At 48.7% G+C, this 57,671-nt stretch carries 53 protein-coding genes and 1 other annotated feature (2 of these 54 cut by a window edge); of the genes, 13 read left to right on the forward strand and 40 right to left on the reverse strand.

What is annotated here, in order from left to right; translation table 11 throughout:
• From ACM6JA_RS27055 to ACM6JA_RS27105, 11 genes are all read right to left on the reverse strand, one after another.
• Window positions 1-155 carry the 5' end (the start) of an ABC transporter substrate-binding protein gene (locus ACM6JA_RS27055; protein WP_414854868.1) on the reverse strand. It extends 1,033 nt beyond the left edge of the window, so the window shows 155 of its 1,188 coding nt (coding positions 1-155); the start codon lies at window positions 153-155; its stop codon lies off the left edge, out of view.
• A 182-nt stretch (window positions 156-337) separates the two neighbouring features.
• Entirely contained in the window at window positions 338-655 is a 318-nt protein-coding gene (gene trxA, locus ACM6JA_RS27060; RefSeq protein WP_007722428.1) for a thioredoxin, read from the reverse strand.
• 140 nt (window positions 656-795) lie between these two features.
• On the reverse strand, window positions 796-1,062 hold the full coding sequence (locus ACM6JA_RS27065) for a hypothetical protein (RefSeq protein WP_414854926.1): 267 nt from the start codon (window positions 1,060-1,062) through the stop codon (window positions 796-798).
• Window positions 1,063-1,171: 109 nt separating this feature from the next.
• Window positions 1,172-2,131, reverse strand: coding sequence for an electron transfer flavoprotein subunit alpha/FixB family protein (locus ACM6JA_RS27070; RefSeq protein ID WP_414854869.1), 960 nt, complete (start codon window positions 2,129-2,131; stop codon window positions 1,172-1,174).
• A 20-nt stretch (window positions 2,132-2,151) separates the two neighbouring features.
• Window positions 2,152-2,919, reverse strand: a complete 768-nt coding sequence (locus ACM6JA_RS27075) for an electron transfer flavoprotein subunit beta/FixA family protein (protein WP_414854870.1) — start codon at window positions 2,917-2,919, stop codon at window positions 2,152-2,154.
• Window positions 2,920-2,971: 52 nt separating this feature from the next.
• Complete coding sequence (locus ACM6JA_RS27080; protein ID WP_017251082.1) at window positions 2,972-3,745, reverse strand: enoyl-CoA hydratase; 774 nt, start codon at window positions 3,743-3,745, stop codon at window positions 2,972-2,974.
• Window positions 3,746-3,864: 119 nt separating this feature from the next.
• Window positions 3,865-4,455 carry a TetR/AcrR family transcriptional regulator gene (locus ACM6JA_RS27085; RefSeq protein ID WP_007722414.1) on the reverse strand — a complete coding sequence of 197 codons (591 nt, stop codon included), beginning with the start codon at window positions 4,453-4,455 and terminating at the stop codon, window positions 3,865-3,867.
• Window positions 4,456-4,606: 151 nt separating this feature from the next.
• Window positions 4,607-6,307 carry an AMP-binding protein gene (locus ACM6JA_RS27090; protein ID WP_414854871.1) on the reverse strand — a complete coding sequence of 567 codons (1,701 nt, stop codon included), beginning with the start codon at window positions 6,305-6,307 and terminating at the stop codon, window positions 4,607-4,609.
• 204 nt (window positions 6,308-6,511) lie between these two features.
• Window positions 6,512-7,501 carry an LCP family protein gene (locus ACM6JA_RS27095; RefSeq protein ID WP_414854872.1) on the reverse strand — a complete coding sequence of 330 codons (990 nt, stop codon included), beginning with the start codon at window positions 7,499-7,501 and terminating at the stop codon, window positions 6,512-6,514.
• Window positions 7,502-7,554: 53 nt separating this feature from the next.
• Window positions 7,555-8,730, reverse strand: coding sequence for an acetyl-CoA C-acetyltransferase (locus tag ACM6JA_RS27100; protein WP_414854873.1), 1,176 nt, complete (start codon window positions 8,728-8,730; stop codon window positions 7,555-7,557).
• A 64-nt stretch (window positions 8,731-8,794) separates the two neighbouring features.
• Window positions 8,795-9,718 (reverse strand): 50S ribosomal protein L11 methyltransferase, encoded by a 924-nt coding sequence (locus ACM6JA_RS27105; RefSeq protein ID WP_414854874.1) that lies wholly within the window; start codon window positions 9,716-9,718, stop codon window positions 8,795-8,797.
• A gap of 430 nt (window positions 9,719-10,148) precedes the next feature.
• On the opposite strand from ACM6JA_RS27105, the gene csaB reads away from it, so the two are divergent.
• Entirely contained in the window at window positions 10,149-11,246 is a 1,098-nt protein-coding gene (gene csaB / locus ACM6JA_RS27110; protein ID WP_414854875.1) for a polysaccharide pyruvyl transferase CsaB, read from the forward strand.
• Between the two features lie 24 nt (window positions 11,247-11,270).
• Window positions 11,271-12,122, forward strand: a complete 852-nt coding sequence (locus tag ACM6JA_RS27115; protein ID WP_414854876.1) for a class I SAM-dependent methyltransferase — start codon at window positions 11,271-11,273, stop codon at window positions 12,120-12,122.
• A 59-nt stretch (window positions 12,123-12,181) separates the two neighbouring features.
• Here the strand turns inward: ACM6JA_RS27115 and ACM6JA_RS27120 are convergent, their stop codons facing one another.
• Window positions 12,182-13,834 carry a putative polysaccharide biosynthesis protein gene (locus ACM6JA_RS27120; protein WP_414854877.1) on the reverse strand — a complete coding sequence of 551 codons (1,653 nt, stop codon included), beginning with the start codon at window positions 13,832-13,834 and terminating at the stop codon, window positions 12,182-12,184.
• Window positions 13,835-14,038: 204 nt separating this feature from the next.
• Between ACM6JA_RS27120 and ACM6JA_RS27125 the strand changes: the two genes are divergently transcribed.
• The gene (locus tag ACM6JA_RS27125; protein WP_414854878.1) at window positions 14,039-15,415 is read left to right on the forward strand and encodes a phenylacetate--CoA ligase family protein; all 1,377 of its coding nucleotides are present in this window, start codon (window positions 14,039-14,041) and stop codon (window positions 15,413-15,415) included.
• Here the strand turns inward: ACM6JA_RS27125 and murJ are convergent.
• Window positions 15,390-16,916 carry a murein biosynthesis integral membrane protein MurJ gene (murJ, locus tag ACM6JA_RS27130; protein WP_414854879.1) on the reverse strand — a complete coding sequence of 509 codons (1,527 nt, stop codon included), beginning with the start codon at window positions 16,914-16,916 and terminating at the stop codon, window positions 15,390-15,392. The genes ACM6JA_RS27125 and murJ overlap by 26 nt on opposite strands.
• 187 nt (window positions 16,917-17,103) lie before the next feature.
• On the opposite strand from murJ, the gene ACM6JA_RS27135 reads away from it, so the two are divergent.
• From ACM6JA_RS27135 to ACM6JA_RS27145, 3 genes are read left to right on the forward strand one after another with little or no spacing between them, the layout of a single operon-like run.
• Complete coding sequence (locus tag ACM6JA_RS27135) at window positions 17,104-18,366, forward strand: O-antigen ligase family protein (protein WP_414854880.1); 1,263 nt, start codon at window positions 17,104-17,106, stop codon at window positions 18,364-18,366.
• A 4-nt stretch (window positions 18,367-18,370) separates the two neighbouring features.
• Window positions 18,371-19,999: a hypothetical protein gene (locus ACM6JA_RS27140; RefSeq protein WP_414854881.1), complete on the forward strand. Its 1,629-nt coding sequence runs from the start codon at window positions 18,371-18,373 to the stop codon at window positions 19,997-19,999.
• Window positions 19,992-20,810 (forward strand): hypothetical protein, encoded by an 819-nt coding sequence (locus tag ACM6JA_RS27145; protein ID WP_414854882.1) that lies wholly within the window; start codon window positions 19,992-19,994, stop codon window positions 20,808-20,810. The genes ACM6JA_RS27140 and ACM6JA_RS27145 overlap by 8 nt, the downstream gene beginning before the upstream one ends.
• A gap of 153 nt (window positions 20,811-20,963) precedes the next feature.
• Here the strand turns inward: ACM6JA_RS27145 and ACM6JA_RS27150 are convergent, their stop codons facing one another.
• Window positions 20,964-22,310, reverse strand: a complete 1,347-nt coding sequence (locus ACM6JA_RS27150) for a glycosyltransferase family 4 protein (RefSeq protein WP_414854884.1) — start codon at window positions 22,308-22,310, stop codon at window positions 20,964-20,966.
• A 211-nt stretch (window positions 22,311-22,521) separates the two neighbouring features.
• Between ACM6JA_RS27150 and ACM6JA_RS27155 the strand changes: the two genes are divergently transcribed.
• Complete coding sequence (locus tag ACM6JA_RS27155; RefSeq protein ID WP_414854885.1) at window positions 22,522-23,655, forward strand: glycosyltransferase; 1,134 nt, start codon at window positions 22,522-22,524, stop codon at window positions 23,653-23,655.
• Between the two features lie 162 nt (window positions 23,656-23,817).
• Window positions 23,818-24,645: a M55 family metallopeptidase gene (locus tag ACM6JA_RS27160; RefSeq protein ID WP_414854886.1), complete on the forward strand. Its 828-nt coding sequence runs from the start codon at window positions 23,818-23,820 to the stop codon at window positions 24,643-24,645.
• A 168-nt stretch (window positions 24,646-24,813) separates the two neighbouring features.
• Here the strand turns inward: ACM6JA_RS27160 and ACM6JA_RS27165 are convergent, their stop codons facing one another.
• The 6 genes from ACM6JA_RS27165 to ACM6JA_RS27190 form a co-directional block, all read right to left on the reverse strand.
• Window positions 24,814-25,014 (reverse strand): cold-shock protein, encoded by a 201-nt coding sequence (locus tag ACM6JA_RS27165; protein ID WP_007728493.1) that lies wholly within the window; start codon window positions 25,012-25,014, stop codon window positions 24,814-24,816.
• A gap of 106 nt (window positions 25,015-25,120) precedes the next feature.
• Window positions 25,121-25,882, reverse strand: coding sequence for a DUF4179 domain-containing protein (locus ACM6JA_RS27170; RefSeq protein ID WP_414854887.1), 762 nt, complete (start codon window positions 25,880-25,882; stop codon window positions 25,121-25,123).
• Window positions 25,861-26,448 (reverse strand): sigma-70 family RNA polymerase sigma factor, encoded by a 588-nt coding sequence (locus tag ACM6JA_RS27175; RefSeq protein ID WP_414854888.1) that lies wholly within the window; start codon window positions 26,446-26,448, stop codon window positions 25,861-25,863. Before ACM6JA_RS27175 ends, ACM6JA_RS27170 begins: the two co-directional genes overlap by 22 nt.
• A gap of 145 nt (window positions 26,449-26,593) precedes the next feature.
• On the reverse strand, window positions 26,594-27,892 hold the full coding sequence (locus ACM6JA_RS27180; RefSeq protein ID WP_414854889.1) for a nucleotide sugar dehydrogenase: 1,299 nt from the start codon (window positions 27,890-27,892) through the stop codon (window positions 26,594-26,596).
• 280 nt (window positions 27,893-28,172) lie between these two features.
• Window positions 28,173-28,583, reverse strand: a complete 411-nt coding sequence (locus ACM6JA_RS27185; protein ID WP_007728502.1) for a DUF350 domain-containing protein — start codon at window positions 28,581-28,583, stop codon at window positions 28,173-28,175.
• Window positions 28,584-28,600: 17 nt separating this feature from the next.
• Window positions 28,601-30,958 carry an endonuclease MutS2 gene (locus ACM6JA_RS27190; protein WP_414854890.1) on the reverse strand — a complete coding sequence of 786 codons (2,358 nt, stop codon included), beginning with the start codon at window positions 30,956-30,958 and terminating at the stop codon, window positions 28,601-28,603.
• 245 nt (window positions 30,959-31,203) lie between these two features.
• Here ACM6JA_RS27190 and ACM6JA_RS27195 point away from each other — a divergent pair, with 245 nt between their 5' ends.
• Window positions 31,204-31,578 (forward strand): phage holin family protein, encoded by a 375-nt coding sequence (locus ACM6JA_RS27195; RefSeq protein WP_017251059.1) that lies wholly within the window; start codon window positions 31,204-31,206, stop codon window positions 31,576-31,578.
• Window positions 31,579-31,674: 96 nt separating this feature from the next.
• On the opposite strand, the gene zapA is transcribed toward ACM6JA_RS27195, so the two are convergent.
• From zapA to pheS, 3 genes are all read right to left on the reverse strand, one after another.
• Complete coding sequence (gene zapA / locus ACM6JA_RS27200) at window positions 31,675-31,950, reverse strand: cell division protein ZapA (protein ID WP_007728510.1); 276 nt, start codon at window positions 31,948-31,950, stop codon at window positions 31,675-31,677.
• Window positions 31,951-32,031: 81 nt separating this feature from the next.
• Window positions 32,032-34,455, reverse strand: coding sequence for a phenylalanine--tRNA ligase subunit beta (pheT, locus tag ACM6JA_RS27205; RefSeq protein ID WP_414854891.1), 2,424 nt, complete (start codon window positions 34,453-34,455; stop codon window positions 32,032-32,034).
• A 15-nt stretch (window positions 34,456-34,470) separates the two neighbouring features.
• On the reverse strand, window positions 34,471-35,505 hold the full coding sequence (gene pheS, locus ACM6JA_RS27210; protein WP_007728518.1) for a phenylalanine--tRNA ligase subunit alpha: 1,035 nt from the start codon (window positions 35,503-35,505) through the stop codon (window positions 34,471-34,473).
• Window positions 35,506-35,687: 182 nt separating this feature from the next.
• Window positions 35,688-35,974 (reverse strand) — a binding site (T-box leader).
• Between the two features lie 118 nt (window positions 35,975-36,092).
• On the opposite strand from pheS, the gene ACM6JA_RS27215 reads away from it, so the two are divergent.
• Window positions 36,093-36,812 carry a DUF2225 domain-containing protein gene (locus ACM6JA_RS27215; protein ID WP_414854892.1) on the forward strand — a complete coding sequence of 240 codons (720 nt, stop codon included), beginning with the start codon at window positions 36,093-36,095 and terminating at the stop codon, window positions 36,810-36,812.
• On the opposite strand, the gene ACM6JA_RS27220 is transcribed toward ACM6JA_RS27215, so the two are convergent.
• Window positions 36,809-37,636, reverse strand: coding sequence for a TrmH family RNA methyltransferase (locus ACM6JA_RS27220; RefSeq protein ID WP_414854893.1), 828 nt, complete (start codon window positions 37,634-37,636; stop codon window positions 36,809-36,811). The genes ACM6JA_RS27215 and ACM6JA_RS27220 overlap by 4 nt on opposite strands.
• Window positions 37,637-37,640: 4 nt before the next feature.
• Window positions 37,641-38,294 (reverse strand): potassium channel family protein, encoded by a 654-nt coding sequence (locus ACM6JA_RS27225; protein ID WP_007728524.1) that lies wholly within the window; start codon window positions 38,292-38,294, stop codon window positions 37,641-37,643.
• Window positions 38,295-38,465: 171 nt separating this feature from the next.
• On the opposite strand from ACM6JA_RS27225, the gene sspI reads away from it, so the two are divergent.
• Window positions 38,466-38,702: a small acid-soluble spore protein SspI gene (gene sspI / locus ACM6JA_RS27230; RefSeq protein ID WP_007728525.1), complete on the forward strand. Its 237-nt coding sequence runs from the start codon at window positions 38,466-38,468 to the stop codon at window positions 38,700-38,702.
• 42 nt (window positions 38,703-38,744) lie between these two features.
• On the opposite strand, the gene ACM6JA_RS27235 is transcribed toward sspI, so the two are convergent.
• The 10 genes from ACM6JA_RS27235 to ACM6JA_RS27280 form a co-directional block, all read right to left on the reverse strand.
• A complete protein-coding gene (locus ACM6JA_RS27235) occupies window positions 38,745-39,875 on the reverse strand; it encodes a GerAB/ArcD/ProY family transporter (RefSeq protein ID WP_414854894.1) in 1,131 nt (376 codons plus the stop codon).
• 13 nt (window positions 39,876-39,888) lie between these two features.
• On the reverse strand, window positions 39,889-41,019 hold the full coding sequence (locus tag ACM6JA_RS27240; RefSeq protein WP_414854895.1) for a Ger(x)C family spore germination protein: 1,131 nt from the start codon (window positions 41,017-41,019) through the stop codon (window positions 39,889-39,891).
• On the reverse strand, window positions 41,012-42,172 hold the full coding sequence (locus ACM6JA_RS27245; RefSeq protein ID WP_414854896.1) for a GerAB/ArcD/ProY family transporter: 1,161 nt from the start codon (window positions 42,170-42,172) through the stop codon (window positions 41,012-41,014). Before ACM6JA_RS27245 ends, ACM6JA_RS27240 begins: the two co-directional genes overlap by 8 nt.
• Window positions 42,169-43,710: a spore germination protein gene (locus ACM6JA_RS27250; RefSeq protein WP_414854897.1), complete on the reverse strand. Its 1,542-nt coding sequence runs from the start codon at window positions 43,708-43,710 to the stop codon at window positions 42,169-42,171. The genes ACM6JA_RS27245 and ACM6JA_RS27250 overlap by 4 nt, the downstream gene beginning before the upstream one ends.
• Before the next feature lie 126 nt (window positions 43,711-43,836).
• Window positions 43,837-45,117 (reverse strand): kynureninase, encoded by a 1,281-nt coding sequence (gene kynU, locus ACM6JA_RS27255; protein WP_414854898.1) that lies wholly within the window; start codon window positions 45,115-45,117, stop codon window positions 43,837-43,839.
• Window positions 45,118-45,211: 94 nt separating this feature from the next.
• Window positions 45,212-45,595, reverse strand: a complete 384-nt coding sequence (locus ACM6JA_RS27260; RefSeq protein WP_414854899.1) for a DUF1294 domain-containing protein — start codon at window positions 45,593-45,595, stop codon at window positions 45,212-45,214.
• A gap of 3 nt (window positions 45,596-45,598) precedes the next feature.
• Window positions 45,599-46,216 (reverse strand): DedA family protein, encoded by a 618-nt coding sequence (locus ACM6JA_RS27265; protein WP_414854900.1) that lies wholly within the window; start codon window positions 46,214-46,216, stop codon window positions 45,599-45,601.
• A 174-nt stretch (window positions 46,217-46,390) separates the two neighbouring features.
• Window positions 46,391-47,059, reverse strand: coding sequence for a DNA alkylation repair protein (locus tag ACM6JA_RS27270; RefSeq protein ID WP_414854901.1), 669 nt, complete (start codon window positions 47,057-47,059; stop codon window positions 46,391-46,393).
• A gap of 45 nt (window positions 47,060-47,104) precedes the next feature.
• Window positions 47,105-48,883 carry a B12-binding domain-containing radical SAM protein gene (locus ACM6JA_RS27275; RefSeq protein WP_414854902.1) on the reverse strand — a complete coding sequence of 593 codons (1,779 nt, stop codon included), beginning with the start codon at window positions 48,881-48,883 and terminating at the stop codon, window positions 47,105-47,107.
• Window positions 48,884-49,005: 122 nt separating this feature from the next.
• A complete protein-coding gene (locus ACM6JA_RS27280; protein ID WP_414854903.1) occupies window positions 49,006-49,512 on the reverse strand; it encodes a MogA/MoaB family molybdenum cofactor biosynthesis protein in 507 nt (168 codons plus the stop codon).
• A 175-nt stretch (window positions 49,513-49,687) separates the two neighbouring features.
• On the opposite strand from ACM6JA_RS27280, the gene ACM6JA_RS27285 reads away from it, so the two are divergent.
• Window positions 49,688-51,130: a PLP-dependent aminotransferase family protein gene (locus ACM6JA_RS27285; RefSeq protein WP_414854904.1), complete on the forward strand. Its 1,443-nt coding sequence runs from the start codon at window positions 49,688-49,690 to the stop codon at window positions 51,128-51,130.
• Window positions 51,131-51,216: 86 nt separating this feature from the next.
• Window positions 51,217-52,563 (forward strand): TrkH family potassium uptake protein, encoded by a 1,347-nt coding sequence (locus ACM6JA_RS27290; protein ID WP_414854905.1) that lies wholly within the window; start codon window positions 51,217-51,219, stop codon window positions 52,561-52,563.
• A gap of 70 nt (window positions 52,564-52,633) precedes the next feature.
• Here ACM6JA_RS27290 and leuB read toward each other — a convergent pair whose 3' ends face one another.
• The 5 genes from leuB to ilvB all read right to left on the reverse strand — a co-directional run.
• Window positions 52,634-53,728 (reverse strand): 3-isopropylmalate dehydrogenase, encoded by a 1,095-nt coding sequence (gene leuB, locus ACM6JA_RS27295; protein WP_414854906.1) that lies wholly within the window; start codon window positions 53,726-53,728, stop codon window positions 52,634-52,636.
• 78 nt (window positions 53,729-53,806) lie between these two features.
• A complete protein-coding gene (locus ACM6JA_RS27300) occupies window positions 53,807-55,345 on the reverse strand; it encodes a 2-isopropylmalate synthase (protein WP_414854907.1) in 1,539 nt (512 codons plus the stop codon).
• A 56-nt stretch (window positions 55,346-55,401) separates the two neighbouring features.
• The gene (gene ilvC / locus ACM6JA_RS27305; protein ID WP_414854908.1) at window positions 55,402-56,424 is read right to left on the reverse strand and encodes a ketol-acid reductoisomerase; all 1,023 of its coding nucleotides are present in this window, start codon (window positions 56,422-56,424) and stop codon (window positions 55,402-55,404) included.
• Window positions 56,425-56,480: 56 nt separating this feature from the next.
• Window positions 56,481-56,987, reverse strand: coding sequence for an acetolactate synthase small subunit (gene ilvN / locus ACM6JA_RS27310; protein ID WP_007728554.1), 507 nt, complete (start codon window positions 56,985-56,987; stop codon window positions 56,481-56,483).
• 1 nt (window position 56,988) lies between these two features.
• On the reverse strand, window positions 56,989-57,671 hold the 3' portion of the coding sequence (gene ilvB / locus ACM6JA_RS27315; protein ID WP_414854909.1) for a biosynthetic-type acetolactate synthase large subunit. The gene runs 1,054 nt beyond the window's last position; only the last 683 of its 1,737 coding nucleotides appear in the window; the start codon falls outside the window, past its right edge — the gene reads right to left on this strand; the stop codon is at window positions 56,989-56,991.

Genomic DNA, 57,671 nt, shown 5'->3' on the forward strand with positions numbered 1-57,671 from the left:
GCTTGAATCTCTTGTCCGTCGGCGCTAGCTGCTTGTCCAGAGCCACCTTCTCCTGCTGCAGGAGCACTTGTATTTCCTCCGCTCGAACATCCGACCATCAATACCGCCCCTAGCGAAATCGCCGCCAGCGAGCGCATCAAATGAAATCCCTTCATTAGAAAAGCCCCCTCTATTTTCTAAATAAATTGAATATATGAAGTTTAATCAAAGTATTATAAAAACGCAATTATTTTCGCTCAAGTAAACTTAATTTTTTGACAAACGATCGTTCAGAATTCCGCATCAGTCCATAAAAAAAAGCGGCACCTTACATGCCGCTTTACTCATTGCATTGCTCTTATAGATGTTTGCCTACAGTTGCCATGAGCGCTTCTTTTGGTTGGAAGCCGATCACTTTGTCAACTGGTTGACCGTCTTTGAATACGATCAGTGTTGGGATGGACATTACGCCAAAACGACCAGCAGAATCTGGGTTGTCATCCACGTTTACTTTGACGATTTTGAGCTGGGAGCCCACTTCACCGTCGATTTGCTCCAGTACAGGAGCGATCATTTTGCAAGGGCCGCACCATGGAGCCCAGAAGTCAACCAGGACTGTACCGCCTTGCTCTACTTCCTGGGAAAAGTTTTGGTCGGTAGCATTTACAATTGCCATAGAAGTTACCTCCTTGAATTTCAATTACTAAATAAAGGTTCCTAACGGTTATCAGTATATCATTCAAACACCAAATTGACTACGCCGCTCCACACTTTGCCCTGCACTTCTCGCTATAGTCTGTCCAGTCTAGCCGCACCTTATTGCCCGACTTGTTTGAGCCGGTTAATCTCCCGTTCTTGGTCACTAACTTTCCGATGCAGCAGATCAAGGTCTGCATCGATATGTTTATTTTGGCGTTCCAACCTATCTAATCGGCGCGTAGCGTCATCGCGGAATTCGTACATCTCATCACGAAAATCATACATTTCTTTCTTAAACTCGCGTAGCTCCTCCTGCGTTTCTTTAACCAATCGGTTATTCTCTGCCACCATGTGTATTAGTTGTTGCAAAAGCTGTTCGCTCATCCCGATCACCTCTCCTTACTGCCTATTATACCAAGCAAGGAAAGCATAAAGTAAGCCTTATGGACAAAAAAAGCGCCCCCAAAAGGAGCGCCTTGTTACCGTTTTTCTGTTATACCAACACTTTTTTAAACTCAGCCGTCAGCAATGGCAGCACTTCGAACAAGTCACCAACGATACCGTAATCAGCCACTTGGAAGATTGGCGCTTCCGGATCTTTGTTGATGGCAACAATGACTTTCGAGCTGGACATACCAGCCAAGTGCTGGATCGCTCCCGAAATCCCGCATGCGATATACAGATCAGGTGTAACAACCTTACCTGTCTGTCCAATCTGCATGGAGTAATCGCAATAGTCTGCGTCGCAAGCGCCACGAGATGCACCAACTGCTGCACCGAGTACTTCCGCCAGATCGTACAACGGCTGGAAGCCTTCTGCACTCTTCACTCCGCGTCCACCGGAAATCACGACTTTTGCTTCGGAAAGGTCTACTTTGCCGCTTGTTTTTCTTACAACATCCTTTACGATCGTGCGCAAATCCTTGATATCCAATTCAACTGGTACCACCACTGCCGTTTTCGAAGGGTCAGCAGCCCCGATGGCAATGTTGTTTGGACGAATCGTAATAAATGTTGTTCCATCAACGAATTTGCGTGATTGCGTCGCTTTTCCTGCATAGATCGGGCGAACGAAGACAGGGCCCGCTTCTACGCTTGTTACGTCTGAAACCAAACCATAACCGAGTCTCGCTGCTACGCGAGGTGCGATATCACGACCGATCGCGGTGTGACCCAAAACAACTGCGTCTGGAGAAGCCAGTTCAATCAACTGCGCGAGTGCCTGCACATACGCATCTGGCGTGTACTGTGCCAACGCTGTATGATCAGCCGTATATACCGTGCTCGCACCGTGATGACCCAATGTCACTGCATGCGTTGCTGCATTTGCTCCGAATACACTTGCTACGACTTCGCCGCCCTCAGCCAATGCTTGTGCTGCAGTCAATGCTTCCAGCGACACGTTGCGAAGTTGTCCGTCACGTACTTCTGCCAATACAAGTACTTTTTTCATGGATATCCTCTCCCTCTCGCTTAGATCACTTTCGCTTCATTGCGCAACAGTTGCACCAATTCCGACGTTTGAGCTGCCAATTCGCCAGAGAGAATGCGACCCGCCTGCTTTTTCGGAGGCAATGTCTGATCGACGATTTCTGTCTTTGCTTTTACCTCATCCGCAGTAATTCCCAAATCGTCTGCACCGAGTCTATCCAATGGTTTTTTCTTCGCTTTCATGATGCCTGGGAGAGAAGGATAGCGCGGCTCGTTGAGTCCTTGCTGAGCCGTAATCAAAACAGGAAGGCTCGTCTCCACGACTTCCAGGTCCCCTTCTACATCGCGCTCTACGCGTACGTTCGTCCCGTCCACCGCTAGCTTCACAGCAGTCGATACATGGTTAATTCCCAGTTCTTCTGCCAGACGAGGACCGCCTTGGCCAGCCCCGGAGTCTACAGCCATTTGTCCACCAATGATAATATCGAAGCCAACCTTTTTCGCTACTGCAGCCAATACTTTGGCGATCGTGAATTCGTCTCCGAACAGAGACTCGTCATCCACCAAAACAGCCTTGTCTGCACCCATTGCCAAAGCAGTGCGCAGTGCACTTTCAGAACGGTCTGGGCCGACGCTGATCACGGTTACTTCGCCGCCGTGATCTTCCTTGAGCTTGATCGCCTCTTCTACAGCGTACTCATCGTAGGGATTAATGATGAATTCAACGCCATCTTCGGAAATTTGTCCGTTTTGGATGACGATTTTTTCTTCTGTGTCAAACGTCTGTTTCAACACAACCACGATATTCATCAGGATGCCTCCTCCTTAGTGGTACCTCATACTTGTGAAGCTATATGCTTAACTACCGATCTGCGAATTGCGGCTTGCGCTTCTCGAGAAAAGCAGTCACGCCTTCTTTTACGTCCTCCGTCGCGAATGCATCGCCAAATAGCTTTGCTTCTTGCTCTAAGCCTTGTGACAACGAAAGCTCCGTTGTGTTATGGATGGACGCTAGGGCAAACTTCAGGGTAATCGCACTCTTACTTGCGAAAACAGCCGCCAGCTTTTGCGCTTCTGCAAGCAACTGCTCTACGGGATAAACCGCTTCCACAAGACCGATACGCAGAGCTTCCTCGCCACCGATCATCTCAGATGTGAGAATCATTTGTGTCGCTTTGCCACGACCAACCAGACGTGGTAGACGTTGCGTACCACCGTAGCCAGGAATGAGTCCGAGATTCAACTCAGGCAGCCCGAGCTTGGCTTCAGGTGCTGCAAAGCGGATATGGCATGCCAACGCAAGCTCCAAACCTCCGCCAAGGCAAGCGCCGTTAATTGCTGCAATGATTGGCTTCGGGAACGTTTCCAAGCGATTGAACAATGCTTGACCCTTCTTCGCCAGTTCTTCTGCATTATCCCGATTCAGTTGGGTAAATTCTTTGATGTCCGCTCCTGCAATGAAAAACCGACCTTCGCCAGTCAAAACGATTGCTTTGATTTCATCGTTATTTTCCCACTGGTCCAAAAGTTCACTCAATTGACCGAGTACTGCTTGACTGAGTGCGTTAGCAGGCGGGTTGCTAATTGTAACCGTAGCAACGCGATCAACGATTTCTACATTCCAATGCGACGCCATTCCTCTCCCCCCAAACTCTCCCCATATATAAAAACAGCTACTTCTTTCGATCCGAGCGATCGCTCAGTCTTGCTGTTTCCATTGTAACAAACGTTTTCATGCAAAAAAAGCTTTTCTTTTCATTCTTTTCCCTTCATACCAAGCAGGAAGAGGTTATGAATGGAATCAACATAAGAGACAAGGTCGTACTTGCACTGTTTCATCACCCAAGATGTCGTCACTTCGTCCAGCGTTCCAAAAATCATTTTTCGCGTAATCCGCACCTCGAGATCGGATCGGAATACGCCCTGTTCCATACCCTCTACGATCACTTCGTCAATGAGGTTGAAATACTGCTTCATCACGTTGCCGATTCCTTCACTAATGATCGGACTGGATTGGCGTAGCTCGATTTGCGTCACTTTTGCCAGATCCTGGTCCATGGATAGCTGGCTCAAGTGTGCATGAATGAGTACATACAGCTTTTGCTCAATGGTCGTCGCTTCCGAAATGCGTTTGCGGTTTGTCTCCACAAACTGGCCCATCTTTTCGTTAAACAGTGAAATCAAAATATCATCCTTGTTTTCAAAATAGAGGTATATGGTGCCGTCTGCTACCTTCGCCTCTTTCGCAATTTTCGATACCTGGGCACTGTAATAGCCCTGTTTGGCGATTACTCGAACAGCAGCATCAATAATGGCTTGATACTTTTCCCCCGTTTTCTTTGCCATAACTACCTCCATGTTTACTAACATTGATGACGAAATGAATGATCACTCATTCATAATTAGTGTAATACAGGGCCACTCCTCTGTCAATCGCAAGAGGTCAGCAAAAAAGGCCGCTTTCCGCCTGGGATCGCAAGCCTCAAAACATCAGCTACTAGCTCGTTTTGATTTCTTCCTGGGCTTCTCTTTTCTTCTTGTCTTCTTCTTGTAATTGACGACGCAGTACTTTTCCGACCATGGTTTTGGGCAAATCTGTACGAATCTCGTATTGTCTCGGAATCTTATAGGCGGCAAGTCTCTGTCTGCAATGCGCCTCCAGATCCTCTTCACTCGCGAGCTGTCCATCCTTGAATACGACGTATGCTTTGACTGTTTCGCCCCGGTACGGATCTGGGACACCGATGACTGCTGCCTCCTGGATGGCGGGATGCTCAAACAGCACTTCTTCTACTTCACGCGGATAAATATTGAAGCCACCGGCTATTATCATGTCTTTTTTGCGATCTACGATATAGAAATAGCCGTTTTCGTCCATATAGCCCATATCTCCCGTCAAAAACCAGCCATCCTTCAATACGGCGGCGGTATCTTCTGGGCGATTCCAATAGCCTAGCATGACTTGGGGTCCTTTTACGGCCAACTCTCCGACATCGCCTTGGGGCATCTCATCTCCCGTTGCCGTATCCACAATTCGGCAATCCGTATCTGGCCACGGCATTCCGATGCTTCCGGTAATGCCTTTTTCCCAAATGGGATTGGAATGTGTTACGGGAGAAGCCTCCGTCATCCCATAGCCCTCGACCAGCTTGCCGCCTGTCAACTCCTCAAATTTGAGCTTGACTTCGATCGGCAACGGAGCCGATCCACTGACACATGCGTCGATGGAAGAAAGGTCATGTTTCTTCAAGTCCGGGTGGTTGATGAGACCGATATACATGGTGGGTGCCCCTGGGAAAAGAGTAGGCTTCCGTTTATCAATCATTTCAAATATTTGTTTCACGTCGAATTTGGGAACGAGAATAATTTCTGCTGCGATACAAATGCCTTTGTTCATCACGGTAGTCATCCCATACACGTGGAACAGTGGGAGCACACACAAAATCCGTTCCTGTCCCTTTTTCAGCTTGTAAAGGACCGCTTGGCACTGGACTGCATTCGCAATGAGGTTGGCGTGCGTCAGCATGACGCCTTTGGCAACACCTGTTGTCCCCCCTGTATACTGGAGGAGCGCGATGTCCTGGGTCGGATCAACTGGTACTTCAACAGGCTTGGTAGCGCTTTCTTTTAATACGGAAAGAAAAGGCTCAATATCTGCGCTGTATGTAACCTGCGGATTTTGTCCTTGTTTCTTCTGCACGAACGGATATAGCCATTTTTTCAATAAGGGAAGGAAATCGCCAATGCTTGTGATGATAATTCGTTGAAGTGAGGTAGATGCACGGACTTGGGTAACACGTTTGTACAACAAATCCAGTGTGATGATGGTCTCGGCGCCTGAATCGTTCATTTGGTGAATCAATTCTCGCTCGGTATACAGCGGGTTGGTCATGACCACGATCGCGCCTGCAAAAAGCGCTCCGTAGTAGCTGATGACGGCTTGAGGAGTATTTGGTAGCATAATCGCCACGCGGTCGCCTTTCTTTACACCGCGCTTGATCAATGCATTGGCAAATTGGTATGACAACTGCAAAAGCTCTCGATACGTAATGCTTTTTCCCATGAAATAGATCGCGTTACTGTCTGGATACATAGCTGCAGACTGCTCCAGAAAATGCGTCAAAGGAACACGGGGGTAATCCAATGACGGCGCAGTTTCGGGCGGGTAATTGGCAATCCAAGGCTTGGCATTTGACATGGTCATTCCCTCCATCCCTTAAATGGCCTTGCCTCTCCCTATGATCTACATTCATAATCTCTTCCTAATGACTATTGTATTCGAAACATATTCAATTTTCCAACTAAAATCATGTACTTTCCATCTGGGACAAGACCATTCGACGAAAAAAAGGACGCAGCCCTTGATGAAAGCCGTGTCCTTTGCCCTTATGCTCTATGTGTCTTACGGTTTTACTTCCTTGATAATTTGCTGACGTGCTCTTTCCCGTTCAGCTGTGGGGACGAGATGATACCAGCCAACGATGCCATTATGCCAAATGCGCTCATCCTGCCCGACCAATGTATCAGCTTGAATGGAGTTCGGAGTGCCATCGCCATAGGACAATAATAGAGAGGCGATTTCCTGTTCAGTGAGGTCCGTTTTCACATGCTGACCCAGTATTTCCATGAGAGAAAATGCCTTGGTATACACTTGGAGTGAGGTGCCTTTAGAAGCCAGCGCTTTGAGAATCTCCTGCTGTCGGTCAATCCGCATGTAATCACTGTCTTCCTTGCCTAGATCACTTTTGCGATAACGAGCGTAATCCAATGCCTGCTCACCTGATAAAGTCTGCCGCCCTGGTTGAATGTCGATGTACGTGTCGTCGCTCGGATCGCTGTACTTCATTCGTTTCTTCACATCGACAGTGACACCTCCCAGTTCGTCCACAATTTGACGGAAGCCATCGAAATCTACGGAGATATACCGGTCAATTTTTAGTTGTAAGAATTTTTCCAGCGACTCTTTCACCATCTTTGGACCACCAAAAGCCATCGCATGGTTCACCTTGTCGTATCCTTTTCCCGGGAGCTCCATGTAGCTGTCACGCGGAATCGCCAAAAGGTAGACGGATTGCTTCCCGGGATGAATCGCCGCAAGCATCATTGTATCTGAACGTGCACTTTCCCCGTCTCGACTATCCACACCAAGAAGCAGGGCGACGAAAGGCTTCAATGGTTCTGTTCCTGTCAAAAGATCACGTGGAGGAAGGGAAACAGCTGCCTGTTTTGCGCTCCCTTTGGCTCCATCAATCGGAGCATACCACTGATTTGTCATTTGCTTATATTGATAGGCACTGTAGGCAACAAGCAGCAACGCCCCGATCGTCAAACAGGATATGGTATGAAACGCAATCTGTTTTCCATGTCGCTTGAAAAAAGACCATATAAACATGACAAAGCCTCCCCCTTTGCTTCCATTTTTAACAGGGGAGACTTTGTTTAAACCTACGTGCGTTCGACAACCATCGCCATACCCATCCCGCCGCCAACACAAAGGGCAGCCAAGCCTCGTTTCAGCTGTCGCCGCTTCATTTCGTGCAGCAAGGTTACAACAATTCGGCAGCCAGTAGAACCGACAGGGTGACCTAGCGCGATGCCGCTTCCGTTCACATTCGTTATTTCCCGCGGTAGCTCCAGCAGTTTTTCCACGGCGAGGTATTGCGCGGCAAAGGCTTCGTTTACTTCGATCAGTTCGATATCCGCTAGCGTCAAACCCGCTTTTGCCAATGCACGCTTCACTGCTGGAACGGGTCCATATCCCATCAAATCAGGCTCTACCCCCGCTACTGCCCACGAGACAATTCTGCCGAGTGGTTCGATACCGAGCTCTCTCGCTTTTCCTTCTTTCATCAAAACGGCTGCGGACGCTCCATCGTTGAGCCCAGATGCATTGCCTGGCGTCACTGTACCATTGTCACGAAAACTTGGTCTTAGCTTCGCGAGACTTTCCAACGTCACTCCCCTGCGAGGGAATTCGTCTTTCGTTACGATGATTTCTTCGGTGCGCTTTTTAATTGGGACTCCGATAATTTCTTCGGCAAACATACCGCTATCTATGGCGCGGATCGCATTTTGCTGACTGCGCAAGGAAATCTCATCTGACTCCTCGCGCGTGATCCCATAACGATCGACCAGACGTTCTGCCGTCTCGCCCATCAGGATTTGATGGTGGGGGTCTGTTAACAACTCCCACATCGCATCGGTCATTTCCCCATGTGTCAATCGTTTGCCCCAGCGCGCATTTTTCAGGACATACGGGGCGTTGCTCATGCTCTCTACGCCGCCTGCCAAGACGATTTCACTGTCGCCTAAAAGGATTTGGGAAGCGCCGCTCGCAATCGCTTGCATGCCAGATGCACATTGACGTTGAATCGTGTAGCCGGTCACTTCTTTCCCCAACCCTGCATCCAATGCTGCCACTCGTGCTATGTTTGGCTCGTCTGTACGTTGAATGCAATTTCCTAAAATGACTTCATCGATCAGAGAAGCCTCCAGGCCAGATCGAGCCATGACACCGCGAATGACGGTTTCTGCCAGCTTGCGAGCGCTTACATCTTTCAGGACGCCACCAAACGTACCGATTGGCGTACGTCCGGCAGCAGCAATGACAACCTGCTCCATTGTTTTCCCCTCCATTGAGTACCCTATTTTCTTTATTGTCTCACACGGAAGTTACAAGGCAGTTCTAAGCGATGTTTTTCAATACAACGCTAACCCATTCGTCTTTTTGACTTTCTTTCTCTACTTGGAAGCCCGCCTGTTCAAATGTGGCGATGACAGCTTCCCGATTCCATTCGACAATTCCGGAGAGAATCAAAATTCCTTCAGGAGCCATCCGCTCCGTAATCATCGGAAGCATCGCGACATTTTCATCGCCTCCGATGTTGACCAGAATGACATCAGCTTGGTCAGGCAATTGAGACTTCACTGCGTCCTCGCTCGCATCCCCAATCACGACTTGTACAGCGTGGTCAGGAAGGTGGTTATTGGTCGCATTGACGAGAACCTGATACTCGCTTTGTGGATTAATATCAACTGCCCATACAGGATGCTTAGCTCCATTCAAAGCGCAGTACAAAGAGAGAATTCCTGAGCCAGCTCCTATATCAATGACTTGCTTACCCTCCAGATCCATTTCTTGCAAAAACAAAAGAATGTCCTGCGTCGTTCCATGATAGCCGGTTCCGAAGGCTGCACCTGGATCGAGCCATAGGATATGCTGTGCCGACTCCAGCGCTGCGGGGTCCGTCCACGTTGGTGCCACCCACCAGTCGCCTATCTTGACTTCCCGGAACTCCTCTTTCCACGATTCATTTTCTTCAGCTACGAGTTCTACTTCTTTTATGGTGACTTGTCCATTCCAGCGTTGAATGTAAATCTTCAAGTGAGCTACATGCTCCTCTTCACGATCGTGCTGGGGTTCAAATAAATAGCCAACAAGTGGACCTTCCGTATTTTCTGCGTAATCATATCCGTTTTCCGTTGTCAGTACTTCGATTTGCGGTTCGATCCAGCCAAGCGTGTAGGAGCTGGTCAAAACCTCTGCCACAAACAAATCCTCAATCTCCGGTTCCACTAGTAATTTGTATTTGAGCCACATGCTTTCCATGATGAAAAATGCTCCTTCCCTTTTGCTGTCATTCGCCCCTATTCTTGCGGACATCTATTCACTCATATGTGGATGGCAAGGATGATAGAGAACATGGTATGATAGTAGAATGGACTAACATAACCGCAGGGAGGCTTACCATGTTTGACGAATTTTTTTACCGTCGCCGCAAAAATAAGGGGCTGTTCATCGTCATGATTGCCCTCATTGTTCTTGGCATCGGCATGTTCGGTATGGGTTTCCTCTATATGTTCTCGTAAGTCGGAACAACATCATTATACCCTACGAACCGCGCTGCACCCACTGTATCTGTCCAAACAATTGGGGCGTGAAGTTTTCTACTGTGGTTGCTTTACTTCCCCTTGTTTACTCGATTATACTTGAGAATGTATTTTTCCTGTACGTTTGATATAGAAAGAAGGTTCACTCCATGTCGCGAATTCTCATCTCCGGGTACTACGGCTTTAATAATGCCGGAGACGATGTGGTCCTGTACGGCATCATCAGCTCTCTTAAGCGGGAACAACCAAATATCTCTCTCGCCGTCTTGTCCAATCAGCCTGATCGGACTGCGGAATTGTTTGGGATTGAAGCCTATAACCGCTGGAGCTTTGGAACCATCGTCCGCGAGCTTTCGCGAAGTGACATGCTGGTGATGGGCGGCGGTACACTGATGCAGGATGTAACTAGTCCGCGCAGTGTCCTCTACTATTTGGGCATCGTCACCATTGCCAAGCTTTTAGGTAAACCCGTGGTCTTTTACGCACAAGGATTTGGCCCCATCCTCAAATCGCTCAGTCGCACGATGATTAAACGCGTGGTGAATCACGTCAACATCATCACGGTTCGCGACTACGAATCAGGGGAGGACTTCAAAGCCTGCGGCGTAAAAAAAGCCCCTATCTATATAACAGCTGACCCTGCTCTGACGATATCCCCAGACGATATTGCTGATCAACGGGGAAAAGAGCTGCTCTATGGTATGTTTGATGATCCTTCCAAGCCTTTAGTCGCCATCTCTGTCCGGGACTGGAAGCAGGAACAGCAATTCAAACAGAAGATAGCCCTAGCAGCAGATTGGTTTATCATGCGCGGATGGAATGTTCTCTTTCTGCCGATGCATGTCCCTAGTGATTTGGCACCGTCCCAGGAAATCATGGACCAGATGAGCCAACCAGGAGCACGTCTTCTCGATGCGCCTGTTACTTTTCATGACATTATGTCGGTACTGAAGCAATGCAACTACGTCGTTGGTATGCGGCTTCACTCGCTTATTCTTGCGTGCATGCTGCGAATCCCTTTTATCGGCATCTCCTACGATCCGAAAATTGATCGATTCGTAGAACGCGCTGGAATGCCCAATGCTGGTCATATTACTGCACTCGATGAAACTACACTTTTGACCTTGCTCGCTGAAAAACTGGACAACCTCGATCACGAAATTGATGTGGTAACGAAGCATTCCCATCTGTTAGCGATCGAAGCTTCCAAAAGCAGTGAACTTGTTCTACAAGCGCTGCGTAAATAAGGCTGACCTGGAAAGGAGGACATCATGTCCTTTTCTTCACAAGTGTTACTTGGTTTAAATCGATTATTTCCTCTCCCCGTTCACCCTTTTAACCTGGCAAACAACGGGGAAATGAGCTATACCGAATGGCAATTTCAAAAAGGGGATCAAACCATTCAGTTTTTCCTCCCCTTCCATTCACAGGAGCAAATGTTCCGTGACCAAACGGTTTTGGACATCGGCTGTGGCGGCGGGGGAAAAACCTGTTATTACGCCACCTATGGTCCTAAAAAAATGATCGGCATCGACATCGTCCCCCACTACGCGGAGGAAGGAAATGAATTCGCGAAGAAAAAAGGACTGGATCATCTTGTCTCCTTCATGACTGGTGATGCCGCGAGAATGGACTTCCCGGACAACACGTTCGATACGATCATCATGAATGACGCGATGGAACACGTAGGCGAACCGGAAAAGACGCTGGAGGAATGCTTTCGGGTATTGAAGCCTGGAGGTCACCTCTATATCAATTTTCCGCCGTATTATCATCCATACGGTGCTCATTTGTCAGATGCGATCGGCATTCCTTGGGTGCATGCTCTCTTCTCGGAGCAAGCCTTGATTGATGCCTACAAAAAGCTAGTCCGCGACTTGCCAGACGGTTCTGACCGGATTGCTTTTCGTTTCGACAAGCTTCCTGATGGCAGAGATACGATCTCGTACATCAATCGCATGACGATCAAACGGTTTCGAAAAATTCAACAAGGCGTGGTGCAGCCTGCGGTTTACCAGCGAGAAATTCCGTTGCGCAATCAGTTACAGACCTTAGCGAACTTACCTGCTACCCGTGAATTTTTCGTCAAAATGGTCGTCTGTGTTTATCAAAAAACGAAATAAGCAAGAACACAAAAAAACCCCTTCCTCCGTTTGTGGAGAAAGGGGTTTTTTCGATTTTGTCAATCGTTATTCGTATTGGACTTTAACAAGGAATCCTGTTTCTTCCGAATGAATTGAATAAAGACGCGCAGCTTGTTTCCGCCTGGCAGCCAGTCCAGCTCCTTATCCTCAATGAGTGGAATGATAATAAGCAGCCCCAAGTAGACAACAAGTCCTACACCGACTCCAGCGACGGTCTCTATCGCTCCCAAAATGCGCACTGGTTCTCTTCCCCTGAATAGGAAATCTACTACCTCAGTCGCTCCCCAAGCCAGAAGCAGCATGAGGTTAGCCACCAGTAACGGATAAATGGTATCAAAGCGCCAGTTTATCGGAATCGATACGTAACGGTTGATGACTCGCATATTGAGTACGCAGACAAATGCAGTAGCAACCAGCCATGACAGGGACAAGCCGTCCATGCCGAACATCGAAGTAAACACGAGTGTCGCCAGTACTTTTACAATGACACCATACAGCAGATGCCGCGCAGGGATTTTTTCTTTGCCGATCCCTTGCAAAATACCGTTTGTAGCAAGCAACAAGGAAAGCGGGATCGCCGTGATGCCTAAAATCGCCATTGCACGCGTGCCTTCCATATCCCCATACAACGCCAGATTCGCCCCTTCAGCTACAGCTGTCAGTCCAAGACCTGCAGGTAAGCCGATTAGCCAAGCAAAGCGCAGTGAGAGCTTGGTCAAGGTCGTAATCCGTTCCTGATCCTTTTGTCTGATTGCTTCGGCAATAGCAGGCACGATCGAGAGGGCAATCGACGATCCGAACAAGCTCGCCATTTGCAGAAGTGGTCCTCCCCTGCTGTAAATGCCAAACCACGTATCCGCCGTCAAGCCGTCCACATTCCATATATAGCGGAAGATGTTAATCGCCAGGAAGGAATCGGTCAGGCTGAAAATCGGGATAACCAAGGCGCTGACACAAATCGGCCAGGCAATTCGCCACATCGAGGCGAAGAAGGCACGATCATACCACCAAGTAAGGCGTCCCCACTCCGCCCCGCTAAATACGGAATTTTTCCGGTTGTGGAGCCACATGAGTAACGCTAGAAACCCGAGACTTAAAAATGTACTGATCATCGTACCGAAGTTGACTCCGGTAATCACCGTATCCGTATCTTCACCGAGTGACACGAGATACAGGGAAGCTACCAAAATAAATACGACACGCAACGTCTGCTCTACGATTTGCGAGAGCCCGACAAACAACATTTTTTGATGGCCGTAGAAAAAGCCGCGAATAACCGCAATCAAGGGAACGAACAGCAGCGACATGGAAATCGCCCGAATTGGCTCAATCAAATGCGGATTCCCCATGAGCTTTGCGATGAGTGGGGAGCTTGCGTACAGGAGTGCAAACAAGACAAGTCCGATGGCGCCCATCATGACCATGCTACGGGCCAAAATTTGTCCAATAGAGCCTTGCTTTCCTTCAGCCAATGCCTCTGCAATCACCCTCGACAACGCTACTGGCACACCTGCTGTCGCCAATATGAGAAAGGTCAGGTAGAGAGGATATACTTCCTGATAGAGTCCGAGACCTCTGTCGCCCACAATCTCCTGAAGCGGAATCCGATAAAACATCCCGATAACTTTTGACAAAATCCCCGCTATGGCTAAGATCAACGCTCCCGCGAGAAAATGACTTTTTTTCAACATGGGTAACTCCTTTATTCGTCTCTTTGACTGGACACCCGTGGGGCAGCACCAATCGACATGAACCCACTCTCTATCCTACTATCATTTCCCTCTTCCAGCAAACAGGTATATCGATGGAATTTCGCAGGAATACTGGTGAAAAACAGATTCCATTGATTTTTTTTAATCGTCAGCCTGTGTGATCTGTGAGTAGGAGGGGATATTATGCCCACAACCGAATTTTTGATCCGCCATGTACAGTGGCCGTTAATGGAGGCTTTGAAAGGAAATCGCATCCGTCCTTATATGAAAGAATTGCAAGCAGCTCAGCATCTATCTGCCGAAGAGCTTAACGTGCAGCAGCGAGAAAAGCTGGTGAAGCTACTCGATCATGCGATTCAAAACGTACCGGCCTACACTGCCTTCGCCCCAGACTGGAGCAAAATGCGCGAGATGCCTGAACGCTTTTTGCAGCGTATTCCTGTTCTGACCAAAGCACACTTTCGGCAAAACGCTGATCAATATATGAGCCAAGGCCTACAAACAAGCGGGCTCATTGGAAATCGTACAGGAGGCTCCACAGGTGAGCCTACCCATTTTTATCTCGATCGTCCAACTGTCGAGCGATATGAAGCTGCGCGCTGGTTGGGGCTATCCTGGTACGGCATTCGCATAGGTGACCCATGTGTGATGATTTGGGGTTCGCCACTCGAATTAAACGCCCAGCAAGCTCGCCGCTACCGCTGGAAGGAGCGCTGGTTGAAAAACCGCATGATGATTTCTGCCTATGAACTGGACGAAAGACATGTAGAAACAAACCTGCGCCTCATCCGGAATTTCCAACCAGCCTATTTATACGGCTACGCCTCCGCACTTTATGCGCTCGCCACGATGATGTTACGACGTGGCATGACACTCGGAATCCCGCTCAAAGCCGTGGTCTCTACAGCAGAAAGCCTGCACGAACACCAGCGGCAAACGATTGCCCAAGCTTTTGATGCGCCTGTTGTGAATGAATACGGCGCCCGTGACGGCGGAATTATCGCCTATCAATGCAAGGCTGGGAGCATGCATGCCTTTTCAGGGAACTGTTATTTGGAGGTAGTCGATCCCATTACGCATATTCCCGTCTACAAAGGGCACCCAGGAGCACTGCTTATCACAGACCTGCACAATACCGTCATGCCTCGCCTACGCTACCAATTAGGAGATGTCGTCGCGCTTTCTGATTCAGCCTGCTCATGCAATCTCCCTTTTCCACTGCTTGCTACGATCGATGGCAGAGAAGACGACATGTTCCTATCGTTAAACGGCCGGTACGTACACGGACATTATTTTAATCACATCGTGCGCAATATGGACAGCTTCCGCACCTTCCAGATCGTCCAGCATGACCCGGAGCGACTGAGCCTGAGACTGGTGAAGGAGCCGGAACGTTTTTTGCCTGCCGATGAAGCCAAGCTTTTGGCAGGAATTCGCTCGGCGTTAGGTCAAGTGAGCATCCAAGTTTCTTACGTGGAAACCATTCCCCCTGCAAGCTCGGGTAAGACTCGTTATGCAATCCGGGAATTCCCGCTTACGAGCGCCCTCCCGCTGGAGTAGACCGCTTGCGTACTTTTTGCAGCAGCTCTGATACAAGTGGCTCGCGAACCAAAATGAGCACCACGAGATATAAAAGAGCAGCACCAATAATTCCTAGCGGCAAATACAACCAGACAGGCCATGCGGATAACCATGGATCGACGAGCAAAATAGCACCGGCCATAACTGCGCAGCCCAAAATGGTTTTCCCGGCAGTCATGAGGAAATTCGCTCGTACAGGGCTGCCTACCGCCCTCCATAGCAAAACAAACAGCAGGAGCGCTTGACTGATAGCTGAAACTGCATTAGCCAGGGCAATTCCGCCATGACCAAGCAATGGAATAAGCAACCAGTTGGCAAGAGCATACACACCGATCCCGATCGCCCCGATAATAACGGGTGTCTTCGTGTTTTCCAGTGCATAAAAGGCGCGAGTCAGCAAGTCTCTCGACGCTAAAAAGAATAGTCCCACACCGTAAAACGGCAGTGCCCACGCTGTCAAAGCGACAGAACGCTCATCGAACGCACCGCGCTCAAAAGCTAGTCGGATAATAGGCTCTGCGTATAGCGCAAGTCCGACCGTCACGGGCAACAGCAAAATGAGGAGATAGGCAAGTCCCTTTTGCAGGATTTGCTTCATCTCCGTCATTTCCCCTCGCTTGACATGACTAGCCAACAGTGGGAATAACGGCAACGTAAACGCCCCGACAAAAATAGCCAGAGGCAATTGCATGATCTGGTTCGCATTGGCGAGAGCGGAAACGACACCCGTTCCGAGTCCTTCTGCGAAGCCTCGTTCCAAAAAGGTTGTGGCTTGAGCTACAACCGCACCAATCAAAATCGGAATGACGCGCTCGCCCATGCCTTTGAGAGCAGCGTCCTCACGCCAAGCGAAAGAGAAGCGCTGCTGATAGCCGAATCCGCGCAAAGTCGGGAGAATCGGCAACAGTGCAGCCAAGTAACCGATTGTCGTAGCCATCGAAAGTCCAATCGGACCATACATCGGAACGAGCACATACATGCTGACAATCACCAAAGCTCCATTGACTACCGTGCCAAGCGTTGGTGTAAAGAAATGCTGGTGAGCATTACAAATACTCGACCACAGCCCTGTTAACCCGATGAAAATAGCTGATGGCCACATCCATTGCAGCATGCTAGCCGTGAGTTCCAGCTTCTCACCTGTCAGTCCGAACATCCCAGCAATCTCGTAAGAAAAGACAACTCCTAAGATAGACAGAGTAACGAATATACCCAAAATCATCGTGAGCATCTTCTGATACAAGTCAGTCGTCCGCTCTCCTTTTTCCATCATGCCTCGCATCGTCGGAATCAGTACAGCATTGACTGCTCCCGGTATGACCAAAAACAGCGTCAGCGGGATCGTTGCCGCGATATTAAACGCATCTGCCTCCATCCCAGTGCCGTACAAGCTGGATACATACACACTGCGAAAAAAGCCTAGAAGCCTTCCAACGAGAGTCAGCACGACAATCATGGAAGCAATTTTTAACAAACTCATGTCCACTTATCTCCTATCCCTATTTGAAACCCTACGTTCCAGGCTTGGTTCTATCCCTAAAACTCCCTAGTTATCATATCTTATTTCTACCTTTCCTACCAACCTCTTTCCCCCGGCTTGCTACCGGGTTGTCAGATTCATTATAATAGGTAGGTTAATCCCTACCTGTAGGAGGACTACAATAAAAATGAGAGAAACCGTGTTGAAGTGGGGAAGCCAATCAACTACCTGGTTGTATTTGCTGTTGGCCTATCCAGTAATCGATTACGTCTTGCGACAGATTCTACCGATTCCAGTCATATCTTCTTTGTGGGATGAAGGACTGCTCATCGTTCTGATGCTGTTTACATTCGTTGCGTTTTTACAGTCAAATCGGACGATGCCTGGAATCAAACATTGGCTTGGAGCCCTTTTCGTCTTAGGAGTTGCCATCATGGTGACAGACATGGCGAACTGGGAAGCGAGTGTAGAAGGATTCCGTTCCGTCTACCAGTACATCCTCGCCTTTTTCATGGGCTTCTATTTATTGAAGTCGATGGAAGACCTGGACAAGTTCATGAAGGGACTTGTGCTGGTTGGTTTCATAGCAGCACTGTATGGTGTCTTTCAAGTCATCGTAGGCGTCAAAACACCTGAGTCATGGGTGCAGGAAGGGGAAGCAGTTACAACGCGTGCATTCTCCTTCGTAACGAGCCCGAACGTATTGGGCAGCTATATGGCGTTGGTTACACCGATTGCAGCTGGTCTATTCATGACGGCGAAGGATCGCAAGCAAAAATGGATTTGGGCCATCGTTGCGCTGACGACTTTGCTCGCCATGTTGTTAACAAGTTCCCGCGGTTCTTGGTTTGCCCTTGCCTTTGCTGCATTTGTTTGCTTCTACATATGGAACAAACGAGTCGCAGGATACTTGGTGATCGCAGGGATTATCGGGCTTGTAGCCCTGTTCTTCGTTCCTGATTCTGTTCCGCTTGTCGGAAAAGTAAAAGATCGCATTTTCACACTCTTTACACCTGAATACTTCGAATCTAGCAGCCAAGGCGGACGCGTTGGTCGCTGGGGAGAAGCCTATGACAAAATGCGCATCGAGCCACTGTTCGGTGTTGGGCTCGGCCATCACGGCGGAGCGGTTGCTACTCGCCATTTCGGAACGATTTATTCAGACAGTTATTTCTTCAAAAGTCTAGCTGAATACGGTCTGATCGGGATCATCCTGTTAATCGGAACTGTACTCACCATGTTCAAGTATGGTGCCGGACTTATCCGCAACCTCCAAGGCTCGCCGCACTTTTTCGCGATTCTCGGACTGCTGGGTGGATTAATCGCGGTAGCAACGCATAACCTCGTGGAAAACATTTTCGAGGTGCCGTTCATGGCCCTCTATTTCTGGCTGTTTGGCGGCTTCCTGTGCGCATTATTCGTCGACCAGACACAAAATAAAAGGTGGTGAACGCATGCGCCGCAATCCTATTCTCCAAACGATAAGCTGGGCTCTGTACGCCATTGCCCTGTTTCTCATTTACCATTTGCTCGTCAAGCCTGCGTTCCTTGATTTAACCTGGATCGCCTTGCTCATATTCTTGCCGCTGCTGGCGTTTTGCTACTTTGTGGTGCATCCTTCTGAACGTCGTCAGGTGTTGGTGTTTACCATCGGCTTCTTGCTCTTGGATCGTGCGCTAACACGCGTCGATGTGAAAACGACTGCTGCTCTCTTGATCGGTGGAGCAATCGCAGTCATCGTGATTGCGCTTCTCGTGAAATGGTATGGGCGCCTCAACTGGCGTGCAGTCGGCTCGTTGGTTCTGATCGCTCTCTTGGCGAATGTGACGTTTAACAGAGATACACTGACTGCACTGAGCAACTTTACCGTGAAATACGAATCTGAGCGTTTATACAACGGAGATTGGGTGGATTACTTCCCGCTCACGCTGCATGACGTCAATGGCGATGGCAGCATGGAGATCATCACGTACGGCAATGCCGAGGAGCTTCCACTGCCTGAAGAAATTGAAAAGCCAGAGACGGAAGAAGAGAAAAAAGCAATGGCGGAGAAGCTGCGTCATTTGCAGGCTGAACCTGTTTCTCTTTACGTCCTGACCTGGAAAGACGGCCAAATGGTGCGGATGCCGAATGACCAGATCCCGGCAGATACCTTGGAGATCATCAAGGAAAAATTGCCGACAGATTACCCGGGCTTCCCTTATTACACGATGAAAGACGGTCAGTTGGTACCGAATGTACAACGCCAACCATATGCGGAAGGCATGATGCAAATCGGAACGGCACCATATCGTGCGTTTATGCTCGATATGGAAAACATCGCAAACCTGCTGGCGGAAAACGAAGGCAGTATGGACCTGCGTCAAACACTCGGCTCGAAATACACGGATCTGCATATCAAGGATGGTATGCTGACAGGAAACTACGATGGCAAGCCTTTTGGCGGCACGACAAAAGCAACGAAGCTGATGACCACCATGATGCTGCCAGATGGCCGCGAGGGACTCGTTGTCATGGGCGAGCACCTGAGCGTACTGTCTGTCGAGACAGATGGCACACTGACAGAATCTTACACACTGACACGCAAACAGGCTGAATTGGCAACAGGCGAGTTCATTCCTGCCGATATCGACAACGACAAGGTCGATGAACTACTCGTTGCAGGAAAGCCTTCGTACATCTTGAAGCCGAAGCCAGACGGCACGTGGGAGATTTTGTGGGCTAGCGGAGATCGCGACAAGAGCTTCCGCTTCTCTAACTTCGCTACCATCGGCAACAACGAAAAGCCTGAGATCATAGCCAAAGCAAAGAGCTGGGTAAGTACCACAGATACTCGCTATTTGGCTGGCTATGACTACACGCCAGAGGGCTTGAAACAAAACTGGCGCATTTACATGCCGCTGATCAATGTCCAAATCGGCGACATCGACGGCGACAAGAAAAACGAAATCGTTGCGAACATGTACAATACACATCGCATTCTGGTGTTCAAGCAGCACAACATTCCAGTATTCGGACTCACAATCGCACTATTCGTGGGACTCTTGGGGTACGGAGTCGTAAGGAGGTTCCGCCATGCGTAAAGCTACGAAAGCATGGGCACTGCTCGCTGCCATCTGCACAGCCTCCCTGCTCGGTGGCTGCACCTATGAATCAGGGACGAAGGCTTTTGCCACCACCAATTTTGACCAGAAGCCAGATCAATCGACCACCGTCCAAACCGAATCAGGTGCGGAGTGGCTGAAAACGGCTCTGGAAAAAGGCAAGACGGATAAAGAGGCACAGACCTACTGGTACAAGGGCCATGTAAAAAATACGATCCTCTCGCGCTCCACAACGAGTATGTTCAATGGAGCTGTCATCAACGGGAAAGGCTACAATGTGGATGCCCGCATCGCAGCCCAACCGTATTCGTACTATCGGATTCACGACAAGCGCTACATCAAGGCAAATGAGCAGTTTGTAACCGCTCCGGATGAGCCGCTTGCCTTCGACGTATTGAAAGGCTTCGAGGACTGGCTGCCTTTCATGGACCAGGCCGTCCAATTGCCTGAGGAAAAAGTAATTGGCGTCGTCAGCGTTCCGTTTCAATTGAAAATGACCGGAGCTGATTGGTTGAAAAACAGCCAAAGCCCGCTGTTTGAACCACTGAAAAAACAACTGGGAGATCGTCCTGATCTGGATTACATCTTGAAAGAATCCACGATCAAAACAACATTCTGGTTCGGCAAGAAAGACCGTCTGATCCACCAGTACGAGACATGGATCATCCTGCCGCTGCCTGAAGCCGGAACGATGGACCAGCAAGTGATGTTCAACCTGTTTAAATACGGCGATACGGGTGGCATTCACATCAAAGAACCGGAAGAAGTAGAAAAATATTTGCTGTACTAAAAAAGTCTGCTACCTTTGCGTGGCAGCAGACTGATAGGTACGAATCAGAACCTGACGATTATCGTCAGGTCCTTTTATTTTGAAGCAGAAGAAGTATGTCTGTCACGAACAAAACCCCGCAGCCTTCAATGGCTCCGGGGCTATACTGTACAATTATTTTACCAGTTCATCCATCAATTGCGCCAATTGCTTCGCCTGTTCACGGCGCTCGTACGGTTTCACACGCTCTGCAAAATCCGCTCCGCGTTCCTCGCTACCCGTTTGTCCTTGGGCTTTCCACTCCTGATACAGCTTCAGGTACGCTTGCTTGATCTCGTCTTTTTGCTCTGGATCGGCTACTTGACCGAGACGGAAATCTTCAATAATCTCTGTCGCTTCGCCTCTTTTGTTCAGAGCAAGAATCGGGTTGCCGATCCCCATGTATTCGTAGAGCTTGCCCGGAATATACGCTCCGGCGTCAGCGGACACATCCCCGATCAGCAAGAGGGCATTAGCACCTTTCATCAGTCCGAGCGCTTCTTTATGCGGCAGGTTCCCCAGTACACGAACGATGTCACCCAGCCCCAATGCTTCTACACAGTCGCGATTTTCGGAATACCCCGGATAATCGAACACCCCGGCAAAGCTGAGCAAGAGAGCATTTCGGTCTACTGCTTTTTCATCGATGAGTTCCCGGATGGCTTGCAGGAGAAGGCGTGGGTTGCGCTTTTGATACAAAATACCTGCGTACACCGCATGAAATTTGTCCGGAGCAGCATGGCTGGCAGCCAACCCTTGAAAATCAGCCTGATCAAACCCATTGTAGATCAGCTCCATCCGCTTGATGCGGTCCTGGTGCTTCTCGCGAAAATTATAGGCGAAGGTCGCGGTAACGGTCGTGATCGCATCTGCTTGGGACATCACCGCCTCCTCCATTCGCTCTTCCATGCGCTCTCGCCATTCGATGCCAGACGTGTGCATATTTTGCGTCCACGGATCACGGAAATCCGCTACCCATTTGCAGTCAAACTCACGGGAAAGCTTTTTCGCAATCAAATGGTTCGTTACTGGTCCCGATGTGGAAAAAATCACGTCAATCTTTTCACGGCGCATAATTTCCCGCCCCAGCTTAAGCGCATTCGGCATCCACAGGATTTGGTCGTCTGGAATCAACAAGCATGGCTTTACTTTTTTCAGCACATTGACGATCTGTTTTTTTACCTTCGCCTTGAACGAAGGCTGTGATGGTGTCGACGTTGTATTGGCACTAGCTGATGCGGCTTGTCCCCCTCGATTCGGCAGCAGCTGCCACTCCTTCGCTCGGTGAATGGTGACATCACTCGGCAGCTGTGCCAAAAGGGATGGATCGAGCGTCGCATGATAAGCAGGATCTACTGTTAGCACATGGACATTCCAGCCAAACTCCCCCAAATATTTGGCCATTTTCAACGGTCTTGGCACGCCGCCTCCACCAATAGGAGGAAATATGTAGCATATGATCAACACGTTGTGCGTATTCATTTACGTAACCGTCCTTCTCCATTTCAATTTTCCATCATCAACGATACCATAAGTGCTGTCTTATTGCGAATCTAGCAGGCATCTGCTATAGTGAAAATGGCTTTGTTTATAAATGATCGTTCATTTTTTCGGTACACCGCCTCTATTCGGTCGTACCTCCATTTACATACCTCAGTAAGAGGTTTTTTAATTACGATTCGGGTGAATTCAGATGAGCAAATTACGAGTCCTCCACGTGATTGGCGGGGGGGAATTTGGCGGTGCTGAACAACATATTCTCAATTTGGTCACTACTTTTCCTGTCGACGAAGTAGATGTCGCAGTCGTATGCTTCTATGATTCTCTATTCGCGAGTAAATTGCGGGAATCAGGCATCCAAGTCATTACACTGAATCAGTTCGGACGTTTTGACTTACGATTGCTGCAGGCTCTGCGGAATGCCTTTTCCACATTCCAACCTGCGGTCATCCATACGCATGGGATTAAAGCTAATTTCTTTTCCCGACTGGCAGCTCGCGGTATGAAGGTGCCTTTGCTGACCACTGTTCACAGCTCCCTCCGTTATGATTATACAAGCTCCTTGGCCTATGCCATTGTCAGCATAATGGAAATGAGCACGAGACATTGGAACCGTCATTATATCGCGATCAGTGGTGCGATTGCCGATATTTTACGGGGGCAGGGTGTTCGTTCGTCTGACATTAGCGTGATTTATAACGGAATGGACATGAAGCCTTACCGGCAAAACCATTTACGAGCGAATGACCGCAATCGACTGCGTGCGGAATGGAACATACCAGAGGACGCCTTTTTGTTCGGGACAGCAGCTCGCTTTGTTCCCGTAAAAGGTCTCCCGATTCTGCTCGATGCTTTTCATACGCTTATGACGGACAAGAAAGAGGCCCCTTATCTCGTGTTGATTGGAGACGGCTCTGAACGTGCTGCGCTCGAAGCCAAGGTAAAAGAATTGGGGCTGGAATCGCATGTTCGCTTCGCTGGATTTCGGCAAGATATTCCTGCGTGCTTGCATGCCTTAGATGGCTTTGTCCACTCTTCTCTGTACGAAGGGCTAGGTTATACCATCATTGAGGCGATGGCTTCGGAGGTTCCTGTCGTAGCAAGCAGTGTCGGCGGTGTGAAAGAGTTTGTTTTCGATGGCGAGACGGGACTAATCGTAGAACCGGGAAATCCCGCTTTGTTGGCGCAAGCAATGGAACGGCTATGGACTTCACCACAGTTGCGTGAGACCATGGTGCAAAACGCGCTGAACAAAGTAGAATCCACTTTTACCATTCAACTCATGACCGAACAAATTGTTGTTCTTTATCGTACGTTACTGAAATGACGAAAAGCACGGTGAAACGCGAACAGCGGGCATCGTGCTTTTTCATATGATTTGTTTGAAGAATCTGTTTTTATGGTTGCCTACTCATGATCAATCTGGTTACATATGAATTGGAACTATTTTGTATAACAAGCTGCACCAGACAGAAAGGGTGAAAATGAGATGAAACTATTTCTTTCGGTAGACATGGAAGGTATTTCAGGTATTGTGGATACGAGCTATATTAACCCAGATTCGGGGGTTAACTATCAGCGTGGCCGCCAGTTTATGACGGACGATGCCAATGCGGTTATTGAAGCTGCACTTGAGTCTGGCGTAACGGAAATTGTTGTAGCAGACAGTCACAACACGATGAACAACATTCTCTGGGAAAAGCTCCATCCTAAAGCGAGACTGTTGGCAGGTTCTCCACGCGATTCTTCCATGATGCAGGGACTCGATGAGAGCTTTGATGCAGCGATGTTTATTGGCTATCATACCCGCCAAGGGATTCCTGGCGTACTTAGTCATACGATGTCCGGTGTAGTTCACAATATGTATATCAACGGACAAGTCGTGGGTGAGTTCGGCTTTAACGCCGCGATTGCGGGCATGCACAACGTTCCTGTTGTCATGGTGTCTGGTGATAATCTCATCGCCGTCGAAGCACAGGAAATGATTCCAGGCATTCAAACAGCAATCGTGAAGGAAGCTGTATCCCGCACAGCTGCTATCTGTCTCTCGCGTGAAGAAGCGACCGCTGAACTGAAGCGCAAGACAGCCAATGCCTTGCGCAACCGGAACAACATCCAACCATTCCGTACAGCTGTACCTGTAGAGCTGGCGATGGAATTCTCCCATGCAGGACAAGCTGAGATGGCCGCAATTGTCCCGGGCACGCGCTATGAAACAGCAACAAACACTGTTTATTACAATGCAGCCAATCCGCAAGATATGTACAAAACGATGCGCGCCATGCTGAACCTGGCGTCGGGTGCTGAATTTTTTTAAAAAGCTAAGGGAGAAACGGAAGGGCTGAAATCAGTTCTTCCGTTCTCTTCTTTTTTTTCCATTTATTAATTGGTTTTATGAAGCCACTTCTTTCCCCCACTGCCGCTACTCCTCTTAACCAAATAAAAAAGCAGACCCATCACCTGAGTCTGCTTGTCGTTTCAGCTTTTATAATCTCCGAACGTTCGTCGCTTGAGGACCGCGTTGACCGTTTTCTACGTCAAACTCAACCTCTTGTCCTTCGTCCAAGGATTTGTACCCTTCGCCCTGAATAGCGGAGAAGTGAACGAATACGTCATCTCCACCATCACGCTCGATAAAACCGAAACCTTTTTCACTGTTGAACCACTTTACTCTTCCACGTTCCATTTTTGCCTCCTAGCATGTAACCCTTACATGACATTTGAAATATTGTCTTACCTCGGTTACTATTGCCATTTACGAGGCTTATTATACATGACCGAATTTTTTTCTCCTACTTCGCAGCCTCTGTTGCTTCTTTGGCTTTGCTCTGGTCCACAATAAATTGTCCCTTCCAGTTGCCCTTTGTTTTGCCGATCCGGTTCACATCGATCTTCAAGGTGAGTGGCTGAGGTAGCTTGACTCCATGCGTGACGAAGGCAAGAACGCCCTCTGGCTTGTCATGATCGGCTATTCCCACCTCTACTTCCTTACCGGTCTCGTCTGTTAAGTAGAAAGGCATATTATCCTCTTTGGTCCCGATAAAGTTTAGAACACTTGTACCTTCCAAGCCTTTTTCCTGGTACACAGGATTGCCATTTGCTTCGCCTACCACATTTAAACCTGTCGTATCGAATTCGAAAGGCACCAGTTCTCCATTTTGTTGTTCAATGCGATAGTGCAGCAGAACTTTGCTTTCTTCCGCATACACTTCCGTAAAATGAATCGTAATCCCCTGATCGGTAATTTTTTGATCGATCGGAATGGACAACCCTTTTGCCGCTGCTCGCTTAACCTCTTCACCGACCAAACTGTTCAAGTCTTTTGGATTGTCTGCAAAATAAGAGGTTCCATTTAAAGCCGCATATACTCCAGTCGGCAGTATAATAGCAGCAACTAATCCCATCATAACTAATTTTTTCTTCATCGTTACAGTCTCCTTTTTTTCGTGATAGCGATGAAAAGACTGCCTGACGCGCTGATCTATTTCATCAGGGATCGTGGTTTCGTCCATTTGCTTGGTGAGTGACTGTTTTATGATTTTTTCGATAGACATATTTGGAGTTCCTCCTCATTCCATTCGACGTCAATCCACTCGCGGATTCGCTTTAATGCTAGATGATTTCTCGATTTTGCTGTCCCCACAGGTATTTGCAGCAATTCGGCTATCTGGTCGTACGTATAATCGTAGTAATACCGATAAATGACGACGATCCGCAGCTTGAACGGCAGCTTTTGGATTGCTTGCTGCATCTCTGTGGCAGACTCCATCGCAAGCATTGGCTCATCCGGCGTTTCGACATGTTGCTCTTCTTCCAAGCTCTGTTTTCGTTCTAACAGACGGAATCTTCTCCAAATCTGTCTACGCCAGTTTTTCACCTGTCTAATGACAATCCCATTCACCCAGAAAAGAAACGGGCGCTTGCGATCATAGGCAGGCAGTGATCTCCATAGCTGATAGTAAATTTCGCTTACAATATCATGAACATCTTCTTTATTCGTGACCATGGCTGCTACGGTACCGTAAATTTTTGTCCGCGTCATGCTGTAGATCACCTCAAAAGCTTCTTGATCTCCATCAAGCAAACGGTCCAGCCACAGTTCTAACATTTGATCATTCATCGGAGGGCCCCCTGAAATTGTATACACCTTGTATTGGCTCTCTCGTTCAATATGGTTCACTACTTTATAAAAAAAACCTCTCCAAACGCTTCTACGTGCGTTTAGAGAGGTTTTCTCGTACGAATCAGTGGAACTTGTTCAAGAATTAAATGCGCACCACAGTTGCCTTGCTAACAAGGTCACGCGGGATGCGGTTCTTCGTATCGAAGAGGATCGGCGCATCAGCCATCTTTTCAGCAACATTAGCCCAATCCGCCTCAGCAAATTCCTTTTGGACAGCAGTCAGGAACAACGCGTCTGCTCCATTCACTGCTTTGTCCAGACTGTCAACCTTGTGATCATACACAGTCGGAACAGCCGGATCGTAGGAACGAACGTCTACTCCTTTTGCCATGAGCACCTTGATCAGGTCGTGGACAGGGCTTACGCGGTCGTCATTGGAAAAGTCTTTCATTGCCATCCCCAACACAGCTACGCGGCTTCCTGCCAATGTCTTGCCATTATTCTTCAAGGCTTGCTCGAGCATGCCGATCAACACTTCAGGTACTGCATCATTCGTGTTGCGAGCCAGTTGCAGAATCGGCAGGTTTACTTCCAATTCACGTGCCTTAGGCTGCAAGTAGTACAGCGCATTCGGCAAGCAGAAGCCGCCTACACCCGGTCCTGGCGATAACAGGCTAACACGCGTGTGCGTATTGGCAACCTTGATCAACTCGAACGTATCGATGCCGAATGCCTCGGAGAAACGAGCGAATTCTTGTACCATCGCAATGTTCACATCACGCTGGATGTTCTCGATGACTTTTGCTGTCTCGACTACGCGGATATCCGTGATCGTGATGTCCGTCTCGCTGATGAAGGACAACAACTCTTTTCCTTTTTCAGCGCTTTGTTCATTGATGCCACCCAGAACGAGCGGCATATGGATGAACTCTTCAAAAGCACGTCCTTCTGCAATTCGCTCCGAGCAGTATGTCAGGTAGAAATCGACACCAGCAACAAGACCGCTTGTTTCCTCCAAAATCGGCAGAATCACATCTTCTGTCGTTCCTGGTACAACGGTACTGCGGATCATGATGGTATCGCCTTTTTTCAGTACACGACCGAGCGACTGTGCACAGCTTTTCAGCGGTCCGAGATCAGGATCGCCGTTATGAACAGGCAATCCGACTGTTACAATATAGTTATGGACTTCCGCAGCAGCTTCCTCGTAGGAGGACGTTGCACGGAAACGTTTTGCTTCAATCTGCTCTTTGAGGATCTCTGGCAACGTTTTTCCCTGATAGGACTCCAGGTGATGGGAATGTGCCGCATTGATCTCATCGACGACATGCGGTAAGACGTCAATACCGATGACGTTTGCTCCTTTCATGGCATAGGTAAGCGCCAACGGCAAGCCTACAAACCCCAATCCCACAACAGCTACGCGTACAGGTTGAGTCATTGCGTATCTCCTCTTTCACATTCTCTAAGTAAGGTCCGTATGACTGTAGAAGTCACGCGGCCAACTTGCTCATTTTTTAGGACAGGTAGTAAACACCTGCAGCGATAAAAAGCACACACAATCCGATGAGGACCTTGTACAACGTTTCCAAGGCTGTTCCTCCCCCATACAATCTTGGCTTGTCCTCTTTTTCGTAAAAAGGACTTTGATTGGGCAGAATAGTTTGGTACTCTTTCGCCAAATCAAATTATACTCTCGTTTGAAATAACGTTCAACCCGTCTAACGAGGCAAGGATGCCCCTATGATATACGAAAAACCGATGGACAGGACCATCGCAATAAAACCAATGGCCCTGTTATCTTTTGCAATTTCCTGATCGACATTAAATGTAGGGGTCATGAATTCAAAAATGAAGTACGCAGACAACAACAGGAAAAATCCGAATGTCGCCCAAATCAACGCTTCGCCCAAAGACAAATGCGCCTGAATGGAATAGCGGAAAATGTTCGCGATCCCAAAAATTTTCCCGCCTGTTGCCATTGCTACGGCCATGTTCCCACGCTTCAATTCTTCCCATACACGATAACGCGTCACTAGTTCAAAAATGGCTAAGAATAAAACCATCGCCAGTCCAGACACAGTAAAATAAGCTGCAGTTGCAAAATATGGATTGTGTAGAAGGCTTTCCATATGTCCCTCCCGACCTCTTATTTCAATTCGGCAATGGTAGCACCTACGCCGCCTTCTCCTTGACCACCCAAGCGGAAGGATTTTACATTACGATGACTTCTCAAATACTCGTGTACGCCTTTGCGCAGTACCCCTGTCCCATGTCCGTGAATAATGGAGACCGAGTGCAAGCCTGCCAACAGTGCATCATCTAAAAACTGATCGATTTCCCGAATGCTGTCTTCGACGTTGTAGCCGCGCAAGTCGAGATCCATCTTGATATTGTCACTGCGACGCTTCACAGAGGTGTACGGAGCCGCTTGTGGTTTTTGCTGGATCGAGTTTTGTACATGCATATCATCGCGCTTCACTTTCATTTTCATGATCCCGATCTGCACGAGGAATTCTTCATTGTTTACTTTTTCCAGCACGGTTCCTTTTTGTCCGAAGCTCGTCACCATTACCTCGTCGCCCACCTTGATCTGTGTGGCACGAACTGCTTTTGCCGGCTTCTTCACCTTTTCCTTCTCCAACTCAAGGACGGCATTGCCCAAGCGCTTCTTCGCATCGATGAGACGATGCTCCTTGATTTCCATGCCTTCTGCCATCATTTCGCGCAGCTCGCGAATGATCGTTTCAGCTTCTTCTTTTGCGAGTTGAACAGCAATTCGCGCTTCGTCCTCTGCTCGCTCCATTCGTTTGTTTTTCTCTTCAGCAAATTGCGCGCGCTCTTCTTCCAGCTGTCTACGCAGCTCTTCCGCTTCCTGGCGTGCCGCTTTTGCCGCCAAACTGTCTGCTTCCGCTGACTTGCGATTACGCTCCAACGAAGCAATCATGCTCTCGACCTGATTGTCTTCCTCACTGATCGAGCCGCGCGCTACATCAATGATGTGTTCCGGCAATCCCAGACGTCTTGCGATGGCAAACGCGTTGGATCTGCCAGGCACCCCGATGAGCAAGCGGTAAGTAGGACGCAGCGTCTGTACATCAAATTCTACGCTGGCGTTGATGACCTCGGGTCTATCGTAGGCATACGCCTTCAATTCACTGTAGTGAGTCGTAGCAACCAATCTCGCGCCGGAATCAATCACATGGTCGATGATGGACATGGCCAGAGCAGCACCCTCTGTCGGGTCTGTTCCTGCCCCTAGCTCGTCAAACAGAACCAAGCTCTTGTCGTCCATTTTCGCCAAGATTTGAATAATATTGGTCATATGGCTCGAGAATGTAGACAGGCTCTGCTCGATGGATTGCTCATCCCCGATATCGGCAAAAATGGAGGAGAATACGGTCATCTCGCTCTCTTCCTCTGCCGGAATATGCAAGCCTGCCATGGTCATCAAGGACAGCAGTCCGATTGTTTTGAGGGAAACGGTTTTTCCGCCTGTATTCGGGCCTGTCACAACAATCGCCTGATACTCTCCACCTAGCTCCACATCTACAGGAACGACAACTTCTCGTGGAATGAGTGGATGACGCGCTTTTCGCATGTTTACGTATCCGCGATCATTGATGCGTGGGCAAATCGCCTTCATGCTCCAGGCAAGCTGAGCCTTGGCAAACATAAAATCGAGCTCTGTCAGCGCTTCTGTGTTCTCGATCAAAGCTTCTACCGCAAAGGATACCTGCTCTGTCAACACATACAGAATGCGCTCCACTTCACGCTCCTCGCGCAGGCGTAGCTCGCGAAGCTTGTTGTTCATCTCGACGATCACTTCCGGTTCGATAAAGAGCGTCGCCCCAGATGCCGACTGATCGTGAACAATTCCGCCAAATACAGAACGATACTCCTGCTTCACCGGAATAACGAAACGATCGCCACGAATCGTAACGATGTTTTCCATCAGCATTTTTTGGTAAGTAGACGAGCGTGTCATTTGATCGAGCTTTTCGCGAATGCGCGACTCGAGCTGTCTAATCTCCTGACGTACCTGTCGCAATTCAAGACTCGCGCTGTCCAAAATATCGCCATTTTCATCAATACAGCGGCGAATTTCGGTTTCCAACTCGCGCAGGCCCTCAATACGATCTGCCTCCTGTTGCAATAATGGCAGCTCGTGATCCTCACACATATCGAGCAAAAACGTTTTGAGCCTGCGTCCGGCCATAACGGTGCTGGCGATATCCAGCAATTCCATCGGGGCGAGCATGGCGTTCAATCTGGCGCGCTGTACAGGACCGCGGATATCGCGAATGCCACCGAGAGGCACGCTGCCTTTTAGGCGTAACACGGTTGCTGCTTGTTCAGTCCCTTGCTGAGCGGTAATGACTTCATCCAAGCGTAATAAAGGAATCAGTTCTGATGCTTTTTCTTTACCATATGTGCAAGATGCCTTGTCAATCAACAGGGCGACTATTTTATCGTATTCTAACGTCTTTAAAACGCGTTGTTCCACTGTGCTCCTCCTTCTTTATCCAGCGGCGACCGTTGTACCGTGCGGGCGGGAGCGACGGTCTATACCGGCAATCATTACGATATCTCCCCATTATAACATGGCAGCGGAGCTTAGAAAACTTGGGCAACGGATAGCTTCGGACAGGCACCACCGGCGAAGGATAATTTTACACGTTTTCGTTAGGCATAGTTCTACTCTTTGCGTGAGAGAATGAAAGGTGAAACAACCCTAAAGGAGGAGTACACTTGACGATCATGCGCCATATCGTCCGCTTTATCGTCGCTGCCGTAGTCCTGATGTTTGTCGGCTTTCTGGTCCCCGGCTTTTCGGTTAGCAGTTTTTGGACAGCTCTGTTCGCGGCCGTTGTCATCGCACTGATTGGCTGGGCCGTAGAAGCCATTTTCGGAGATCGAATTTCGCCGTACAATCGTGGTATTATCGGCTTCTTGGTCAGCGCCGTCGTGATTTATCTCACTCAGTTCATCGTCTCTGGCTTCCGCGTAACGATTCTTGGAGCGCTTCTGGCTTCCTTGGTGATCGGGATCATCGACTTGTTTATCCCGATCAAAACCCATATGGATATGCGCAATGGAGATGCCGGGAACAAGCAGGAGACATAGGTAAAATGCAGCAAAGAGCCATCCCATCAAAGACGGGGTGGCTCTTCTCATTTTTACCCACAACGTGAAAAGAGAGGCATTGCGCCCCTCTTTTCCTTAATCTATCGGTTTAGCCTTTGCCTCTTCCTGAATGATTTTCAGCAGTTCTTCGTACTCCTGACGCAAGCGGAAGTATTCATCCGCGATATTGACCGCAGAAAGTACGGCAATTTTGGCAGTATCCAGTCGATGGTTGCCGTTTGCGATTTCGTTCATCTTGTCATCAACGAAACCGGCCACCATGCGTATGTGATTGACACTTGCCTTGCCACTGAGCCGGTATTGTTGGCCAAAGATGTCCACCGTCAAACGATTTTTCCCATCACCTTGCACGAGAGGTACCTCCCTACTGCGACCTTTGCTCTACTTTATCCTTTTTAGGTTACTGAAAATGTCAGATTTCGTCAAGCAATCTTACATGCGCAGTTCAGCGCCTGTGTTGTTTTTCAAGGCTTCGATGACAGCAGTAGTCACTTGTTGAATCTCTTCGTCCTGCAAAGTACGCTCTGCGTGACGGAATACGAGGGCAAATGCCATGCTCTTCTTATCTTGGGCAATACGTTCACCCATGTATACATCGAACAAGGTTACGGACTCGAGCAGCTCTCCTGACGCTTCACGAATCGTTGCTTCCAATGCACCAGCAGCTACACTGCGATCCACAACGAGAGCCAAATCACGCGTTACCGCTGGGGACTTCGGCAACTGATTGTAATGTCCTACCTCGGCAGACACATCAATCAAAGCAGCTACATCAAATTGGAATACGTACGTTTCGGACAGATCATACGCTTTTTCTGTACCCGGATGAACTTGCCCCAGGTAGCCCAGACGTTTTTCTCCTACCCATACTTCTGCGGTACGTCCTGGGTGCATACCTGCGATGTCCTGAACCGCTTTGTACTCGGCAGCTTGGATACCCAAACGATCAAAGAGTGATTCGACAATCCCTTTGGTCTGGAAGAAATCAACAGGCTGCTTGGCACCCATCCAGTTTTGTGTGAGCAGTTGTCCAGTCAATGCACCCGCTACATACAGACGCTCTTCCGGAAGCTGCGTGAGTGTTTCTTCTTTCGTCAAGAACACACGGCCCAATTCGAAAATCGCAACATCGTGGTTTTGGCGGTTTTTATTGTAAGCGACTGTTTCCAAGAGGCTAGGAATCAAGCTCGTGCGCAGAACGCTATGGTCTTCACTCATTGGCATCATGAGCGCAACAGGGTTTACTTTTTCCTGATGCAGACCCGCTACTGCCTCGACACGATCTGGATGAACCAGTGCATAGGAAATCGCTTCATTCATGCCCGTACCGATCAGGTGATGACGGATGGTACGACGCAATTGCTGTTCTTTTGTCAACTGTCCCTGTGTAGTCGAACCGGAAGGCAAGCTGGTCGGAATGTTGTCGTAGCCGTACAGACGTGCAACCTCTTCCACCAAATCCTCTGGCAGCGTAATGTCGCCACGTCTCGTTGGAACGGTTACCGTCCATTTGTCGCCCGCTACTTCATACGGGAATTGCAGACGCTCGAAAATCGGCGATACTTCAGAAGCCGACATGTCGGTTCCGAGATGCTGATTGATTTTTGCAAGCGTAACGGAAACAACAGCAGGCGCAGCTTCGCTTACAACAGCAGAGCTGATTCCTTTGGATACCGTTGCCCCAGACAATTGCTGAATCAGAGCAGCAGCGCGCTCTCCCGCTTCCTGCACACGTGCTTGGTCAACGCCTTTTTCCCAACGTACGCAGCCTTCTGTACGCATGCCGAGCATACGAGCTGTGCGACGTACAGTTTTTGGCGTGAACCAAGCTGCTTCGAGGATGATTTCGCTCGTCTCGCCAGTAATTTCGGAGTTCGCTCCACCCATTACCCCTGCGATCGCCAAGCCTTTGGTCTGGTCGGCAATCAGCAAGGTTTGCTCATCCAGTGTGCGCTCTTGATCGTCCAATGTCACGAGCTTTTCGCCCTCTTTTGCCAGTCGAACGACAATAGAGCGATCAACTACCTGTGTCGCATCGAAAGCATGCAGCGGCTGACCGTACTCGAGCAGGACATAGTTGGTCACGTCTACCACGTTGTTGATCGGACGAATTCCCGCTGCCATCAGGCGATTTTTCATCCATTGCGGAGATGTCGCGATTTTGGCGTTGGTGAAGTGACGACCGTGGTATTGATAACTTTCATTTGTAGCTTCGATCTTGACTTGGATCGGGTTTTCGCCACCATTTTCGGTCAGCTCGATTTGCGGGAATACCACTTCTTTGCCCAAAATAGCGGCTACCTCGTAAGCAACCCCCAGCATGCTCAAGCAATCCGAACGGTTCGGCGTCAATCCCAATTCCAGCACATAGTCATCCAAGCCGAGGTACGAAATAGCATCCATTCCGATTTCCGCATCCGCTGGCAAGACCATGATGCCTTCTTGCTGATCTTTTGCCAGAAGCTTGTCGTTTAAGCCCAATTCTTTTGCCGAGCAGATCATCCCTTGGGATTCTACACCGCGCAGCTTGGAACGCTTGATGTTCAGACCATCTGGGAGCTTCGCACCGATCAGGGCAACGAGAACTTTTTGTCCCTTGTCTACGTTCGCTGCTCCACACACGATTTGCAGGTCTTCTCCTTGTCCTGCATCAACGACGCATACGTTGAGACGGTCTGCATCCGGGTGCTTACTGCGTTCTTTTACATAACCGATCACAACACCGGATACACCTGCGTTGCGCGATTCAACTGCGTCTACTTCAATCCCGCTGCGAGTCAGCTTTTCAGCCAACTCCTGGGGTGTCGTTCCACTCAGATCGACGTATTCAGATAACCATTGGTATGATACCTTCATCTTTGCCTCTCCTCTCTAGCCTCGATTGAACTGACGCAGGAAACGAACGTCGTTGGTATAAAAATGGCGGATGTCCTCTACCGCGTATTTGAGCATCGCAATTCGTTCTACACCCATACCGAATGCAAAGCCGCTGACTTCCTCAGGGTTGTAGCCGGCCATTTCCAGTACGCGCGGGTGGACCATACCAGCACCCAAAATCTCGATCCAACCTGTTTGTTTACACACACGGCAACCGTGACCACCGCAGTTGAAGCATTGCAGGTCTACTTCTACGGAAGGCTCCGTGAACGGGAAGAAGCTTGGGCGCAGGCGAATTTGTTGGTTTTCCCCAAACATTTGACGGGCAAACGTCAAGAGGGTACCTTTCAAGTCACTCATCCCAATTTTTTTATCAATCACGAGACCCTCGATCTGCGTGAATTGGTGGGAGTGTGTCGCATCGTCATCATCGCGGCGATACACTTTACCCGGACAGATCATTTTGAGTGGGGTCTTGCCTTCTTTTTTCAGCATCGTACGTGCTTGCACAGGAGATGTCTGCGTACGGAGCAGCAGCTCTTCTGTGACGTAGAACGTGTCTTGCATATCGCGTGCCGGGTGATCTTTCGGCAGGTTCAGCATCTCGAAGTTGAAGTGGTCCATTTCAACCTCAGGACCTTCTGCCACCTCAAAGCCCAGGCCAATAAAAATGTCTTCGATCTCTTCAATGATTCGAGAGAGCGGGTGCATGGTGCCTGCTGGTACTGGACGTCCTGGCAGTGTCACATCGATCGTTTGAGAAGAAAGCTTGGCAAAGAGAGCCGCTTCTTCAAAGGCTTGTTGTTTGCCGGAGAACGCTGCTTCCAGCGCTTCCCTTACTTCATTCACCAGCTGACCGACAACTGGACGCTCTTCTGGGGACAGGCCGCCCATTCCGCGCAGCAGTTCTGTCAACTCGCCCTTTTTCCCCAGGTATTTGACGCGCAAATCCTGAAGTTGTGCGGCTTCTGTCACTTGGCTGATTTGGCCCAGTGCGGACTCTTTCATTTCTTGCAACCGAGTTTGCACTTCGAATCGCTCCTTTTTTCATTTGATAAAATAACCTCTATCGAGGCCTTCTCATGGATGAGCGACCGCGTCTTAGCGGAAAGTTATTATGCGCTCCGGAAAGTATAAGCACAGTCGCTTTTTCACACTGTGAAGTACTTAAACTTTCCTCCACGTAAAAAAAAAAGAAAAACCCGCCCCAGAAAAGGGACGAGTTACTTTTTTCTCGCGGTACCACCCTTGTTAGACATTTCACTTCCACCCTGTGACAAATCCATGACAACATCACTAGTGGAAAGAGACCTTTGTCTCACTTCAGATCATTGGTAACGGGTATGACCCGGCTGCTCCTACTGCGCAAAAAGCGGTTCAGAGTGCGGCTTTGGAGTGAATTCGGCAGCTATCATGTTAAAGATGCTCGCAGTCTGTGACATCTTCTCCCTGAAAAAACAGATAGGTCCTGCGTACTAGTCTCCGTCATCGCTTTACGTTATAATTGTGACGTAAGGAAAATTATAGCGCAACAAGAGCGAACTTTCAATTCTACAAATGTTACATATCAAGAGAGTGTTCATGTGTATGTTACCCATTCGAAAGGGGATTTTGACATGATTGATAATGTTTCCGCCCTTTACGATAAGACAAGCAACTGCCGCCACTGCCAAGCGACCTTTTCGACTAAAAGGATCAGAAGCGGCACGTTGACGATGCTTCATCGCGACAGCGATTTTTATACCACTTTTAAAGAGCAATCTTTAAATCCCATTATATATACCGTCAATGTCTGCCCTGAATGCGGCTTCGCCTTTACGGATCAATTCCGGGACAAGCTCGCCCCTTGGCAAAAACAGATTGTGGATGAACAAATCTCCTCGAAATGGACGCCAAAAGATTTTGGCAATGTTCGCCATGTACCAGAAGCCATTGTCAGCTACAAACTGGCCATTTATGCAGCTGAGCTAACGGATCAGCCCCATTCCGTAAAAGCGGGTTTGTATTTGCGTCTCGCATGGCTTTATCGATTCCAGAAAAATGTCGCGGAAGAAATGCGCTTTATCGATATGGCTGTGGAGGAATATGAACAATCGTATATTCATTCCGACTATACACGCGGCGACAAGGAAATGACCGAAGTCCGCTTGCTGTACTTGATTGGTGAACTCTACCGCAGACTCGAAAAGTTTGACTTAGCCATCAAGTATTTCGGCAAAGCTCTAGCTTTTCGCAACCACACCATTGAGAGCGGCATTATCCGGATGGCGCAAGATCAATGGCAGCTCGCGCGCGAAGAGTACAAAGAGAAAAAAAGTGAGCAAAAGATCGGCTAAGCATGCCGATCTTTTCTTTTGCGTTGTGCCTCGTATACAAAAATTCCTGCCGCGACTGCTGCATTCAATGACTCTGCGCCGCCATAAAGCGGGATGTGAACGAATTGATCTGCCCTGGTAAACATCTCTTTGGAGACGCCTCTTCCTTCATTTCCGATTACCATTGCCGTCAGACCAACATAATCAGCCTCGTCATAGGAAACACTGTTTTGCTCCAAGGATGAGATCAGAACTCGCCCTCCCTTTGCCTTCCATTCATCTGCCGTCTCGACTAACGACTGTGTAAAGACCGGGATGCGGAACAGTGCCCCCATTGTGGCCCGTACCACTTTTCCATTGTAAATATCGACACTGCCACTTCCAAGTACGACACCATCAACTGCTGCCGCTTCTGCTGTACGCAAAATCGTGCCGAGGTTGCCCGGGTCTTGTATTTCGTCCAAAAAGAGGAGTAGCAAGCTACCTTGTTCCTCTCTCTTCTTATCTACCCATTTTGCCCAATCTACTGCTGTTTTTTTCACTTCGGCCACAATTCCTTGCGGCGACTTTGTTTCGGACAGCTTCGCCAGCACTGCTTCTGATGCCGCAATGACCTGAATAGATTCCGGATGATTAGCCAGAGCACGCTGACAGGCAGGGTCCATGTCACGCTGTAGATCGTAAATAACGGTGACTACCTCCGCCCCGCTTTTTAACGCCTCCTCTACCAGATGCGCCCCTTCCACGAGAAAACGCTGCTGCTCTTCCCGTCCTTTCCGAGACAGCAACTGGTGCAATCGCTTTACCAGAGGGTTTTGTACCGAAGTAATGATTTCATTTGTCATAAACCTATGCCCGCTCCTCAAATTCGCGTAAGTCTTTGTTGTTCCCGATCACCACAAGCACGTCGCCGTATTGGATGACTTCATCCGGGCTAGGAGCGATGTTGAATTTATCTCCGCTTTTGATGGCAATAACGTTGACCTCGTATTTTTTCCGAATATCCAGTTGCCGCAAGTTTTGACCGACCAGCTTGGACGACACGACTACCTCCGCCACGCTGTAGTCCTCTGCCAGCTCAATAAAATCAAGAACGTTAGAGGAGATCAGATTGTGGGCGACCCGCACCCCCATGTCACGCTCAGGGAATACGACACGGTCAGCTCCTACCTTGTACAATACTTGTCCATGACGTTCATTCTGTGCTTTTGCCACGATCTTTTTGACACCCAAGTCTTTCAGCGTCAATACCGTCAGGATGCTCGCCTGAATATCGACCCCAATGGCCACGACAACAACGTCAAAATTGCGAATGCCGATTTCCTTCAAGGCGCGTTCATCCGTAGAATCGGCTGCTACCGCATGCGTTACGTATTGAATATTTTCGTTAATACGCTCCTCGTTCTCATCTATTCCCATGACTTCATAATCCATCTCGTACAGCGTTCTCGCCACGCTAGAACCAAAACGTCCCATCCCGATAATGGCAAATTGCTTGGACATGTTAATCTTCCCCTTTACGGAACTTACCAATAACAAGCATTATAGCACAACAAAAACATCCGCCACAAAATGCTCATGAACGTTTTGTACGAAATGCATGGTATGCGCAAAACAGCGTTTACAAATACTATTTCTTGAATTCATTCTCACAAGAGAGGTGCAAGCACGGTCATGAATATTGCCTCACTCAACTTACGTCAAGCGATCATGTACAAAATGCAAGGCTCCGATCCAAACGCAGTGGAAGAAACCATCAGTGATGCCATCTCTAGCGGTCAGGAGAAGACTCTCCCAGGTTTAGGCGTTTTGTTTGAAGTTCTGTGGCAAAACAGCGATGCTTCCTCACGTCAATCCATGATTACGACTATCGCGGAACACTTGCCTGAGCAAGCCGAAAAACCGATCTAACCACATCTTCTTCAAAAAGCATAACTACAAAGGGAGGGACTCTTATGTCCCTCCCTTTTCATTGTTTACTTCCCGGCCTTTATTGAACTGATTGCGCATGAATTGGGTGATTGCCAGCAAGATGGGAATGATGATAGTTATCAAAAATCCCACGACAGTCAAATGCTGTGTATAAGAAAACAGCTCCACTATATTTTGCGGTAGTAATGTTAGGAAAGATAGGGGCACCATGATCACAATCGCGGTGATTTGTTGAAAACGAATGCCTTTGCGAAACCAGCGCCGCAGTGAAAAAATCGTCGCGTAAAGCATATTCCCGATCGTTGTAAATACAGTAGCAACCCATATCGCAAGAAAAGCGGACTCAAAACGCTCCAAAAACCAGCCGGTTCTCTGCGTTACCTTGACCAGTTCAAGTGTAGGCCAAACCAGCCTCTGCAATTCTTCATAGCCAAATACAGTAATGCCTGCGACAACTGTGATCACATAAACGACAAGAGCAAAGCTCATACCTGTCATGCTGGCTACCCCTAGCCTTGCCCCGGGAATAGCGAAGGCAAAGTAAACCATTAACAGCTCATACCCGGTGTAGAGCGTATACGTATTCAGACCCGTTTCCATGACATGTGTCCATGACTCTAGTTGGAATGGCAATAAATTGTACCAATCTGCGTTCATGAAGGAGACGAGCGGAATCAAAAGAGACGGGAACAGGAGGAAAGGAATCAACAGCTCATTTACCCTTGCCACAACTTCAATCTCATGACAACAAAGAAACATGACCAACAATAGCAATGTGATGATAATTACTTCCAGTGGCGTTTGCGGCAATACGGAGGTCACGACGACTTCCCCGAACAATCTAACTGTGATTCCCGCATTGAGGAACTGATAGAGAATGAAAAGAAACACACACAGGGTACCGATGGCAACGCCAAATATCCTCGGCATAAATTCGACAAAGGTAAGGCCAGGAAACTGGTTACCTAAATAAACGATAGCCGCCACAGCCACGGATGCTATCAAAGCACCTGCTATGGGTCCCAACCACCCCATTTGAAGAAGAAGTTGGGTTGCCGTTCTCGGGATGATGAGGATACCCACCCCGATCATCGAACTGATCATAATGCTTGTCAGTTGCCAGGTACCAAAATTACGTTGCTGATTCTCCACAGTGATCGCTCTCCTATTGCATTTCCATACCAAGACGACGCAGCTTGATTGTGTATTTAACACGAACCGGAAAATCCCTGAAATCTTCCTTCCAATTGTGAGTTTTCCAGTAGTCTTGGTAATGCGTCGCACGCAGTGTAAGGCCCAGTTTCAAAATGTCACTATTGTACTGCTTTTGTAATTGCTGCAATAGCTTCTTTGCGCGATTTTCCATTTCTTTTTGGATAAGCGCTTGCATTTGTAAGACGAATTGCTCCGCCGGAATTTTCAAGTCTTCAGTGAGTTCGACAATATCTCCTTGGAGCTCGCAATGATAGGTAGCGGAAGAGGATTTGTGAATGATCACCTTTTTTTTTACAAAATGCGGACGAAAACCCACATATCCGTTCTTGGTTTTCGGCAACGGGATCACAATGTCTCCACCCGGTTTTTCATTGCGCAGCTGGAGCAATATCCATGTATGCACGTGATCCAATATCCCCACCATCTTGTGTCCGCGAAACACAGCAACCCCTTTCCAACTCACCTCATTCTTACTTGCCTCTACATAATTCAAAAACGGCTCCATGGTTAGATTAGAGGTCTGATTGAAATAGTCGCCCAACGTTTGGTCCGGAATTCTTCCTAATTTCATGCCATTTTCGATCAGCCCCATCATATAGACGACTGGAATCGGCTCGATCCTCGGCTTGATTTCTAGCAGGGTAGACGCTTTGCCCTTTACGACGATCGGCCACAGGAGTCGCCGTATTTGCGGTTCGCGACGAAAGCTGTCCATGATGTCTTGGATTCCCTTTTTAGCGACCTCCTCACTTACGGCAAGAATACGGGTATGTCCAAGAAACAATCGCTGGTTCAGCCGCATTTGCAAGTTGTTGGCAGCGTCTGTCACCGTTCTTCCTGTCACGCTCATGATTTTCACGGCATCTGCATTATTTCCTCCACCCTTCCCGCTACTCCCTGCGATTTTGATGGGAATCGGAATTTGGACGGTCAGTTTGTACAGTTTTTCATTTTTTTCATCCTGATCAATCGCAATAGCCAACACCGATGCGCGTTCCTCTAATTCACGTCTGTCCCAGCACCCTGTCAGAAAGATTGTACAAATGATCAGCAAAGCGAAGTATCTAAGAGACTTACCCATCGATATTCCGCCCCTCTCGTCGGGTCACCATGTCACGGATAAGGATTGCTACCCAGTAAACGACAGGGATCAGCAAATTAATGACCAGACTAGACAACCCCAGCAACGACGACCACTTAAATACTTCTGTAATGTTTTGTGGAATAAGGGCAAAAAAGAATAATGGGACGAGAAGGGCAGCAGCCACGATTCTTTGAAACCTGATTCCCTTGCGAAACAACTGTCTCAGTGAATAAACAACCGCGTAATACGCATTGGCTACAGTAGTAAATACAGCCGAAACCCACACTGCCAAAAAAGCGGACTCCAATCGCTCCAAGATCAATCCAGGCACCTGGGTCGTCTTGACCAATTCAAGTGTCGGCCACGTCACCCTCTGCAACTCTTCGTACCCAAATACCGAAATGCCAGCCACCACAATTAACATGTAGAGCAATGCTGCAATTAACAAACTGTAAAATCCCGCTAATTCTCTGTTCGTGTTTTGTTGCGCATAGGCGAAAAAGACGAACATAATTTCAAAACCGGAATAGGAATAAATTCCTTCGTATACTCCCTCAACCATTGAACGGATTGACACATGATTAATCGGCAGGAGATTCCCTAATTCCGCCTTTTGGAACGACGCAATCGCGATAAAAAGAAGTGGAAAGATAATAAGAGGAAACAGCAGCTCGTTCACTCGCGCTACTACTTCCACCTCATGCATGCACAAAAATAGCACCAGCAAAAACATCGTGATAAGCATAACTTCCAACGGAGTCTGCAAAAGAACGGAAGTCACAACCACTTCACCAAATACACGCGATACGACTGCCGTGGAAAAATACAGGTAGACCAGATAGATACAAATCCAAGGGAGACTGAATACTTTGCCCACCCAAGGCCGTCTGGCAGATCCCCATACCTTGTGACTATATTCAATAAAGGTTTCCCCTGGGTAACGCCTGCTTAATTTGACAATTAACCATAAGGAGACATACGCACCTGCTGAGCCAATCAGAGGAGCGATCCAGCCTGCCTCAAATAATTTCGAGCTGGTTGTGCGAGGAAGGGTCAATACGCCGACACCGATTAAGGTACTTGTGATGAGACAAATTTGCTGCCACATCGATAGAGCCTGATGCCAACCATGCCCCTCCCTCCTGTTCATTTCTGGTTCTCCTCCTCTCTCATCCGGATTTTATCTTGAACATGAAACATCATCGGTCTTGTTTTCATAAGATGATGCGGGGCCCGTACGAACAAGTCCTTCATTCCATTCAGGTTGAGCGGACTGAGCGGGCTCATATAGGGTACTCCAAACGATTTCAGTGAAGACAAGTGGATGAGGATAACGATCAAAAACAGCATAATACCATAAAGACCAAACATCCCTGCCAAGATCATAACCGGGAAGCGGAGCATGCGAATGGCAATCGCTGCACTATAACTCGGGGATGCGAACGAGCCGATTGTCGTCACAGCTACGATGATCACCATGACAGGACTGACAAGCCCGGCCGTTACCGCCGCTTCTCCGACCACGAGTGCTCCAACAATCCCGATCGTAGGACCTATAGGCCCCGGCAGCCTTACGCTCGCTTCCCTCAATATCTCAATGGCCAGCTCCATAATCAGGGCTTCGATTAAAGAAGGGAATGGAACGGTAGATCGTCCTGCCGCCATTGCAATGACCAGCCGAGAAGGGATCATCTCTGGATGAAACGCACTAAAAGCGATATAAAGTGACGGCAACAGCAAGGCGATACTGATACTAATAATCCGAATGAAACGAATCAAGGTCGCGATGTAAAATCGCTCGTAATAATCCTCGGGACTCTGATAAAACTGCGAAAATACAGCCGGAGCAATCAATCCGAACGGAGTACCATCTACCAGAATGCCTACCTTCCCTTCCAAAAGATTGGCCACTACTTTGTCAGGACGCTCCGTATTTTGAATCTGCGGGAATGGGGACCATCTCCGATCCTGGATCATTTGTTCGATGTAGCCGCTCTCCAGTACAGAATCCACACGAACATTACTCTCTATTCTCGCAATCACTTCCTCGACCATCGGGGGATACGCAATGCCGTCGATGTGCATGACGTAAATGTCAGTCTGTGTTCGTTCACCGACAACCATATGACGCACTCTGAGATTGGGGTCCTTCAAGCGGAAGCGGATCAGCGCTGCATTCACGCACAACGTTTCACAAAAACCATCGCGTGGCCCTCGTACGACTGACTCCGTCTGAGGCTCTTCCACTGAACGCCTGTCCCAACCTCTCGTATTATTCAAATAAGCATTTTGACACCCATCGATGATCAGTACCGCACATCCAGACAAAATATTTCGGACGATCTGCCTCAGTTTGTCTGTCAAATCCAGCTCATTTGTCGCCGGATCATGATAGGTGATATCGGGAGTCGTCATATAGCGAATAATAAAATCACTGATGACATTGCGATCCACCATGCCATCTATAAAAACGATAGCGGCTTGAGCCTTCGACTTTGTTTGAAAACGACGAACGACGAGATCGTCACACTTTCCAAACTGCGCTTGAATCAATTGGATGTTTTCTTCCACATTTGTCGTGAGCGCAACATCCGATACACTTTCCATACTCTTGTCAGAGTGCTGCTCCAACGTTTTTGACTGGAGGGCTTCTTTTCTTTTTTGCCATGCTTGAAAAAACTGGTTCAAGCTGCTCACCCTTATCCATGGAATGTATCCTGCCTACAGGTACGGATAGTGTGCCCAATAATGGAAAGGAAATCCCGTAAAAGGCGTATTCAAAAAGAAAAACAGGTCCAACCTAAGTCGGACCTGTTAAGCAACTACCTCGCGCTTGTTCTCAAATTTCTCGTAGCTCTTCTCTTGCATGATCGTCTTTAAGATCTGGATACTTTCCCAAACCTCTGTATAAGTCGTATAGAAAGCAACGGGGGCTAATCGGATGATGTTTGGTGCACGAAAGTCAGGAATAATGCCCGCTTCCTTCAAGGCCTTGCATATACGTATGGCCTCATCATGCTCAAGACTGACATGCCCACCTCGGCGATCATCCTGCTGTGGGTTCGCAATCGTAAAACCCATGTCTGCTAGCTCCACCTCGATCAAATCCATCATGAAGCGCGTTAAGGCGAGCGACTTGGTACGAAGCTTTTCCACGGGCACCTCCTGGAACATTTCCAAGGAACCAAGCAGTGGGGCGAGACTCAGCATATGCGGGGTACCAATCTGGTAAGCGCCCGCACTTTCGCAAGCATCCAGCGTATGTTCCATATCAAATTGCTTATCCTTTTTTGAACTGAACCATCCCGCCAATCCAGGAGCCCTGCCAAAATGCTTGCGGTTGACATATAGGCTGCCCACGCTTCCGGGCCCTGCATTTACGTATTTGTAGTTGCACCAGTATGCAAAGTCCACTCCCCATTTGCTGAAGGAATGCGGTATCGCACCTACAGAGTGACATCCGTCAAAACCAATCAGAATGCCTCTCTCATGTGCGGCTGCTGTCAATCGCTCGATATCGAGCAGCTGGCCGCTGCGATACAGGACGGTCGGGAGGACAACCAGTGCTACTTCATCCGACATCGCATCGATAATGTCCTCTTCTTCGATCAGGCGGCCATCTCTTGACGCTACCCGAACCAAATGCTCTTCCGGGTCCAGTCCATGGAGCTTCATTTGACTCTGGAGTGCGTATATATCGGTAGGGAAATCCAGCTCGGTTGCAATCACCTTCGTCCTCTTCCCAACCGGATGATAGAAGGTAGCTGCCAGCTGATGGAGGTTGATCGTCGTAGAACCCGTTACGATCACTTCCTCGGGGCTTGCCCCTACAAGTGCTGCGCTCATCTCTCCCAATTTCTCCGAGAAGAAAAACCACGGTTGGTTACCCGTTGTCCAGCCTTCCACACCCAGCTCCTTCCAAGACTGCATCAGATCCATGACACTCTTTTCCGCTCTTTTTGACATGAGGCCAAGCGAGTTTCCATCCAAATACAGGCTCGGAAGCAGATAAAACTCTTCGCGATAGCTCGCGAGTTCGTCCTGTGCATCCAATTGCTGTGCGTACGCTTTCGTTAATGGGCTTGATTGAGACATAGCTACCTCCTCAGCTTGTTCTATCGTTACCTCTATTATAGGCTGAATTTTCAAACAAGAAAATCCCATTTGCAAAAAGAAAATCTCGTGCCACCTACGACACGAGATTTTTATCCAAGTATAGTTGCGTTAACCAAATGACTAGCAAGATTTGCGCGATGCAAAAGAGCGGGACCAGGATGAGAAAAGAGATATGCTTGGTTTTATGTCGTTGAATAAGCATGCCCTCAAGCGCACCGATCCCTCCTCCTAAAAATGCGACCAGGAAAAGGCTCAGTTCCGGAACCCGAAAACCTTTTTCCTTAGCCAGACGCTTGTCTGTCTGCATCAAGTAATAAGCATAGCCATTCAGCAGTAAAGCTCCTGCCGCCAACACCCAGATATTCGAATTGAAGTATCCTACCAAGAGGAGGACCCAGCTTATGACGAGCACCAGCACGAAATTGCGGCGATGGGCAGCTAATTGTTGATGGTACATTTCTTAATCTCCTTTTGCCCGATATGCCCGACTTCCCATAAACTGCTTGCGTACGAAGAATACCACACCCAAAACAACCACAATCACCAGCAAAGCGTAGAAACCGTATTTACGGATGACTTCGATAATGGCTTCCACATTATTACCGAATACATGGCCGAGAAAGTAAAAGGCGATAGTCCAAACCAACCCGATCGGATAAGACAGCATCGCATAACGACGGAACGTCATACCGCCAAGCCCAACCAAATAAGGCACCACATGGCGGACAACCGGAAATAAGTAGCTGATGCAAAGAGCAGTAGTACCATACTTCTCCAGCAAGCCCGTTGATCGATTCACGGCGTTCCTCATTTTCTCGGTTTTGCAAAGCCATTGCAATATCGGTTTCCCAAAATACTTTCCAAGTAAAAAGCCAATCGTCAATCCGGAGGCAACCCCTAAATATCCCGCTAAAAAAGAATACCATGGGTTTAGCACGCCGATGGAGGCAAGAAATCCTCCTGTAGCGACAACCAGCTCATCGGGAATCGGCAAACCTACAATCCCCAGCCAAAGCAGGAAAAAAATCGCTACGTAGCCGTATTGCTCTATGATTGACATCAGCAGGTCGACTTCCATGAGGCAAAATCCCCTATCCTTGCCACAGTGCGGTCATTTCTTGACATACTAGCAGCTATGGCATCGCACGATATCTGACTCTATGTATTACGTATGAACCTCAAAAAAAGGTACTTGTTTATTTTGCAATAGATTTACGTATTTTATCAAGCACAGATACGCCAGACGACTCTATCATGATAGATGTTTGAGCGCTTCACGCCTGGACAAACTCGCGAGTGGCGTTGCTTCCACAAATTCACGTACAGCATTAGGATTTGTTTTCGCATACTCTCTCAACGCCCAGCCGATTGCCTTCTGAATAAAAAACTCTTTGGAATCCGCACATCTCTCCACCAAGGAAAAGAGCAGCCGCTGATCTGTCTTGTCTTTGTATGACAACTGAAATAATATCGCCGTTCGTTGCAGCCACATGTTGGTTCCATTCATCCAGGCTGTCGTATTCGATTCGATCAGTTCGGGATGTAAGGCAAACAATCTGCCCGTTGTATGGGAAGCCAAATAATCCACGGTATCCCACCACGATTTTGTCGTGATGAGTTCGACAACAAACGGGAGATGGTCAGGGGTGAGACGCTTTTTGGACTTCTCGAGTACGTCAAGCGCTACATACTGGTACTCTCGCGCTGGCAAAGCCCACAGGGAACGAACGACCTGCTCCCAATTTTCGGGTACGCCATAATCACGAAAGATTTGTTTGGTCAGTTCTTTGCGCTGTGGTGATTTGATCCCCAGAAAAGGAAAATGATTTTTCATGTACTGCTCCATTGGACCAGCCACATTCGAATCACCATGTGCACGCAACAGTTCCTCGACAACCTCCGTATACTCGCTTGCGTTCATCTGCGTCTCCTCCCCCCTCCCCAACTCATCTGATAATCCGGTAGTTTAGCCTGCTGCTTGGACGTCCTGCTTGACGACAGCAAAAGCATTTTGCTCTTCATCTTTGTACGGATAATACACGACGAGTGTAAAATCTCCCTCGACAAACTCACCGGTCTCCATCCATTTTTCAATGTCAAAGGTCACCTTGGCAGTCAGCGTGTGCTTGAAGTAATCTTTTTCCAATGCAGCATGTGCCGCAAAATCATCGCGGAGTCGCTCACGCTGCTCGGTTAGGACAGCGAAAGTCTGTTGCATCTCTTCCTTGTCCATGACATCCTCCCACCACAGCTTGCGCGGGCGATGCTTCTGGTTGCGCAGGAAATCGAATTTCATCATGCTGAGCACATGCCCCATACCGTCCACTTGCTGGAATTGCAAAAACTTCTGCAAGCGCATGAACAAATCCTCTAATTGATGACCGATACGGCTCCAGCCTTGATTTTCCCAATAGTCACCAAATGTCTGGAAGAAGTCAAAAGCCGTTTCGAACTGATTCGCCAACAGCCACTCCACTGTATAGTCCATCCGGTGCGCATTCCAGTACTTTTCCAGAATGTCTTCTACACGCTTGATTCTTTGCATGTCATCAAAGGAAAGGACGTTATTCCCCAAAATTTCGTAAGGAGCCTCATCCATAAAAACATAGCCATGATTAGCCGCACGCGCACGAACGCCTGTCCCACGAAGCATTTTCAAAAAGCCGAGCTGAAGCTCTTCCGGGCGTAGACCAAACACGTCATTGAAGGTTTTGCGGAAGGATGCATAATCTTCCTCAGGCAAACCAGCGATCAAGTCCAGATGCTGATCGATTTTTTTCGAATCCTTGATCTGTGTCACTGTACGCGCAAGACGATCGAAGCGCTGAATCCGCTGAACAAGGCGGTTGGTCTCATCATTTGTGGACTGAACCCCAATCTCGAAGCGGAAAATGCCTGGCGGTGCGTTCTCGGTCAAGAAGTCGAGAACGTCCGCTCGCAAAATGTCTGCTGTGATCTCGAATTGAAAGATCGTTCCGTTGTGGTTGTCGATCAAAAACTGAAAGATTTCCAGCGCATATTTTTTATTGATGTTAAACGTGCGATCCACAAACTTGATCGTTTTGACGCCGTGATTGATCAAACGCATGAGATCTTCTTTCACTCGTTCCAGACTGAAATAGCGTACGCCATCTTCAATCGAGGACAGACAGTATTGGCATTTGAACGGACAGCCACGGGAAGCCTCAAAATAGACGACGCGGTTGTTCAGTTCGTCCAGATGGTCCGCATATGGCGAAGGAATGCTGTCCATCTCTTCAACTTGCGCACGCGGCATGGAAAAACGCACGTACTCCTCTTCGCGATATGCGATTCCGGCTACATCACGCAGGCGTGGAGGCTGCTTGGTTTGCAATGATTCCTGATACACCTGCAAAAGCTCCAAGAAGGTCTGCTCCCCTTCACCAATGCAGATGACATCGATTTCAGGATGCTTCTTCATCCATTCATCCGCATCATAGGTCACTTCTGGTCCGCCAAGGATAATCGGAACATCCGGGCAAATCTTTTTCAGCGTGCGCATGACACTGAGCGTCTCGCGAATGTTCCAGATATAACAGGAAAATGCAACGACATCGGGCTTGCGCTTGTGTATATCTGCTACTATATTTAACGTCACATCGTTGATGGTATACTCCGCCAGCTCAATCGAAGGAAATGCTTCCTGGGCATAGCTTCGCAAATAACGCAAAGCGAGTGAGGAGTGAATAAACTTGGCGTTTAAGGTCGATAGTAAAATCTTCATGGATGGGTCTACTCTCCTTGCAAAATTCGGCACCAAAAAACCATCTGCAATCGATGGTTCATGGTCTGACCGATCTTTTTCCTTTCGTAACAGTACCATACGAGACTACTAACGGCAAATCGTTAACGATTTAATTCGCGCACCACATGCCCCAGCTCTGGCACGATCAACCGATTCATCGCCAGTCTCACCGCACCTGTCGAGCCTGGCGTGGAAAAAATCATTTTCCCTTTCCGCGTCCCTGCAATCGCACGACTGAGCATCGCTGCGGAACCGATGTCTTCTGTAAAGCTCAACATCCGAAACAGCTCGCCAAATCCCGGCATTTCCTTATCAAGCAAGCCAGAAACAGCCTCAAAGGTATTATCTCTTGGCGAAATGCCAGTACCGCCATTGAGAAGAATGACTTGAACGTCGTCATGTGCGATTCCCGCTTCGATTGCCGCAATGACTTGTACAGGCTCGTCCTTTACAATTTGATAAAGCGCAATGCTGTGACCGGCTTCAGTCAGCAGCTGCTTCATTAACTGTCCGCTTTTATCTGTATCCTCTGTCCGGGTATCGGAAACGGTTATGACCATGCATGTGACTTGCTTGGGCGATAGCGCCTTGTGTTCCTGCGTACTCATCCGTAATTTCCTCATTTCTTCAATCTATGTCTATTTCTCATGATACCATGTTCGGGTTTCCAATACCCTCGTCGTTCCGGCAACAATTTCTTCACTCCCTATACCCGAGATGCTTCTCTTTCCTATATAATGCTGATGACTGCTATTTTTTCGACAGACTAGGAGGCGTGCGCGAATGCCAGAGCGACCTTATTTTTCTTTTCATTTCCACAAACAATCGCACACACCGATCTATGTACAACTCGCTGAACAATTAAAGACAGCGATTCTGCGTGGTGCCTTTCTTGTAGATGGACAACAATTGATATCACTGCGCGATATGAAAACAATTAGCGGCTGCTCGTTGGAGACAGTCAAAAAAGCATACGATCATCTTGCGTTGGAAGGCTGGCTGGAAGCTGTGCACGGCAAAGGCTATTACTTGACGCAGCTTGCCAAAGAAGCTCGTTTGGAAAATCGCCTCCCGCTCACAGATATTCCGATCGCTTCCCTGGCTGATTCCTCCCCTCGTCCCAGCGAAGAGCTGGTGAAGCGATTGCGCGGTGCTTTTTACGAGAGCCTGACCGTATTGGATGAACCGTCCGCGCAAAAGAAAATCAGGCGTACACAAGCTGCCAAAGTGTTTGCCGATCACCTCGGCCGCCGGGGGCTTCCTCACTCACCTGAGCGCCTCCTGCTTTTTAATAGAAGCACGAGCGGCTTCGCCTTTCTTGCGCAGCGTGTCATGAATTCACGTGATGTCGTCTATGTGGAGGAATACAGCTATCCTGTATTTCTTCGCCTGTTGAGCCAGTGCGGAATTACCGTTCGCCCGATTCGCATGGATGAAGAAGGCGTTTGTATTCAAGCTCTCACGGAAGAGCAGGAGCATTACCCGGCGAAGTGGCTTTTGATTAACCCGCATTATCAATTCCCTACAGGCATCAGCTATTCGTTAAAACGAAAGGAAGATCTGCTCGAATGGGCGCAGAGCCATAACGTACGTCTTGTGGAAAACGACCATTATGGCGATCTCTGGTTTGAAGAACCGAGTGTTCCCCTGTACCAGATGGCTGCGCAGGTAAAAAGCCCTGTGGAGGTCTACTATCTGCATTCGTTGTCCAAAACGTTGGCTCGTGATCTGCAATTGGGCGTGCTGATGCTTCCTTCTGATTTATCGGATGACGAGTTGGAGCGCTACAGTCAGCTCGTTTCCATGACAGGAGCAGAGCCATCCTTGCTCGTCGTGGAATCCGCCGTTCGACTCCTCGATGATCCGTGGTTTTATGAAGAGTTTCTGACGGATCGTCGCGCCCTGTTCCAGACCCGCTTCCTGCGATTGTGGCAGGAAAGACGCCAGGCACTCCCCGAACACGCGCGAATGTACCCCATTTCAGGTGGCTTAAATACGTGGATCAAATGGGGCACGCCAACCACAAGAGCAACCGAGCAAGAAGAGAGAGTCGTCGCTATTCTTCGAGAGGAGGGGCTCGAACTGACTGGCGGTCATGCTTTTCGCGTAGCGGATGAGCCTGCGGATATTCTGCGCTGCCCGGCTGTCCGTTTCCCGCTTGCTCCACTGGAAGAGCGAGAATTGAAGCATTGGCTTCACCGATTGGGTGCTGCTCTTCTTCGGTAAGTTTTCCAAGGGAAATGCCATACTAAGGGATGGGTTTCCCTTCTTCTTATACACTAGACTCGAAAAAAGCCGAGGTATAACCTGCTATGATTAAAAAAATCGTAGAAAAGCTTCACCTTGATCCACCAAAAACGCTTGTACTTGGGTTTGCCTTAATTATTTTCCTGGGAGCGCTGCTTTTGACACTCCCGGTCGCTACAGTTGATGGACTTGGCCTTCATTGGCTTGATGCTCTGTTTACAGCCACCTCTGCTACGTGTGTAACAGGCTTGGTTGTCGTCGATACTGGAACGACTTTCACTACCTTTGGTCAACTCGTCATTTTGTCACTCATCCAAATTGGCGGACTTGGCTTTATGACCTTCGCTACCTTTTTTGCTCTGATTATGCGTAAAAAAATCTCATTGCGTGAACGGCTCATCCTGCAAGAATCGCTGAATCAGATATCGATGGAAGGCGTTGTACGTTTAGCCAAGATGATTTTGATTTTTACTGCCGTCACTGAATTTATAGGCGGAGTGCTTCTCTCTATTCGTTTTGCATTTGACTTTCCTCTGTCAAAAGCGATCTACTTCGGCTTTTTCCATGCAATTTCTAACTTTAATAACGCTGGGTTTGACCTGATGGGCGATTTCGCCAGCTTAACTGCTTATGTAGCGGATCCGCTCGTTAATCTCGTCGTCTGTTTGATGATCATTCTTGGCGGTATAGGTTTCATCGTTGTGAGTGAGTTATACGATTATCGTCAAACGCGTCGCCTGTCTTTACATACGAAAGTGGTACTGGCAACAACCGGTCTCTTGATCACGGCAGGGACCGTGCTTATCTTCATTTTGGAGTATAACAATCCAAAAACGTTACAGCCCCTTTCCATGATGGGCAAAGTGCTTGGCTCCTTTTATCAGTCGGTTACACCTCGTACGGCAGGTTCGAACACATTGAATATCGGGGATATGTATCAGTCTTCGCTTTTCCTCATTATTATCCTGATGTTCATCGGTGCTTCTCCTGGCTCGACGGGAGGCGGTATCAAGACGACGACATTTGCCACACTGATTGGTGCTGTTATCGCCCAAATTAAAGGGAAAGAAGATGTCATTTTCTTCCGTCAACGCATCCTGCCTCATATGGTCTACAAATCACTGACACTGACCATGATCGCCCTGTTCATTGTACTTGTCATGACGATGGTGCTCTCGATTACGGAGACAACCGCACGATTCGAGATGATCCTGTTCGAGGTCACTTCCGCGTTTGCTACGACTGGGCTATCTATGGGGCTGACCCCTCATCTGACTCCGATCGGGAAAACGCTGATCGTATTGACGATGTTTGCCGGTCGTTTGGGGCCACTCACGATTGCCTTTGCCCTCGCACAACGCAAGCAAAAGGAATACTTCCGTTATCCAAAAGGAAAGATCACGATCGGATAAGCCGTATAAAAATGGAGAAAACCCTGCCAAAGCACCCGAAGGACTTTGGCAGGGTTTCGTTTTGTATGATTTACTGTTTTTGCCACCGTTTGGACAGCTCGTCGCGAACCAGTTGGCCCATCTCGATTGTACCAATCGCTTTGCTTCTGTCTGCCGCGATATCGCCAGTGCGATGTCCTGCTTCCAGTACGGACCAAACTGCGTTTTCCACTGCTGCTGCCGCTTCATCCATACCGAGCGAGAGACGAAGCATCATCGCTACGGACAGAATGGTTGCCAGCGGATTGGCAATGCCTTTTCCAGCAATGTCAGGGGCAGAACCATGAACCGGTTCATACAGGCCAAAGCTGCCTGCTGCCAGACTCGCCGAGGACAGCATCCCAATCGAACCAGTCAGCATCGCTGCCTGATCGCTCAAGATGTCGCCAAACATGTTCTCCGTCACGATGACGTCAAACTGTTTTGGTTCACGCACGAGCTGCATCGCGCAAGAGTCTACCAACTGGTGAGACAACTCTACATCTGGATAGTCAGCCGCTACTCGCTCAGCTACCTTGCGCCAGAGGCGGGAACTTTCGAGGACGTTTGCTTTATCTACAGATACGAGACGCTTTTGGCGTTTGCGCGCAATGTCGAAACCGACTCGAATGATTCGCTCGACTTCCGCTTCATGATAGATGCACTGATCTTCTGCGACTTCACCGTTTGGACCGTCATAGCGTTTTTTCTCACCGAAATAAATGCCCCCGGTTAGTTCACGTACAACGATCAAGTCAACGCCAGAAACGACTTCTGGCTTGAGGGAGGACGCATCCACCAGAGAGCTGTGCATGGTAGCTGGGCGAATGTTCGCAAACAAACCGAGCGCTTTGCGAATGCCGAGCAGCCCTGTTTCTGGACGAAGATGCCCAGGATTCTGATCCCACTTCGGTCCGCCAACGGCTCCCAAGAGCACAGCATCCGCTTGCTTTGCCAGCGTTACCGTTTCTTCTGGCAATGGTGTTCCATCCGTATCGATTGCGATACCACCGATCCGGCCTTCTTCACATGTAAAAGTGACATCTTCAAGTTCCCCTACGAGTGTAAGGACTTTGACTGCTTCCTGCATGATTTCTGGTCCAATACCGTCTCCAGGAAGAACGGCGATGCGATAGTTTTTCTTCATCGTTTATCCCGCTTTTCTATACGTAATGGTTTCCGAACGCTGCTGGTTCCTATGATCCTATCCACATTTGACCTATCTTTATATCGTTGCACTGACGGGCATAGGCTCGCCACGACGCTCCATGATCTTGTTCACTGCCCGTACATAGGCGATTGCGCTCGCTTCCAGCACATCTGTACTCACACCGCGGCCGGTAACGATCAGATCGCCCTGCTGCAGACGGACGAACACTTCACCCAGCGCATCTTGCCCGTGAGTAACGGAAAGGATTTTGTAATCGACGAGGGTAACTTCTTCTCCGGTAGCGCGGTCAATCGCTTTGTAGATGGAATCAACCGATCCATTTCCACATGCGGCTTCTTCGCATACCGATCCGTCGGCACGAACCAGTCGCACACTCGCTGTCGGAACGGAAATGTTGCCGTAAGCGAGCTGTATGGATTCCAGCTGGAACGCTTCTGGTCCGCGAACCATCTTGGAGTCGACCAATGCGAGGATGTCGTCATCCGTGATTTCTTTCTTCTTGTCGCACAATACTTTGAACGCTGCAAACGCTACGTTTACCTCTTCTTGCTCCAAGTGATAGCCCAGATCAACCAACTTTTCTTTGAAAGCATGGCGTCCAGAGTGCTTGCCAAGAACCAGTTTGTTTGACTTGAAGCCGACCGATTCCGGACGGATAATTTCGTACGTAGTGACTTCTTTTAACACACCATCCTGGTGAATACCGGACTCGTGCGCAAAAGCATTTGCCCCCACGACTGCTTTATTTCCTGGCACGATCATCCCTGTCAAACGGCTCACCAGCTGGCTGGTCCGTGCGATTTCTTTCAAATTCAACTTGGTCGTCGCCTGGTAGTAATCCTTGCGCGTCTCCAATGCAAGCGCCACTTCTTCCAGAGCAGCATTTCCAGCGCGCTCTCCGATTCCATTGATGGTGCCCTCAACTTGGGTAGCTCCACCCTCGACTGCAGCGAGACTGTTGGCCACTGCCATCCCGAGGTCATCGTGGCAATGGCAGCTCAGTCGAATCAGATCGGTAGAAGGTACCCGTGTTTTCAGCTCACGGAAAATGTTTCCGTACTGGTACGGCGTCATGTAGCCAACCGTATCTGGAATATTTACCGTAGTAGCCCCTGCCTTGATAACTGCCTCTACAACCTCTGCCAAAAAGTCGATCTCGGTACGAGCCGCATCCTCTGCGGAAAACTGAACTTCCGTAAAGTACTTTTTCGCATAGGTGACCGCTTCTACCGCCCGAGCAAGGACTTCTTCCTTGCTCATGTTCAGCTTGAACTGACGGTGAATCGGAGATGTTGCGAGAAAGACGTGGAGGGAAGCGTTTTGTGCGTTGCGAAGCGCTTCGTATGCCTTATCCATGTCGTCTTTTACGGCACGAGCCAGACTGACGACGGTTGCATTCTTCACCCGTTTTGCAACTTCGGCCACAGACTTTTGGTCACCTGGGGAGGCAGCAGCGAAGCCCGCCTCAATTCTGTTTACGCCCAGCTTCTCGAGTTGAAGGGCGATCTCCACCTTTTCGTTCGTGCTAATATTGACGCCCGGAGACTGCTCCCCATCGCGCAGTGTCGTATCAAAAATCTCAATGGTCCGCATGAACTTTTCACCTCCACATTTTTCCCTACATTATATATAGATTTTCCACACCGCAATTATTGGTCGATTTTCGCTTCTTCTTTTTTCGTATCTTTGTTGATCCAAGACATCATGCCACGCAGCTGCTCCCCTACCACCTCGATACCATGCTCGGATTCCAGACGGCGACGGGAAGTGAAGCCAGGACGGTTTGCCTGGTTTTCCAAGATCCAATTGCGAGCAAATGTACCGTCTTGGATTTCTGCCAGTACTTTTTTCATTTCTTTGCGAGTTTCATCTGTGATGATGCGACGACCTGTGCTGTAGTCACCGTACTCAGCTGTGTCACTGATGGAGTAGCGCATACGAGCCAAGCCACCCTCGTACATCAGGTCAACGATCAGCTTCAGCTCATGCAAGCACTCGAAGTAGGCGATCTCAGGAGCATAACCTGCTTCCACCAATGTATCGAATCCTGCTTTTACCAGCTCGCTTGCTCCACCGCACAATACTGCTTGCTCACCGAACAGGTCTGTTTCTGTCTCTTCACGGAAAGAAGTTTCGATTACGCCTGCTTTTGTGCAACCGATACCGCTGGAGTAGGCGAGTGCGAGATCTTTCGCGTTGCCAGTTGCATCTTGGTAAATTGCGATCAAACCAGGTACGCCGAAGCCTTCTTGGTAAACGCGACGAACCAGGTGACCCGGGCTTTTTGGCGCTGCCATGATTACGTCTACATCAGCTGGTGGCACGATTTGCGCGTAGTGGATATTGAATCCGTGAGAGAAGCAAAGTGCAGCGCCGGATTTCAGGTTTGGAGCGATCTCGTCGCGGTATACTTGTGCTTGACGCTCATCTGGCATCAAGATTTGAACCACGTCAGCCCGTTTGGTTGCTTCTGCTACTGTCAGAACTTCAAAACCGTCTTTTGCTGCAACATCCCAAGATTTTCCTGGTCGAAGACCCACAACTACTTTATAACCGCTGTCGCGCAGGTTTTGTGCTTGTGCATGACCTTGGCTACCGTAACCGATGATTGCGATTGTTTTACCACGCAGTACCTCTTGTTTTACGTCCGCTTCATAATACATTTTTACCATTTGTATAGCCTCCCTAAAAATGTTTAGTTTGAATTTTTATTCTGAAATTTGGCAATTTAAACCGTTGCTGCGGCTGTTGCTGGAACAATACTGCGCGCCATCGCTACTGAACCTGTTCTTGTCAATTCAATAACGCCGTAGCTTTGTAATAGTACGAGCAGCGCATCAATCTTTTCGGTGTCACCCGTTACTTGCACGATTAGTGAGCTAGGACCCACATCGACGATCGCGGCACGGAACGGCTCGACAATTCCGTTTAACTCTGCCAGCTGGCTAGGCGATGCCGTCACTTTAATCAGTGCCAGCTCCCGTGAAACAAAAGAGTTCTCACTGAGATTCGTGACTGAGATGACATCGATCAGCTTGTGCAATTGCTTCATGAGCTGATTGATTTGGCGGTCATCTCCCCCGGTCGTAATGATCATCCGGGACAGCCCCTGTTCTTCCGTGCCTCCCACCGTAATGCTGTCGATGTTGAAGCCGCGTTGGCCGAACAGTGTCGCCACTCTGGTCAAAACACCTGGTTGGTCGTTGACGAGTACGGAAATGGTATGTTGCTGCATCCTAATCGTCCCCCAATTCCATTTGATCTAGTGTGTTGCCTGATGCAACCATCGGATATACGTTTTCTTCCTGTGCAACTCGGAAGTCCACCACGACTGGTCCATCATGCGCAAGCGCCTCTGCCCAAACTGCTTCGGCTTCTTCCGGCGTGCTTGCTCGCAAGCCTTTTACGCCATATGCTTCCGCCAGCTTGACAAAATCCGGGCTACATGTCAGATCGATTTGGCTGTAGCGATTATCGTAGAAGAGCTCCTGCCATTGACGTACCATTCCCAAGCACTGGTTGTTCACAATCGCTACTTTGACCGGAATGTTGTATTGGGAGACGATTGCCAGTTCCTGGTTGGTCATCTGGAATCCGCCATCCCCTACGACGGAGATTACCGTGCGATCCGGGTGAGCGATCTGTGCACCAATTGCTGCCGGGAAGCCAAAGCCCATCGTGCCGAGACCACCGGAAGAGATAAAGGAGCGCGGGTGCTTGAACTTATAGTATTGAGCTGTCCACATCTGGTGTTGTCCAACGTCTGTTGTGACGATCGCTTCCCCATCTGTGGAGTTGTACAAGAGTTCAATGACTGCTTGAGGCTTCAATACGTCGCCATCTTTTTTGTACTTGTACGGATATTGTTCTTTCCACTCTTTCAACTGGCTGATCCACGCTTCTGAATCACAAGCTTTTG

Source organism: Brevibacillus sp. IT-7CA2 (assembly GCF_949767855.1).
Taxonomy (GTDB): domain Bacteria; phylum Bacillota; class Bacilli; order Brevibacillales; family Brevibacillaceae; genus Brevibacillus.

Excerpts from the sequence above, each read along its gene's own strand:
- ACM6JA_RS27285 (WP_414854904.1), top strand. The coding sequence starts at position 49,688 with ATGCCAGAGCGACCTTATTTTTCTTTTCATTTCCACAAACAATCGCAC.
- ACM6JA_RS27225 (WP_007728524.1), bottom strand. The coding sequence starts at position 38,294 with ATGTCCAAGCAATTTGCCATTATCGGGATGGGACGTTTTGGTTCTAGC.
- ACM6JA_RS27150 (WP_414854884.1), bottom strand. The coding sequence starts at position 22,310 with ATGAATACGCACAACGTGTTGATCATATGCTACATATTTCCTCCTATT.
- ACM6JA_RS27220 (WP_414854893.1), bottom strand. The coding sequence starts at position 37,636 with ATGACAAATGAAATCATTACTTCGGTACAAAACCCTCTGGTAAAGCGA.
- ilvC (WP_414854908.1), bottom strand. The coding sequence starts at position 56,424 with ATGGTAAAAATGTATTATGAAGCGGACGTAAAACAAGAGGTACTGCGT.
- ACM6JA_RS27080 (WP_017251082.1), bottom strand. The coding sequence starts at position 3,745 with ATGGCGTCGCATTGGAATGTAGAAATCGTTGATCGCGTTGCTACGGTT.
- ACM6JA_RS27125 (WP_414854878.1), top strand. The coding sequence starts at position 14,039 with ATGCCCACAACCGAATTTTTGATCCGCCATGTACAGTGGCCGTTAATG.
- ACM6JA_RS27090 (WP_414854871.1), bottom strand. The coding sequence starts at position 6,307 with ATGTCAAATGCCAAGCCTTGGATTGCCAATTACCCGCCCGAAACTGCG.
- ACM6JA_RS27165 (WP_007728493.1), bottom strand. The coding sequence starts at position 25,014 with ATGGAACGTGGAAGAGTAAAGTGGTTCAACAGTGAAAAAGGTTTCGGT.
- ACM6JA_RS27185 (WP_007728502.1), bottom strand. The coding sequence starts at position 28,583 with ATGGAAAGCCTTCTACACAATCCATATTTTGCAACTGCAGCTTATTTT.
- ACM6JA_RS27135 (WP_414854880.1), top strand. The coding sequence starts at position 17,104 with ATGAGAGAAACCGTGTTGAAGTGGGGAAGCCAATCAACTACCTGGTTG.
- ACM6JA_RS27270 (WP_414854901.1), bottom strand. The coding sequence starts at position 47,059 with ATGAACGCAAGCGAGTATACGGAGGTTGTCGAGGAACTGTTGCGTGCA.
- ACM6JA_RS27175 (WP_414854888.1), bottom strand. The coding sequence starts at position 26,448 with ATGAATGATCAAATGTTAGAACTGTGGCTGGACCGTTTGCTTGATGGA.
- ACM6JA_RS27260 (WP_414854899.1), bottom strand. The coding sequence starts at position 45,595 with ATGTACCATCAACAATTAGCTGCCCATCGCCGCAATTTCGTGCTGGTG.
- leuB (WP_414854906.1), bottom strand. The coding sequence starts at position 53,728 with ATGAAGAAAAACTATCGCATCGCCGTTCTTCCTGGAGACGGTATTGGA.
- kynU (WP_414854898.1), bottom strand. The coding sequence starts at position 45,117 with ATGTCTCAATCAAGCCCATTAACGAAAGCGTACGCACAGCAATTGGAT.
- pheT (WP_414854891.1), bottom strand. The coding sequence starts at position 34,455 with ATGAAGGTATCATACCAATGGTTATCTGAATACGTCGATCTGAGTGGA.
- ACM6JA_RS27120 (WP_414854877.1), bottom strand. The coding sequence starts at position 13,834 with ATGTTGAAAAAAAGTCATTTTCTCGCGGGAGCGTTGATCTTAGCCATA.
- ACM6JA_RS27160 (WP_414854886.1), top strand. The coding sequence starts at position 23,818 with ATGAAACTATTTCTTTCGGTAGACATGGAAGGTATTTCAGGTATTGTG.
- trxA (WP_007722428.1), bottom strand. The coding sequence starts at position 655 with ATGGCAATTGTAAATGCTACCGACCAAAACTTTTCCCAGGAAGTAGAG.
- ACM6JA_RS27245 (WP_414854896.1), bottom strand. The coding sequence starts at position 42,172 with ATGAACAGGAGGGAGGGGCATGGTTGGCATCAGGCTCTATCGATGTGG.
- csaB (WP_414854875.1), top strand. The coding sequence starts at position 10,149 with ATGTCGCGAATTCTCATCTCCGGGTACTACGGCTTTAATAATGCCGGA.
- murJ (WP_414854879.1), bottom strand. The coding sequence starts at position 16,916 with ATGAGTTTGTTAAAAATTGCTTCCATGATTGTCGTGCTGACTCTCGTT.
- ACM6JA_RS27070 (WP_414854869.1), bottom strand. The coding sequence starts at position 2,131 with ATGAAAAAAGTACTTGTATTGGCAGAAGTACGTGACGGACAACTTCGC.
- ACM6JA_RS27085 (WP_007722414.1), bottom strand. The coding sequence starts at position 4,455 with ATGGCAAAGAAAACGGGGGAAAAGTATCAAGCCATTATTGATGCTGCT.
- ACM6JA_RS27075 (WP_414854870.1), bottom strand. The coding sequence starts at position 2,919 with ATGAATATCGTGGTTGTGTTGAAACAGACGTTTGACACAGAAGAAAAA.
- ACM6JA_RS27180 (WP_414854889.1), bottom strand. The coding sequence starts at position 27,892 with ATGACTCAACCTGTACGCGTAGCTGTTGTGGGATTGGGGTTTGTAGGC.
- ACM6JA_RS27100 (WP_414854873.1), bottom strand. The coding sequence starts at position 8,730 with ATGGAGCAGGTTGTCATTGCTGCTGCCGGACGTACGCCAATCGGTACG.
- ilvN (WP_007728554.1), bottom strand. The coding sequence starts at position 56,987 with ATGCAGCAACATACCATTTCCGTACTCGTCAACGACCAACCAGGTGTT.
- ACM6JA_RS27140 (WP_414854881.1), top strand. The coding sequence starts at position 18,371 with ATGCGCCGCAATCCTATTCTCCAAACGATAAGCTGGGCTCTGTACGCC.
- ACM6JA_RS27240 (WP_414854895.1), bottom strand. The coding sequence starts at position 41,019 with ATGGGTAAGTCTCTTAGATACTTCGCTTTGCTGATCATTTGTACAATC.
- ACM6JA_RS27115 (WP_414854876.1), top strand. The coding sequence starts at position 11,271 with ATGTCCTTTTCTTCACAAGTGTTACTTGGTTTAAATCGATTATTTCCT.
- ACM6JA_RS27065 (WP_414854926.1), bottom strand. The coding sequence starts at position 1,062 with ATGAGCGAACAGCTTTTGCAACAACTAATACACATGGTGGCAGAGAAT.
- ACM6JA_RS27300 (WP_414854907.1), bottom strand. The coding sequence starts at position 55,345 with ATGCGGACCATTGAGATTTTTGATACGACACTGCGCGATGGGGAGCAG.
- ACM6JA_RS27215 (WP_414854892.1), top strand. The coding sequence starts at position 36,093 with ATGATTGATAATGTTTCCGCCCTTTACGATAAGACAAGCAACTGCCGC.
- ACM6JA_RS27265 (WP_414854900.1), bottom strand. The coding sequence starts at position 46,216 with ATGGAAGTCGACCTGCTGATGTCAATCATAGAGCAATACGGCTACGTA.
- ACM6JA_RS27170 (WP_414854887.1), bottom strand. The coding sequence starts at position 25,882 with ATGTCTATCGAAAAAATCATAAAACAGTCACTCACCAAGCAAATGGAC.
- ACM6JA_RS27290 (WP_414854905.1), top strand. The coding sequence starts at position 51,217 with ATGATTAAAAAAATCGTAGAAAAGCTTCACCTTGATCCACCAAAAACG.
- ACM6JA_RS27105 (WP_414854874.1), bottom strand. The coding sequence starts at position 9,718 with ATGGAAAGCATGTGGCTCAAATACAAATTACTAGTGGAACCGGAGATT.
- sspI (WP_007728525.1), top strand. The coding sequence starts at position 38,466 with ATGAATATTGCCTCACTCAACTTACGTCAAGCGATCATGTACAAAATG.
- ACM6JA_RS27280 (WP_414854903.1), bottom strand. The coding sequence starts at position 49,512 with ATGAGTACGCAGGAACACAAGGCGCTATCGCCCAAGCAAGTCACATGC.
- ACM6JA_RS27155 (WP_414854885.1), top strand. The coding sequence starts at position 22,522 with ATGAGCAAATTACGAGTCCTCCACGTGATTGGCGGGGGGGAATTTGGC.
- ACM6JA_RS27275 (WP_414854902.1), bottom strand. The coding sequence starts at position 48,883 with ATGAAGATTTTACTATCGACCTTAAACGCCAAGTTTATTCACTCCTCA.
- ACM6JA_RS27095 (WP_414854872.1), bottom strand. The coding sequence starts at position 7,501 with ATGTTTATATGGTCTTTTTTCAAGCGACATGGAAAACAGATTGCGTTT.
- ACM6JA_RS27145 (WP_414854882.1), top strand. The coding sequence starts at position 19,992 with ATGCGTAAAGCTACGAAAGCATGGGCACTGCTCGCTGCCATCTGCACA.